A 55,336-nucleotide genomic window follows, 5' to 3' on the forward strand; every position below is an offset into this window, starting at 1 on the left:
GCCCGCGGCCAGCGACGCGGCGGCGGCTGTCGCGGCCGCCGCCCCCGCGGCGAGCGCGCGCAGCCGCGGGCGGCGGCGGGCGCGGATCGCGGTCTGAGCGCTCATCTCGCTCATCGGGCGGTCGCCGTGCTCGCGGTCACGTTCGCGTTGCCGCCGTAGGCGACGGTGACGCGCTCGGTCCCGCGCGCGCTCGGGAGCCTGACCGTCAGCCGGCCGCCGCGCGCGGCCGTCAGCGTCGCGTTCGCGACGCGTCTGCCGCCGAGGCGCACGACGATCCGGCCGGTCGCCCGGATCGACGCGGGCGCGCCGACCACGACGACGCGCACACGCGCGGTCGCGGGCCGTCTGCCGGTCGCCTGCGAGAGCGCGAGGGTGACGCGCGAGGCGGCCTTGAGGACGCGCAGGCGCGCGCTCCCCTGCGAGCCGGCGAGGGCGCCGCCGCCGGCGAAGCGCGCCGACACCGTGCGGCTGCCGGCGCGCAGGTCGCGCGGCAGCGCGATCCGCACCCGGCCGGCCGCGTCGAGCGTCCGCGTCGCGACCGTCGCGCCGTCGACCCGCAGCGTGACGGAGCCGGCGGCCGGCGCGCCGTCGGCGCGCCGCACCGCGACCGTCGCCGAGCGCGCCGCGCCGTAGCGCGACCGCACCGCCGACAGCGACAGCCGCGTCGAGGTCGTCGCCGCGACGGCGGCCGGCACGGCCGGCGGCGCCGGGGCGGGCGTGACGGTGAGCGTCGCGGCGGCGCTCTCGACCGTTCCGGCCTCGTTCTCGAAGCGCGCGCGGTACTGCGAGCCCGAGTCGGCCGCGCGCACCGCGGGCAGCGTCAGCGTGGTCGCCGTGGCGTCCGGGATCTCAGCCCAGTCGGCCGACGGCGAGCTGCGCGTCTGCCACGTCACCGACGGCTGCGGGAACCCGTCCGCGGTGGCGGAGAAGCTCGCGTCGGAGCCGGCGAGGACCGTCGTGTCGGCCGGGCCGGCGGTCACAGCGGGGAGCGAGGGGACGGTCACCGTGAACGGCAGCGACCGGCCGCCGGTCCCGGTGTCGGTCGCGGTCACCGTGTAGCGGCCCGCGGGCGTGCTCGCGGGCAGTCTGAACGACTGCTCGAGGTACTGGACGTTGGTGCCCCAGGCGGTCTTGCCGAGGCGCTTGGACGGGATCGTGACGCCGGGGATGTCGGTCGTGAACGCGATCTCGGCGCCGGGGCCGGTCGCGGCGGTGTAGAAGAACCAGGTCGAGAGCTGGACCTCGTCGCCCGGGTGCAGCGGGCCGGGGGTGACGCGCGCGAAGAAGGCGTGCTGGTCGCTGCTGGGCGCCGGCAGCCTGCTGCCGGCGAACGACAGCGGGACGTAGGCGGCCGCCGCGGTGCTGCGCGTCTCGCCGACGCTCAGGTAGGACTGCTGCTCCAGCGCGTCGGGCGTCTGCCACTGCTCGGTCGCCAGTTCGGTTCTGGTGAACCAGCGGCCTCTCGGCACCGTGCGGTTGACCTCCACGACGAAGCTGCCCTCGCGGTTGATGCGCGAGAGCTGGGTCAGGCTCGTCATCGGCCGCTCTCTGGAGAGCAGCTGCTCGTTGAGCCACGTCCCGTCCGTCAGCGACACGCCGAGCCCGTGGACCGGTGGCAGGATCTCCTGCTGGACCTCCCAGACGGTCGGGTTGTCGGTGTAGGTGACGAGCACCCGCTCGCCGTCGGGATCCAGGCCTCGCGTCTTGGAGACGGTCACCTTCAGCCCGGAGCGGGGGTCGGTCACCGTCGTCGCCGAGGCGTCGGCCGTCACGCCCGGGTCGAGCACCTCCAGCGGCGCCGTCCGCACGATGCCGCTCGTCGCGCCTCTGGCCGTCAGCGTGTAGAGACCCGGTCTGGACGGCACGTAGAACCAGCTGTAGGCCCGGTAGGGCAGCTGGTCGGCGGCATGGGCGATCTGCCCGATCGTCCGCTCGACGAGGTCGATGTCGCGGACCGTCGCCTCTCTGCCGGCGGTGTCTCTCAGCGAGTAGGAGACGACCTCGCCCGGCGCGAACCCGAACGTCAGCAGCTCGTTGCCGTTCGGTGCCGTGACCGCCCGATTGGCCAGCGGCAGGTACAGCTGGTCGACCAGCGGGGCGATCGCGCCGTGATCGGCCTGCCCTCTGAAGTACGTCGGCACGGCGACGGCGTCCCAGCCGCTGGCCGTGCCCTCGCGCGGGTCGGTCTCGCGGAACTCGGCGACGGAGTCGCCGACGTTCACGAACGACTGCTCGCGCAGGATGTCGCCGCCCAAGCCGTGCAGCACGAGCTCGAAGGTCTGTCCCGCCGGGGTGTAGGCCGCGGCGTCGAGCGCGACCGAATTCCCGTTGAACTCGCCGATGCCGCGCACGGTCGTCGTCTGGCCGGCGACGCCGTACAGCGCCCCGTCCGCGAAGTTCCGCGCCGTGACCTCGACGATGTCGCCCGCGGCGAGGTTCTCGAATCTGCTGAGCGTGACGCTCTGGCCGTACGTGCCGGTGCACGTGATGCCGGTCGCTCCGGTGGTCGTGCAGTTGGCGGGCAGTCTCGCCGGGTCGGCGGCCGCGGCGATGTCTGCGGCGGCCAGAGAGGCGGCGCCGACGAGCAGCGCCAGGCACGTGCGTCGAAGGCGCCCGCGCGCCTTCGACACCTCGTGGGTGGCGTTCTGACGGAACGATCCGGGCACGGCGGTACTCCCTGTTTGGTCATGCGACTAAAGCTGTTAGGTCACCCTAACAAACCAGGGTCGAACCGTCCTTCTGGCCGGTGACGGTCGCGGAGAAGCCGCGCGCGAACTGCTCGACCGCGTCCCAGTCGGTGAACTCGACGTCCCTGTGGACGTCGGTCGGCTGACCGTGGCGGCGTGCGATCAGGCGCATCAGCACGCGCGTCGCGACGTCGTATTCGCGGTATCTGAGCGCGCCCGCGCAGGCCAGCGTCTGCAGCGGGTGCCAGCCCGTCTCGTCGGTGAACGCGTCGATCAGCTGCGTGGTCTGGGCGCGCGCCTCGTCGCTGTCGTCGGCGGCGGTCAGCGAGACGGACACGAACGCCGACGGCGTCGATCCCAGCGACGCTGCGTGCGCCTGCGCCCAGTGCTTGGCGCACTTCTGGTGATGGCCGGCGTGGATCGAGGCGGCGACCACGACGCCCGCGTAGTCGGGCCCGAACGGGTCTGCCGCGCGCGCCTCGAGGTCGTGCATGTCGGCGTCGAGCCCGAGCGCGTCCAGAACGGCGGCGATCCGTTCGGCGACGAGACGGGTCTGACCGTGATTGCTCGCGTAGGCGACGAGCACGCGGGGCGGCGACAGGGGCTGGGGCATCGTGGAGCTCCTTCGGGCGAGGACGTGGTGCGACGATCGTGCTGCTGCCAGCCCGATCGCTCATCCGCGCTGGCTGCTGCTTCTCGCTCCGTAGTCGTCCGCGGGCAGCCGGCTGCGAGAGCTCCGGCGCGGCAGCCGAGCTCGTGCCGCCGGCACGATCGGCGGCGACGGCCGCGGCTCGTGCCGTAGTCGTCCGCAACGACGATGGGGCGGCCGGCGGATGGCGGGCGTCCCGCGCACTGCGACGCTGCTGGCATGCCCGCCTCCGTCGCTCCCGCCACGCTCGCCGCCGCGACCGCTCGCCCACGGTCCGCGCGCACCGTCGACATCGCGCTGCGCGACGGGTCGACGCTGCGCCTGCGCCCGGTCGTCTCCGCCGACGAGCCGGAGCTGCGGCGGTTCCTCGCGACACTCGACGAGCGCGACCGCGCGCTGCGCTTCTTCACGGCCGCCGCCGACCTCGATCGCGCCGCCCATCTGTGCGCCTGCGTCGAGCGCGGCGACGGCTGGGGGATCGTCGCGCTGGCGCCCGCGCGCTCCGGCGAGCCGGAGCGGGTCGTCGGCCACGGCTGCGCGCTGCGCGTCGCGCCTGGTGCCGACAGCGCCGAGGTCGCCTTCGTCGTCGCCGCCGAGCTGCGCGGCGAGGGTGTCGCGACCGCGATGCTCGCGCACCTCGCCGAGCTCGCCCGCGGCGGCGGCGCCCGCCGCTTGACGGCCGTCGTGAAGGCCGAGAACGCGGCGATGATCGAGGTCTTCCGCGAGAGCGGCCTCGAGGTGGAGGTGCGAGCGGCAGCCGGCGAGCTGGAGCTGTCGATGCCGGCCGAGGTCGGGCCGGGCGCGCGCGAGCGCTACGACCGCCGCGACGCCGAGGCGGCCGTCGCCGCGGTCGGCCACGTGCTGCGGCCGGCGTCGGTCGCGGTCGTCGGCGCCTCCGCGCGCGAGGGCTCGATCGGCGGCGCGGTCGTGCGCAACCTGCTCGACGGCGGGTACGGCGGCCGGCTGCACGTCGTCAACCGGCGCGGCGGGACGATCGCCGGCCTGCCCGCCGCGCGGTCGCTGACGGAGCTGGAGGAGCCGGTCGAGCTGGTCGTCGTCGCGGTGCCGGCCGCGGGGGTGGCGGAGGTCGCGCGCGACGCGGCCGCGACGGGCGTCAAGGCGCTCGTCGTGCTCTCCGACGGCTTCGGTGAGGCGGGCGAGGAGGGGCGCGAGCGCCAGCGGGAGCTGCTCGAGATCTGCCGCCGCGCCGGGATGCGGCTCGTCGGTCCCAACTGCCTCGGCGTGCTCGACACCGATCCGGCCGTGCGGCTCGACGCGAGCTTCGCGCCGACGCAGCCGCCGGCCGGCCGCGTCGCCTTCCTGTCGCAGAGCGGCGCGCTCGGGATCGCCGTGATCGACACCGCGCGCGAGCTGGGGATCGGGCTCTCGTCGTTCGTCTCGGTCGGCGACAAGGCCGACCTCTCCGGCAACGACTTCCTCTCCTTCTGGGAGCAGGACGCGGCGACCGACGTCGTGCTGCTCTACCTCGAGTCGTTCGGCAACCCGCGCCGCTTCTCGCGCGTCGCGCGGCGAGTCGCCCGCAGCAAGCCGATCGTCGCCGTCAAAGGCGGCCGCTCGAGCGCCGGCGCGGCGGCCGCCGGCTCTCACACCGGCGCGCTGCTGGCCGGCTCCGACGCGACCGTCCAGGCGCTCTTCCGGCAGGCGGGCGTGATCGCGACCGACACGCTCGGCGAGCTGTTCGACGTCGCCGCGCTGCTCGCGACGCAGCCCGCGCCGCGCGGCCCGCGCGTCGGCATCGTCACCAACGGCGGCGGACTCGGGATCCTCTGCGCCGACGCCTGCGCCGCGGCCGGCCTCGACGTCGTCGCGCTGCCGGCGCCGGTGCGGACGCGGCTCGCCGCCGCGCTGCGTCCGGGAGCCGCCGTGCGCAACCCGGTCGACCTGCTCGCCGCCGCCTCGCCGGCGGAGTTCGAGCAGGCGATCTCGCTGGTCGGCGCGAGCGGCGCGGTCGACGCGGTGATCGCGCTGTACGTCCCGCCGATGGTCAGCGACCCGGCCGAGATCGCCTCCGCGATCGTCGCCGGTGCCGGCGCGGCAGGCGTGCCGGTGGCGGCGGTGATGACGATGGCCGACGCCCCGCGCGACCCGTTCGCCGACCGCCTGCCGGTCTTCCGCTTCCCCGAGGAGGCCGCACGCGCCGTCGCCCGTGCCGCCGCCCACGGCGGCTGGCTCGCGGAAGCGGCCGACGACCCCGAGCCGGCGCTCGACGTCGACGGCGACCGCGCGGCGGCCGCGATCGCGCACGCGTTGGCGGGGGATGACGGCTGGCTCGCGCCTGAGCTGGTCGCGGAGCTGCTCGACGCCTACGGGATCGCCCGTCCGGCGCAGCGGATCGTCGCGAGCGCCCGCGCCGCCGGCACCGCGGCGCGCGAGCTCGGCGGCGCCGTCGCGCTGAAGGCGATCGCCGACGGCCTCGTCCATCGCACCGACGCCGGCGCCGTCGAGATCGGCCTCGCCTCGCCGACCGCGGTCGAACGGGCCGCGAGCGCGATGCGCAAACGGCTGACCGCCGCGGGCGCGACCGTCCGCGGCTTCCTCGTGCAGGCGATGGCGGAGCCGGGCGTGGAGCTGCTGACCGGCGTCGTCGCCGACCCCGTCTTCGGCCCTGTCGTCGCCTGCGCGGCCGGCGGCACCCGCGCCGAGCTCGAGGCCGACAGCGCCGTCCGCCTGACCCCGCTCGGTCCCGGTCAAGCGGCCGCGATGATGCGCGAGCTGCGCTGCTTTCCGCTGCTGGACGGCTTCCGCGGCGCGCCGCGCTGCGACGTCCCGGCCGTCGAGCGACTGCTGCAGCGCCTCGCGGCGCTCGCCGACGCGCACCCGGAGATCGCCGAGATCGAGTGCAACCCGCTCGTCGTCACCCCGTCCGGCGCGCTCGCCGTCGACGCCCGCGTGCGCGTCGCGCCGGCTCCCGAGCGCCTGCCGGAGCCGGCGCTGCGCCAGCCGTGAGCGGGACCGGCGGACGCGGCGTCCGGCGAAGACGAGCTGCCGCCGACCGACTAGGACGCCGATCGCTTCAGACCCGCGCTGCCGGCGGGCGCGCAGCGGGAGGTTCCGGCTGACTCCGAAGCGGCCTCCCGGGCCTGACCAGGCTGAGCCGATCCGCTCGACGCGGGCGGATCGCAGCCGAGCCAGCGGTTGGTGCGGCGGTCGTGGCGGGCGAGCCCCATGCGGGCGAAGGCGGCGAGCCAGCCCTCCATCGGCCACCAGCCCCAGCGGCGGTGGAAGCGGGTCGCGTTCGCGAGGATGTCGTCGAGGTGCTCGACCGGCGGGCTGCTGACGGGATGGTGCTGGTGGTACGCCCAGGCGCCGCCGACCCAGGCGAGGTCGACGCCGGCGGCGCGGGCCCGCTGCCCGAAGTCGGTGTCCTCGCCGCCGTAGCCGACGTACTCCTGTGAGAAGCCGCCGACCCGCTCCCAGTCGCCGGCGCTGACGGCGAACGAGAGCGACCAGAAGAGCCGGTGGTCGCCGCCCGCGCGGAGCAGCTCCTCGTCGGGCAGCGCCGGGCGAGCGGCATGGGCGCGGCCGAGCCGCGGGAGCGCGGCCGGCGGGTGCCCGCCGGGCGGTGCGGGCGGGAGGTGGGCGACGGGTCCGCACAGCAGCGCCGGTCCGCTGCTGGCGGCCGCGGCGGCGGCGTAGCGTTCGAGCAGTCGTGGCGCAGGGATGCAGTCGGCGTCGAGGAAGATGAGCAGCTCGGCGCCGGCGCGCAGCGCCTCGCGCGCGCCCGCGTTGCGGGCCGCCGCCAGCGGCAGCGGTCCATCGCGGCCGTCGGCTTCGACGAGCCGCGCGGCGGGCCCGCAGACCCGGCGGTAGGCGGGCAGGTCGCCGGGGCGCATCGCGACGACGACGCGCGCGTCGGGCTGCGGAGCGCTGCGGCGCAGACCGTCGTGCTGGCGCCTGAGGTGGAGCAGGCGGCCGGCGGCGATCGTGATCACGGCAGTGCGCACGAGGACCCCGCCGCCGCCGGAGCCGCCGCCGCCGGAGCCTGGGCCGCCGCCGCCGGCGCGGCGAGCAGGTCGAGCAGCGCGGCGGCGCGCGCGCCGCCGTCGCCGGGCGCCCACCGCTCCCAGCGCGCGCCGTCGCGCACCGACGCCTGCCGCAGCAGCGCCGGCCACTCGCCGGCGGCCGGCCAGCCGCTGAGGACCGTCGCCAGCCCCGCCTGGTCGAGCGCGGCCGCCGTCGCCTGCTGCTCGTCGAAGGGACGCCGCTGCGGCAGGACGATCGCCGGGCGGCGTGCGCTGGCGACGTCGGCCAGCAGGTTCTGCCCGGCGTGGCAGACGACGACGTCGGCGTGCGCGATCGCCGGCCACGGGTCGGGCTCCCAGCGGCCGGAGGGAGCGCCGAGCACGTCCCACGACCAGGCGGGCGTCGCGCGCTGCGCCGCTGCGAGCTGCGCCGCGGCGATCTCGGTGCCGCCGCGACCCGAGATGACGAGGACGCGGCGGCGCTGCGGCGCATCCGCCTCGTGCGGCGCTGCGCTGCGCAGGCCGTCTGCGGTCGCCGGCAGCGTGCGGCCCTCGAAGCGGGAGATCGCGCCGACGGCGTGCAGCTTGGCGCGCCACGGCACGATGCCGATGAGCGGCTCCGCGAAGGCCGGCCAGGGGGCGAGGATCGCGCTCGCGAGGCGATAGGCGAGCTGATGCGGCTGGTCGGTGCGGATCCCCGGCATCCCGACGACGACGAGCGGCACGCCGAGCAGGCGGACGAAGGCGGCGACCTCGCAGGAGACGTCGACGACGAACAGCCGCGGGCGCGCGGCGGCGGTCCAGGCGGCGATCGCCGCCATCCGCTCGCGCAGGCCGGCGTCGCGCAGCGGGGCCCAGTGCAGCGCGCCGCCGGCGGCGACGTCGCGGCCCGGCCTGTCGTCGCCCGTGTCGTCGCGCGGCAGCTCGACCCAGCCGCCGCTCCAGCGTGCCGGCCGCGGCAGCGACGACAGCACCGTCAGCGGCGTCGCGAGCCGCTGCGCGATCGTCGAGGCGCGCGCGAGGTGGCCGGCGCCGTGGTGGTGGACGTAGTAGCCGATCATGCCGCCGCGAGCGGCTCGGCGCGGGTGGCGAGCTCGTCGTAGACGCGCTCGTAGCGGGCGATCGTGTGCTCCAGCGAGCAGTGCTCGACGGCGTGGCGCCGCGCCGTCGCGCGTGACAGCAGCGGCGCGTCTGACATCGCGCGGGCCAGCGCGGCCACGTCGTCAGGCGCGACGAGCAGGCCGCAGCCCTCGCCGAGCACCTCCGGCAGGCCGCCGCGCGCAAAGGCGCAGACGGGCGTGCCACAGGCGAGCGCCTCGGCGACGACGAGCCCGTACGGCTCGTCCCAGCGCGGCGTCACGAGCACGGTCGAGGCCGCGCCGACCAGCTGTGCGAGCGCGTCGTGGTCGAGGTGCCCGACGTAGCTCACCCGCGGCGCTGCGTGCAGACGCGGGCGCACCTCGGCGGCGTGGTAGTCGCGGTCCGCGATCGGGCCGGCGATCAGCAGCGGGAGATCGGCGCGGACTGCTGCCTCGATCGCCAGGTGAGTGCCCTTCTCGGGCGCGATCCGGCCGAACCAGACGGCTGGTCCGCCGCCGGGGCCCGCTTTCCAGCGGCTGGCGTCGACGCCGTTGTGGACGACGCGGGCGTCAGGCAGCAGGTGCCGCCAGGCGCGAGCGGTCTGGGCGCTGACGGCGGCGAACTCGCCGGCGTCGCCGCCGGCGATCTCGATCGCCGACTCCAGCCACGGCGTCGGCGGCGTGTGCAGCGTCGTCAGCAGCGGCATCGGCAGCGTCGCCGCCATCGCGATCGGGAGATGGTGGAGGCTGTGGTTGTGGACGACGTCGAACGTGCCCGCCCGGCCGTTGGAGAGCCGCAGCATCAGGTCGAGGTAGGCGTGGTGCTCCTCCAGCCAGCGCGGCGCGCTCATGCTGACGTCCGCGCGCGCGGAATCGCTGACCTGCGGACGCCGCAGGTCGAACGCCTCGACGCCCGGCAGCGCGTCAGAGCCTGGACCGGCGAACAGCGTGACGGCGTGGCCGCGGCGCCGCAGGCCGTCGGCGAGCGCCCACACCTGCGCCTCCAGGCCGCCGGCGAACGGCTCCGCGATCGGGAAGCGCGCGGAGGCGACGAGCGCGATCCGGCGCCCGCTCATGCGAGCAGCCGTGCGTAGAGCGCCGCGTGGGCCTGCGCCAGCTGCCGGCGCTCCTGCATCCGCTGCGCGACCGTCGCCTGCCAGCGAGGCCGGCGCGCATAGGCCGCGCGAATCGCGCGTGCGAGCGATTCCGGGTCGAGACCGCGATCGTCATGCGCGTAGGTGAGGACCGGCTGCTGCTCGGCGTAGAAGCCGCACGACGGCGCCACGACGATCGTGCCGAGGTCATGGCACGCCTCCAGCCAGCCGGAGTGCGTCCCGAAGCGGTACGGCAGCACCGACACGTCGAGCGCGCCGAGGTACGCCCACAGCTCGTCGTCGCCGAAGTACGGGTGCACGACCAGCTCGACCTGCGGACAGCCGGCGGCGAGCGCCCGCAGCTGGCCGGCAGGGGCAGGCGCGTACGAGTGATCGTGCGGGTCGAGGACCTCGTCGTGGAGGTTGATCCGCAGCCGCGCTCCGGACAGCTCCGGAAGCGTCCGCGCGATCGCGCGCGCGACGCCGACGACGTCCATGTTCGCGCGGAGGCTCTTGGCGTGGAGGCCGATCGTGAAGCCGTCGCCGCGGGCGGGACGCGGCATTCCGAGCAGCGGCGGATCGACGACATGGGGGTGCGCGAGCACGGTCGCCGCGCGTCCCCAGCGCCGGTGGATCTCCGTCGCGGCGCCGGGCGTCAGCGTCACGAGCGCCGCGGCGCCCTCGATCAGGACGTCGAGCTGAGCGTCGTGGAGGGCGACGTCGTCGTGGTGCGGGTTGCGCAGGTCGTGGACGGTCACGACCAGCGGCACCGAGAGCGCGTCGAGCGTCCTGGTCAGCTCGCGCAGGCGCTGCGGCGGCTGCGCGTCGAAGCCGAAATGGACGTGGAAGACGTCGAACTCGTCGCGGTGCGCTCGAACCCACTCGGGCTCCAGCATCGCCGGAGGCCACCAGCGGCCAGGAACCCTCGCCCCGTCAGCCGGCGGCGGGTCCGCGAGCCGCACGACGCTGTCGGCGCCGTCCGGGTCGGCGAGATGACGCACGTAGACATGGCCCGCCGGGACGGACGCGACGCGGACGACGCCGCTCGCGCGCACTGGCGCCGCCGGGGGGCGCCCCGGCAGATGGGGGAGGGAGCTGGTGAGCATGGAGGCGGGGAGCTACCCGCGCCGCCCGATCCCAGACGCGCCGGGTCGTCGCAGTCAGATCACTGCCAGCGCGGTTTCGGTCCGCGGCACGAGGGCAGCTCTGGCTGCCGAGCCTTCCGGCTCTCCAGGGTATTCAGTTCGCCCGGCCGGGCGCTCGCAGGAGCGTGAGGACGTCGGCCCGTATGTGCGGGTCCGACGGCCTCACGTCCCGCAGAGGATCAGCGGCCGCGAACTCGGGTATGGCTGGGTCATGGCCGAAGCCGACGAGCCGATCGAGACCGAGGCGCCGGGCGCGGAGCTGCTGTCGCGCATCTCGAACGAGATGGTGCGGATGATGAAGGAGTACTTCGGCCGCGGTCCGACGCGGGCGAAGTCCTACATGCTCGACGACCTGCTCGTCGTCGTGATGCGGGACGGGATGACGACCGCCGAGCGGACGATGTTGGAGTTCGGCCGCTCCGACGTGGTGCGGCAGTTCCGGCAGGAGTTCGAGAACGCGATGGCCGACAAGCTGATCGGAGCGATCGAGCAGCTCACCGGTCGCACGGTCGTCACCTACCAGAGCCAGGTCATGTTCGAGCCCAACACGCTCGTGGAGCTGTTCCTCTTCGACGAGCCCGTGGCGGACGCGGGCGTCCACGCGATCGGTGACAGCGACCGGGACGGCTAGCCGGCCGCCAGCTGGTCCAGCGCCCGTCGCAGCAGCCGCGAGACCTGCATCTGGGAGCAGCCGACGCGCGCGCCGATCTCGGTCTGCGTCAGATCCTCGGCGAAGCGAAGGTGGAGGATCTGGCGATACTGCGGCGGCAGCGCGCGCAGCGCCGGCCCGATCTCGGCACGGTGCTCCGCCAGCAGGAACCCGTGCTCGTCGGATCCGATCGTGTCCCCGACCGTCGCGCCGCCGTCGTCGTGGCTGCCGAGCACGGGACGGTCCAGCGACGCGGTCTCCTTCGCGGAGGTCGCCTGCAGCGCCTCGGTGGTCCGCTCGACGTCCAGGCCGGTCGCGGCGGCCAGTTCGCCGATCGTCGGCGAGCGTCCCACCCGCTCGGTCAGCTCGGTCGTCGCCTGACGCAGCCGCAGCGTGTCCTCCTGGACGCCGCGCGGGACGTGCACCGACCAGGTCGTGTCGCGGAAGTGGCGGCGCAGCTCTCCCGTGATCGTCGGGATCGCGAACGAGGCGAAGCGCGGGCCGGCGTCGGGGTCGAAGCGATCGACCGCCTTGACGAGCCCGACGCAGGCGACCTGCACCAGGTCCTCCAGCGGTTCGGGCCCGGGGTGGTAGCGGCGCGCGAGCTTGTGCGCCAGCGGCAGGTACTCCTCGATCGTGCGCGTCCGCCAGCGCGGATCGCCCGTCGCGCGATAGCGGCGAAGCAGATCCTCCGCGCGGCCGGTGATCCGCGGGGTTCCGGCGGTGCGGAGAGAAGCCGACGTCATCGTCGGGCTCGGCGTGGTGATCATGGGGGCGATCCTCGACTCGACCTGCGAACGGACCGCCGCCTGACCCTGTCCGATCGAACGAACCGGCTCGTGCCGCGTGATGTGAGGTAAGACGGGCGGGGCCGAAAGAACCCAAGAGCACTCGCCTTCTCCTGGAGCGTACCCGGCCCCGTCGAGGATCAGTCCTGCACGCTCGGGCGGGTCGGCTCGCCGGCCCGCCCGAGCGGTTCGCTCAGCTGCTGCCGCTGACGGCGCCGGCGTTCTCGCGGGCGCTGTCGGCGAGCTGCTGGCCGTGGTCCTGCGCCTCGTCCTTGACCGTCTCGGCCGCGCTCTGCGCGATCTGCTTGCCGTGCTCGAGCGCTTCCTGGCCGGTCTGCTTGGCCTGGTCCTTGACCTGGTCGGCCAGCGGCCCGAGCTTCTCGTCCTCGGCGCGGGAGCTGGGGATCAGCATCCCGGCGAGGAAGCCGGCGGCGGCCGCGCCGACCGCGAGGCCGAGCGGGTTCTCCTGAGCGACGCCGACGGCACGCCGCGCCTGCTGCTTGACCTGCGCTCCGTCGGGCGTCGCGTCGCCGACCTTGTCGGTCGCGACGCCGAGCTTCTCCTTCACGGTGTCGACCTTTCCGGAGATGTTCTCCTTGGTGCGGGTCTTGACGTCGGCCTTGTAGCCGAGCGCGTCGATCGTCTCGCCCATCCGCTCGCGTGTCTGCTCTACTTCGCGGCGGATCGTGTCCGGGTCTTGGCCCATTCGACGTCCTCCTTCACAGTCTCGATCGTCTGCTCCGGCACCGGCGGCACCGCTTCCTTGACCTCGTCGCGTCCGCGCATCGCGAGCACGCCCGCGAGCGCCGCGTAGACGAGCGCGACGATCAGCGCGGCGAGCCAGACATGGTTCAGCGCGGTCGCCAGCAGCGCGATCAGGCACGCGGTCAGCGCGCCCAGCGAGAGCAAGGCGACGATGCCGGCGGCGCCGAACATCCCGGCGCCCTTGCCGGCCGCCTTGACCTTCTCGCCCAGCTCCGCCTTCGCCAGCTCGATCTCCTGCCGCACGAGCGTGTTCGTCTCGTTCGCGAGGTCGCGGACGAGCTCGCCGATCGACTCGTCACGACGGTCGTGAGCCTCCATCGCGCGACTCCCTACCGAACGCCGGAGGGCACGGCCGGCGGGTCGTAGACGGGCTGTCGCGGGACCTGCGGCGTCGGCGTGGGCCGCGGCTGGTACGCGCGCGGCGGCGGCGGCGGCGGCGCGCTCGACTCGTAGCGAGAGCGGCTCGACGCCTTCAGGAAGCGCGAGGCCGCGAAGCCGGCGAACAGCCCGATCCCGACGACGGCGAGCGGCTGTCTGCGCGCGAACTCCTCGACGTCGTGGAGGATCCGGTCCGCGTCGGACTCGCTCAGGTAGCTGCCGACCTTCTCGGCGTGCCCGGCCAGCTGCTCGGCCGCCTTCGCCGGGCCGTCCTGCCCTTCGTCTCTGAGCCGCTCGGCGGTCGAGCGCAGCGCATGGGCGCTGGAGCTGACCTGCTCGCCGACCTGGGTGGAGCGCTGGTCGACCTGCTGCTGGAGGCGGGATCTTGCCTCGTCAGCGGCCTGATGGGCCTTCTCCTGCACCTGCTCCTTGGCGCCCTGGGCGTCATCGGCGCTGTGACTTTCAATCGCCATGGCTGCTCCTTCCGGAATCTGGACTGAAGAGCGCTTCCGGTCGGGTGGCTGGGACCGCGAAGGCGAGTTACCCCTGGCCGCCGATCGCAACCGGCGCGACGAGCGGGCGGGCGCCGGGTGGCGCCGGGTCAGGTCGTGCTTCTGCGCTTCGGCTCGTCGCGCGCGTCGAGCTGCAGCTCCTTCTCCGCGCCGGGCACGCCGGCCTCCAGCTCCCGGCTGCGCTCGCGCTCGGAGTTCAGCTCCATGCCCAGCAGCAGCGCGACGTTCGTGATCCAGAACCAGACGAGCAGCACGACGATCCCGCCGAGCGTCCCGTAGGTCTTGTCGTAGGAGCCGAAGTTGGCGACGTAGAACGCGAACAGCGCCGACGCGACCAGCCACACGACGATCGCCAGCAGCGCGCCGGGCGTCACCCACTTGAAGCCCGGCAGCTTGACGTTCGGGGAGACGTGGTAGAGCACGGCGAACATCAGCACGACGACGGCGAGCAGCACCGGCCACTTCGCGATCCCCCAGATGGTGACCGCCGTTGAGCCGATCCCGATCGAGCCCGCGACGGTGTCGACGACCGGACCGGTCATCACCAGCGCCAGCGCGACCAGCGCCAGCAGCACGACCATCGCGAGCGTGACGAGCAGCTGGAGCGGTCTCAGCTTCCAGAACGGCCGTCCCTCGGGCGTCTCGTAGACGATGTTGGCGGCGCGCGTGAACGCGCCGATGTAGCCCGACGCCGACCAGATCGCCGCGCCGAGGCCGACGAAGAACAGCACGCCGGCAGCGCCGCGGTTGGCGGTCAGCGATCTGATCGGGCCGGCGAAGGTGTCGGAGGCGGAGCTGGGGCCGAGTCTCGTGACGATGTCGGTCAGCGATCTCGTCGTCGTCTGCGGGTCGCCGAACAGGCCGAGGATCGAGACGAGCGCGATCAGCGCCGGGAACAGCGACAGCAGGCCGTAGTAGGTCAGCGCCGCGGCCCAGTCGGACATGTTGTCCTCGCTGTACTCGCGCACGGTGCGCTTGAGCGTCGCGAACAGCCCGGTGCCGGGGTCGGCACCGGTCGGCGCGTAGTCGGCGCGGCGGCCGGCGCCGCGCTGGTGGGGATAGTCACCGGTGCTCATGAGGCTCTCCTTTGGCGGTCGCGCTCACGCGACCTCGCCGGTCGGTCTTCTTGGCAGGCCGGCGGCGATCCGCAGTCTCTGTGCGATCTCGGCGATCTCCTCTGGCGCGAGGTCGGGTGCGAAGACGCCCGGCTGCGGCGGCAGGTCGTTGGCGAGCGCGCCTTCGGGGAAGGCCTCTTCGGCGATCGTGAGCGCCTCGCCGGTCTCCGGGTGGGTGCCGTTGAAGACGGCGCCGATCTCGTTGAAGTCCGATGGCGAGAAGCGGTAGAGCTTGAGGTGCTCGCCGCGGTCGAGGTGCGGTCTGCACTCGGGGATCTTGTCGGTCGGGATCCGCGGGGAGGGGAAGAGTCTGGTGAGGTCGGCGCCGGTCAGGTTCTCCAGTGCGCGGGCGTAGGCGACCTGGTGGACGCCGCCGCGCACGAGCAGGTAGCCGGTCAGCGCGCGGGCGGCTGGGTGGTCGACCATCTCGTAGACGCGCAGCTTGCCGCTGCGGGCGCCTGTCTCGAGGAAGAAGTTGTGTGTCAGGTCCTCGATCAGGTCGCCGGAGGAGAAGACGTTGTCACCGGTCCATGGTCTGCCCATCGAGTCGGCGACGAGCGCGCCGGCGCCGCCGGGGGCGACGTAGTGCTGCGTGTTGCGGACGCTCTTGAGGTCGCCCAGCGGCGTGCCCAGTCTTCTTCTCGCTCTCGCGCCCGCTTTCAGCAGCGGCTCGTCGGCGGTGCCGGTGAGCATCGTGTTGATCGTCGCCGAGACGAGCTCGATGTGGCCGAACTCCTCCGCGGCGATGCTGGCGACGAGGTCGTAGAAGGGCCGCGCGCCCTGGCGGTTGCGGAAGTTGAACGACTGGTACGTGTAGTTCATGAACGTCGACATCTCGCCGAACTTGCCGCCCAGCAGCTCCTGGACGACAGAGGCGCCGTCGGGGTCCGGAGCCGAGGGTGGCGGCAATCTCGTCTGCAGGCGATCGATGCGCAGAATCATGGGCTTGCTCCTCTGAGGGCGGGCTTGGGCCCGCCAGTTACCCGGCGCGCCCGGTCCGAACCCGGCCCGTCGCCGGACGAAACTGCGTCCATGACTTGTATGTATGTAGACATACATAGTATGGTGGTGCGGACGGCGAGACCCATCGGGGGTCGATCGCCGAATCGAGCGACAGGAGGCAGCGATGCCGTTGTACGAGTGCAGCACCCCGTCGGGCATGCTCGACGCCGATCAGCGCCAGCGGTTGGCGGCCGGGATCACGCGGATCCATGCCGAGGAGACGCAGGCGCCCGAGCCGTTCATCCGCGTCGTCTTCGACGAGCTGGCCGAGGGCTGCGGCTTCACCGCCGGCGTGCCGGCGCCGTCGGTGATCCTGCGGGGCGGAATCCGTGCCGGACGCTCGGAGGACACCCGTCGGGCGATCCTCACGCGCTCGTTCGAGCTGCTGCGCGAAGTCACCGGCGCGCCGGCAGAGACGATCGTCATCTCGGTGATGGACTTCCCGTCGCAATGGGCGTCGGAGGCTGGCTTCATCCTCCCGGAGCCGACTCCGGAGGCCGAGGCGGCGTGGCTCGACGATCTCGAGGCGGCGGGGAAGACGGCGTAGTCACGGCGCGCGACTCGACGAGCTCGCGCGCCTGCCGCCGCCACATCACAGAGGAGAGACGGATGAGTGAGATCGAAGCGCCGCGGGTGGACGTCGAGGAGGCCGCGCCGGGCGTCCTCGTCGCACGGCTGCGGACCGGCCCGCTGGGCCTGTTCGAGCGACCGCTCGCGGACGGTCTGCGCGAGGTCGTGCTGCGGGCGCAGCACGACGACGCGGTCCGCGCGGTCGTCGTGACCGGGACGCATCCGGAGCGGTTCGTCAGCCACGCGAGCATCCGCTGGCTGCAGGAGGGCGGGCGCGACAGCCCGCGCGTCGGCGTCCGCGGCGCGTCCGCGGTCGCGCGGCTGGCCGGCGTCGTGCGGCGGGCGCGGCCGCTGGCGCCGTTCGCGCGCCGGACGCCGCTGCGCGGGGTCGTCGAGCTGGATCGGCTGCACGACACCTTCCTGCGGATGAACTCCTGCGGAGCGATCTTCGTCGCCGCGCTCAACGGCTCGGCCCTCGGCGCCGGAGCGGAGCTGGCCTGGGCCTGCGATCTGCGGCTGATGGCCGACGGCGCGCACTTCGTCGGCCAGCCGGAGATCCTGCTCGGCTTCAATCCGGGCGGCGGCGGGACGCAGCGCCTGACCCGGCTGGTCGGCTCCCACCGTTCGCTGCTGGCGATCCTCGACGGCAGGCCGTTGGCGGCTCGCGAGGCGCTCGCGATCGGCGCCGTCGACGAGCTGGTCGCGCCCGCCGAGCTGGTCGAGCGGGCGGTCGTGGTCGCGGAGCGCTATGGCGCGCGCCCGAAGACGGCGGTCGCGGCCGTCAAGCGCTCGGTCTACCTCGGCGGCTCGACGGGGCTGGCGGGCGGTCTGCTGCGCGAGCGGGCCGAGTTCCTCGCGGTCCTGTCCGGCTCGGATGCGCAGCAGCGGATGCTGGCCTACATGCGGCGCACCGAGGCCGACGGCGAGCTGCCGCTCTATGACCCCGACAGCTACGCCCGCGCGCTTGCGGCTGGAACGTTCGGTGACGCGACCGAACCGACGGTGGCATGATGAGCGCGGCCGCCCGATGACGCGCAGATCCGACGCCAAAGAGAAGATGATCAGGAGCGCCGTGCGCCTGCAGCGCATGCACGGCGTCGCGGGGACGGCGTTCGCGGACGTGCTCGCCGACAGCGGCGCGCCGCGCGGCTCCGTGTACCACCACTTCCCCGACGGCCGCGCCCAGCTTGCCGCCGCGGCGACCGAGCACGGCGCCGATTGGATCGCCGGACAGCTCGAGCAGCTGCTCGCCGCCGGCGACCCGCTGCGGGCGCTCGACGGCTTCATCGAGCTGTGGGCCGGGATCGTGCGCGAAGAGCAGTACATGGCCGGCTGCGCCGTCGCCGCCGGCGCGCTCGACTCGACCCCCGGCTCGGCGGCCCGCCGCGCGGCCGCCGCCGGCTTCAGCCGCTGGGAGCGGATCCTCACCGACGCCTTCGCCGCCCATGTCCCGGTCGCGCAGGCGGAGGGGCTCGCCGTCACCTGCATCGCCGCGGTCGAGGGCGCGCTGATCCTCGTGCGCGCCGAAGGAACGCTGCGCCCGCTGGAACGTGTCGCCGAACAGCTGCGCCAGCTGCTCGTGGCGACGCAGCAGACGGATCCGGCGAGCGACGGCACGGCGTCCCGCCCGCGTTAGCAACGCGGTGCGGCGGGTAGCGGATCGGCCATGAGAATCGGTGTCTTCCTCTCCAGCGAGGAGTTCGGCCCGGCCGACCTCGTCGCACAGGCGATCCGCGCAGAGCAGGCCGGCTTCGCCGGGCTGTGGATCTCCGACCACTACCACCCGTGGAACGATGCGCAGGGTCACAGCCCGTTCGTGTGGTCGGTGATCGGCGCGATCGCGCAGGCGACGAGACTGCCGCTCGGTACCGGCGTCACCTGCCCGACGATGCGGATCCACCCGGCCGTGATCGCGCAGGCGGCGGCGACCAGCGCGCTGCTGCTGAAGGGCCGCTTCACGCTCGGCGTCGGCAGCGGCGAGGCGCTCAACGAGCACATCCTCGGCGACCGCTGGCCCGGCGCCGACGAGCGGCTGGCGATGCTGGAGGAGGCGATCGCGGTGATGCGCGAGCTGTGGGCCGGCGAGGTCGTCCAGCACGACGGCACGCACTACGCCGTCGAGCACGCGCGTCTCTACGACGTGCCGGACGAGCCGCCGCCGGTGATCGTCTCGGCGTTCGGGCCGAAGGCGGCGTCGCTGGCGGCGCGCGTCGGCGACGGCTATGCGACGACCTCGCCCGACCAGGAGCTGATCGCGCAGTACCGTCGCGAGGGCGGCAGAGGGCCGGTGCAGGCCGGCACGAAGGTCTGCTTCATGCCCTCGCGCGAGGAGGCGGTCAAGACCGTCCACCGCTTGTGGCCCAACGAGGCGCTGCCCGGCGAGCTGGCGCAGGTGCTGCCGACCCCCGAGCACTTCGAGCAGGCCGCCGAGCTCGTCAGCGAGCAGGCGATCGCCGACTCGCCGACCGCCTGCGGCCCGGATCTCGACGAGCATGTCGCGGCGCTGCAGGCGTACGCCGACGCCGGTGTCGACGAGCTGTTCGTGCAGCAGGTCGGTCCGCTGCAGGACGCCTTCTTCGAGACGTGGGCGGCCGAGGTGCTGCCGCGTTTCGAGGAGCGATGAGCAGGCGCCTCAGTCGCGCTCGGCGTGCTCGATCGCAGCCGCGGCGTTGATGACGCCGGCGTGGGTCAGCGCCTGCGGCACGTTGCCGAGGGACTCGCCGCTCGCCGGGTCGGCCTCCTCGCTCAGCAGGCCGACGTCGTTGGCGTGCGCGAGCACGCGCTGGAGCAGTTCGCGCGCCGCTGCGGGGTCGCCGGTCTCGGCGCGCCACTGCGCCAGCCAGCAGGTCGCGGGCAGGAACGCGCCGTCCTCGGCGCCGCTCCAGCGGCGCAGCAGCCCGCCGGCGCCGAGCTCGCGCTCCAGCACCGTCGCGGTGGAGGCCAGCCGCGGGTCGTCCTGCTCCAGCAGCCCGCTGAGGCCGATCAGCAGCACCGCGACGTCGAGCCCGTCGCCGTCGAGCGTGCCGGCGAAGGCGCCGAGCCGCTCGTTCCAGGCCCGCTCCAGCAGCGCGGCGCGGATCCGCTCCGCCTCGCGCGCCCAGGTGGCGACGCGTTCGCGCGGCTGCGGCCGCGGCTCGCCGGGCCGGGTCGGGTCGCCATCGGCGAGCGCCGCCTCCAGCAGCGGCGCGAGCACGACGGCGCGGTCGAGCGCGACCCAGCAGAGCAGCTTGGAGATCGTGTGGTGGCGCGGCTCGTCGCGGCTCTCCCACATGCCGGCGTCGGGCAGCTCCCAGTCGCGTGCGGCGCGATCGGCGAGCTGGGCGAGGAAGCCGGCCGTCGGCGCGTCGAGCGTGAAGCCGTCGAGCCGCTCGTGCAGGTGGGCGGCGATCCCGAGCAGCTCGCCGAAGACGTCGAGCTGGAGCTGGCGCCAGGCGTCGTTGCCGATTCGCACCGGGCTGCTGTCGCGGTAGCCGCGCAGGTGGTCGAGCGTCTGCTCGTGCAACGCTCGCTCGCCGCCGACGCCGAAGACGATCTGGACGTGGTCGGCCTCTGCGCAAGTGCGCGCGGCGGCGATCGTCCAGGCGAACCAGCGCTCGGCCTCGTCGGCGCAGGCCGCCTCCAGCAGCGCCCGCGCCGTCAGGCTCGCGTCGCGCAGCCAGCCGTAGCGGTAGTCCCAGTTGGCCTCGCCGCCGATCCGCTCGGGCAGCGAGGTCGTCGCGGCCGCGACCAGCGCGCCGGTCGGCTGGTAGGTCAGCGCCTGCAGGATCAGCGCGCTGCGCTGCACCAGCTCGCCGAACGGGCCGCTGCGATGGTCGTGCTGCTCGGCCCACGAGCGCCAGCCGGCGATCGTCTCGCTCAGCGCGGCATGGGGATCGAGCACGCCTGGCGGCAGCGACATGCCGGGCGCGCGACGCAGGGCGACGCCACGCCGCTCCCCGTCAGCGAGCGTCAGTCGCGCGGTCGCGACGGTGCCGCGCGGCGTGAACGGCAGGTCGCCGTCCAGCCGCAGCCGCTCCGCGCCGCCGATCGTCGATAGCCCGTCGCGCTCGGCGAGGAACGACGGCGCTGCGAGGCCGTACTCCAGCCGCGGCCGCAGCTCGCCCTCCAACTCGACCGCGCCGCCGCGCGCCGCGACGACGCGCACGAGCGCGTGCGGCACCTCCAGCCCGATCTCGTGCCCGCGCGCGCCCGCGGCGAACGCGAGGCAGTCGCTCACGACCAGCTTGCCGGCCGCGGTCGCGAACGTCGTCTCCAGCACCATCGTGCGCGGCAGGTAGCGGCGCGTCACCGTGTACGGCGCCGTCGGACGCAGCCAGAAGTGGCCGGCGTCGCGATCGAGCAGACGGCTGAAGACGCTCGGCCCGTCGAAGCGCGGCCCCGGCCACCAGTCGACCGACCCGTCGCGCCCCACCAGCGCCGCCGTCTGGCAGTCGCCGATCAGCGCGTAGCCCGAGATCGGCGGCGTGCTCATCTAGCTCAGGGCGCCTCGGAGGAGCGAGTCGCCGGAGTGCGCGGTGCCTGCGCCGACGTGCTGCAGCGAGATGTCGAGGAAGCGGTAGCGGTCGGCAGCGGCCGGCAGCGGCACTTCGACGACGGCGCGGCGGTCGGGACCGACCGAGAACGCGGCGACGGGCACCACGCGCCCAGGGCCGTCGAGCAGCCACGCCTCGTAGTAGCTCCCGGCGGGGGAGGGAGGCAGGTCCTCGACGCTCAGCCGCATCCGGTTGGGAGCGACCATCCGGGCGTTCGCGGAGGCACCGGCCGGCGCTCGCCCGAACGGCGCGAGGGCGACCTCGGGCCCGCGCGTCACCGACGAGTCGCGGCCACGCTCGAGCAGCGCGCCGGCGCCCGCGCCGGCGACCAGCAGCGCGACGGCCGCGAGGCCGCCCGCCACCCACCGGCGCGCTGGAAGTGAAGGCAGCCATGCACGTCGGCCGCTCCGCAGCGCCGCATGCGATCCCGCCTTCGACGGCTGCGACGACGGCGGCAGCACCTCCCATGCCTGTTCCGGCAGCTCGTAGAGCCGTGTCACGACGGGAGCGAGCCGCTCGACCTGCGCGCGCAGGTCGGCATCCTCGGCGAGCCGGTGCTCGAACCGCGCACGCGCACCGGCGTCCAGCTCGCCGAGCAGGTAGCTGCTGAGATCCGCGTCGGGAGTGGGGGATCGGTCGTCTGTCATCACGGCGCCTCCTCGTCGAGGAGCGTGCGCAGCCGGTCCAGCGCCTGCACCATCCGCATCTTGACGGTCCCCAGCGGAAGACCCGTCCGCGCCGCGATCTCGCGCTGCGTCAGACCGCGGTAGAAGCGCAGCCGCAGCAGCTCCGCCTCGGCGGTCGGCAGCTGGGTCAGGAGCGCGGCGACCTGCCAGCGGTCGAGCAGGGCGTCGACCTCGGTGCCCGCCCCGGACGCGTCGCGGTCGAGCAGCGTCGTCGCCGTCTCGGGATCGTGCGGCTCGGGCACGCGACGGCGCAGCTGGTCCAGCGCGCGCGACCGGGCGATCATCATCACCCACGTCAGCAGCGACGCGCGGGCGGGGTCGTATCCGGGACCGCGCTGCCACACCTCCGTCAGCGTCACCTGCAGCACGTCCTCGGCAGTTGCGCGGTCCCCGAGCACGCCGGTCAGGTAGCCGAGCAGCATCGCGCCGTGGCGCTCCTGCAACTGCGCGATCGCGGACGGGTCCTGCCTGCGCAGCGCGCGGATCAGCCGGCGGTCCCGCCGCTGCGCGCGCCGGCTCTGTGCCCTCGCGTCGTCCACGTCGTGGAGCATGCCCGAACCTTGAGGCGGAGGAGCGGTCGCGGCCATCGCAGAGGATACGTATCCGAACCGGCGATCGGTTGCGGCGAACTTCCCAACCGCACGTCGCGAGGGCCGCGTACAGGGGGAGACACAGCCGTCATCCACTCCAACGGAGGCACATCGTGAAGCGCATGCTCGGACTCCTGCTGTCCGCGACGATCGTCGCGGGACTGGTGGGCACGCCCGCCGCCACCGCGGCCAGGCACCCCGACCTGGTCCAGGTCGCCGCATCCGACAAGCAGTTCTCGACGCTGGTCAGACTGGTGAGAGCGGCGGGGCTCGTGAGAGCGCTGTCGAGCTCGGCCAAGCTCACGGTGCTCGCGCCGACCAACGCCGCCTTCTCGAAGGTGCCGAAGAGAACGCTCGACGCGCTCGCGCGAGACAGAAGAGCGCTGCGGCGGGTCCTGCTCTACCACGTGCTCAGAGGAGCGGTCCCGGCCAGAACGATCGTCACGCTGAGAACCGCGCCCACGCTCGCCGGCCCTGACGTGAAGATCCGGGTCCGCGGCAGAAGCGTCTTCGTCAACGACGCCAAGGTCGTCAAGACCGACGTCAAGGCCAGCAACGGCATCATCCACGTCATCAACCGGGTCCTGATCCCGCCGCGATGACCGCGGCAGCAGCGCCCTCGGCGCGTGGCCCGCGCCGCGGACCAGGGGCTGCGGGCCGAGGCATCACATCGCCACGACGGTCGTGCTGATCAGCTCAGGACCGATCCCGGCGATCGCGCGCGCTCGCGCGGTCGCCTGGTCGGCCCAGTGGGCTGCGGCATGCTCGTCGTGAAGGTCGTCGAGCAGCACGTAGACGGCGTCGGCGGTCGGCGCGATCGTCTCCCCGACGGCGCTCGGCAGCAGCTCGCGCAGCGCGTCGGTGAAGGCCTCGGCGACCGCGGGGTCCTCGGCGGCGAAGCCGATCCGGTAGGTGGGCATGACCGGGATGCTCGCGCGCGCAGCCGACGGAACGCCTGCTCTCGACGTCAGCGCGTCTCAGCTGACCGGCGGGCTGTCCGCGCCCGGCTGCATGCGGAAGACGAGGCGCGGCGACTCCGCGCTGCCGTCGAGCACCTGCTCGATCGCGTCGTTGACCTCCTCCAGCTCGCGCTCGGCGTGCTCGACGCGGGTCAGGCCGCGGCGGTGGAGCGCGAAGACCTCTTCGAGGTCGTGGTGGGTGCCGACGATCGAGCCCTTCACCGTCAGCCCGCCGAGAACGGTTTCGAAGATCGGCAGCTGCATCTCGTTGTGGGCCGGGAGGCCGACGCAGACCAGCCGTCCGCCGCGCGCGAGCGAGCGCAGCGCCTGCTCGAACGCCAGCGGATTGACGGCGGTCGCGATCGCGACGTCGGCGCCGCCGAGCCGCTGGATCGCCGCGACCGGGTCCTGCTGGCTGGCGTCGACCACGTGCGCGGCGCCGACCGCCTGGGCGTTGCGCAGCCGGGCCGGGTTGACGTCGACGGCGACGACCTCGGCGCCGGTGATGCGGGCGTACTGGATGGCGAGGTGACCGAGGCCGCCGGCGCCGAAGACGGCGACGACGTCGGCCGCGCGAGCACCCGACTCCTTCACGGCCTTGTAGGTCGTCACGCCGGCGCACGTCAGCGGCGCGGCGTCGATCGGGTCGATCCCTTCGGGGACGGCGACCACGTGGCGCGCGTAGCCGACGGCGTACTCGGCGAAGCCGCCGTTGATCGAGTAGCCGGTGTTGAGCTGGTCGGGGCAGAGCGTCTCGCGGCCGCTGTTGCACCAGCGGCAGCTGCCGCAGGCGTAGCCGAGCCAGGGGAGCGCGACGCGCATGCCGGTCGCGAGCCCGTGCGTCTCGCCGGGGCCGAGCTCTACGATCGTGCCGACGCCCTCGTGGCCGGGGACGAACGGCGGCGTCGGCTTGACCGGCCACTCGCCGCGGGCGGCATGGATGTCGGTGTGGCAGAGGCCCGCGGCCTCGATCCGCACCAGTACCTGCCCCGAATCGGGCACGGGGGTGGGGATCTCCTCGATCGCCAGCGGGCGGTCGAACGCGTGGACGACGGCGGCGCGCATCAGATGCTCCTTCGGTTCGGACGGGCACTGACGATCTCACCCGACGTTGCGCGCGTCATCGGCAGTCGATGCTGTCCCGATCCGTAGTTGTCCGCGTGAACGCGAGTGCGGCGCGGGTGGGGACGGCGCTCAGCGGCTGAGGCTCGGCGCTGCTGCGACGAGCTCCTGCGTGTAGGGCTGAGCCGGGGCGCGCACGACCTGCCCGACGGGACCGGTCTCGACGACGCTGCCGCGCTGCAGCACGAGCACGCGGTCGGCGATCGCGGCGACGACGCCGAGGTCGTGGGTGATGAACAGCAGCGTGAGGCCGAGCTCGTCGCGCAGTCCGCCGAGCAGTTCGAGGACCGCGGCCTGGACGCTGACGTCGAGCGCGGAGGTGATCTCGTCGCACAGCAGCAGCTCCGGTTCGACCACGAGCGCGCGTGCGATCGCGACTCGTTGCAGCTCGCCGCCCGACAGCGCGGCGGGGCGGCTGTGGGCCAGGCGTCGCGGCAGCTGGACCCGCTCCAGCATCTGCTCGGCGGCGCGCAGCGACGCGGCGCGGCCGCCGGCGGCGTGGTCGCGGCCCAGCTCGCGCAGCGGACGGGCGACCGCCTCGATCGCCGTCTCGCGCGGGTTGAGGCTCTGGTACGGGTTCTGGAAGACGATCTGCAGCCGTCGTCGCTGCTCGCGCGTGCGGCCGCGTGCGAACCCCGCCAGCGGCTCTCCGGCGAGTGCGATCTCGCCGCCGTCGGGCCGCTGCAGTCCCGCGACGCAGCGGGCGATCGTCGTCTTGCCGCTGCCCGACTCGCCGACGAGCGCGAGGCACTCGCCGCGTGCGAGCGCGAAGCCGACGTCGTCGGCGGCGACGACGTCGCCGCCGCCGAAGCTGACGCGCAGGTCGCGCACTGCCAGCAACGCCGCGCCATCGGCGGCCGCGCGCTGCGGCAGCGGCTCGAACGCCGGCGGCGGCGTCTGCGCGGCGTGGAAGCAGCGCACGGCGCGATCGGCCGCGGGGCTCGTCAGCGGCGGCGCCTGCGCACGGCACGCGTCGCTCGCCAGCGGGCAGCGGGGCGCGAAGGCGCAGCCGGCCGGGCGCGCGTCCAACGCGGCGACGGCCCCGCCGATGCCGCGCAGCCGGCGCGGCTCGCGATGGTCGGGCAGCGACGCCAGCAGCCCGCGCGTGTAGGGATGGCAGGGGCGCGCCAGCAGCTCCGCCGCCGGCCCCTGCTCGACGACCCGGCCGGCGTACATGACGGCGATGCGGTCGGCGATCGAGGCGACCGCGGCGAGGTCGTGCGAGATGTAGAGGACGCCGAGGCCGGACGCGTCGCGCAGCCGCCGCACCTCGTCGAGGATCCGCGCCTGCGTGACGACGTCGAGGCCGGTCGTCGGCTCGTCCATCACCGCGACGGCCGGCTCGCAGGCGAGCGCCAGCGCGATCGCCAGCCGCTGCTGCTGTCCGCCGGAGAGCTGGTGCGGCCAGCGGCGCCGGAAGGCGCGCTCGCCGGGCAGGTGGACGCGCTCCAGCGCCGCCTGCACGACAGCGTCGTCGCCGGCGCGGCCGTGCGCGCGCAGCAGCTCGCGCAGGTGGTCGCCGACGCGCATCGCGGGGTTGAGCGCGCTGCCGGGGTTCTGCGGCACGTACGAGACGTGGCGGCCGCGCACCCCGCGCAGCTCGCGCTCGCCGAGGCCGAGCAGCTCGCGGCCGGCGACGCGGACGCTGCCGCCGTCGATCCGCGCGCCGTCGCGCGCGAAGCCGAGCGCGGCGAGGCCGCAGGTCGTCTTGCCCGAGCCCGACTCGCCGACGAGCGCGACGATCTCGGCGCCGCGAACGGTCAGCTCGACCTGCTCGACGATCGCCGCGCCGCCGGGCGCGCGCACGACGAGGCCGGCGATCTCCAGCGCTGCGGCGTCGGCGCTCATCGCTCCTCCTCGCGGGTCAGCACGTCGGCGACGACGCTGACGGTCACCGTCAGCGTCGCCAGCAGCAGCGCCGGTGCCAGCAGCGCCCACGGCTGCAGCGTCAGACCGCTGCGGTTCTCGGTCATCATCACCGCCCAGTCGGGGGACGGCGGCTCGATCCCGACGCCGAGGAAGTTCATCGACGCCGCCAGCAGGATCGAGATCGCGAAGCGCGTGCCGGCGTCGGCGGCGACGGTCGCGGCGATGTTCGGCAGCACGTCGTGTCGCAGGATCGGGACCGTGCCGGCGCCGCGCGCGACGGCCGCCTCGACGTAGCTGCGGGTCGCGACCTCGGCGGTCGCCGCGCGCACGACGCGCGCGATCCCCGGCACGTTGACGAGCGCCACGCCGGCGACGAGGATCGCCGTCGAGCCGCCGACGCCGGAGGCGAGCACGAGCAGCAGCAGGATCGGCGGGAAGGCGAGGATCACGTCCATCAGCCGCATCAGCGTCGCGTCGACAAGGCCGCCGCGCAGCCCCGCGACGAGCCCGGCGACGCCGCCGACGCCGTAGGCGGTCGCCATCGCCAGCAGCGCGTAGGCGACGACGCTGCGGCCGCCGTCGAGCACGCGGCTCAAGACGTCGTGGCCGAGGTAGTCGGTGCCGAGCCAGTGCGAGCCGCTGGGGCCGCTGTAGGGGATCCCGACGATCTCGCTTGCGCCGTACGGCGCGACCAGCGGCCCGAACACGACGACGAGCAGCAGCAGCGCCAGCAGCAGGCACGCGACCTGGCCGGCGCGGCGGCCCTCGAAGCGGCGGCGGAAGGCGGTCAGCGGCCGGCCCGGCCGCGCGGCGGTCGCCTCGGTGACGCTCATCGCGCGCTCCGCAGTCTCGGCACCAGCAGCACCAGCGCGATGTCGGCGAGCAGGTTCAGCAGCACGTAGATCGCGGCGATCAGCAGCGCGACCGCCTGCACGACGGGGATGTCCTGCGACTGCACCGACTGCACGAGCGTCTGCCCGATCCCGGGGTACTGGAAGACGGTCTCGACGATCACGATCCCGCCGACCAGCCACTGCGCCGTCAGCGCGATCACCTGCACGCCGGCGGCGAGCGCGTTCGGCAGGACCCAGCGGCGCACGACGCGGCGCTCGGGGATGCCGCTCAGCCGCGCCATCTCGGTGTAGTCGGCGGCGGCCGCCTGCGCGACGCCGACGCGCACCAGCCGCACCGTCGAGGCGAGCCCGGCGACGAGCAGCGTGAGCACCGGCAGCACCATGTACTGCGGATGCGCGAGCGGCGACTCGCCCGGCGGGATCAGCGAGACGGCCGGCAGCCAGCCGAGCCAGGTCGCCAGCAGCAGCGCCAGCAGCGTGCCGGTGACGAACTCCGGCACCGCGACGCCGGCGAGCGTGATCCAGCTGACGACCTGGTCGAGCTTGCCGTCGCGCCGCGTCCCCGTCAGCACGCCGAGCAGCAGCGCCAGCGGCACCAGCAGCACGAGCGTGACGGCCGCCAGCGTCAGCGTCGCGCCGACGCGGTCGCCGATCAGGTCGCCGACCGGCAGCCCGGCCGCCAGCGATCTGCCGAGGTCGCCGTGCAGCAGCCCGCCGAGCCAGTCGGTGTACTGCTGCAGCAGCGGCCGGTCGAGCCCGAGCTGCGCCCGCAGCTGCGCGAGCGAGTCGGGCGTCGCGGTCTTGCCGAGGATCGCGCTCGCGGTGTCGCCCGGCAGCACCTGGGTGGCGGCGAAGACGAGCAGCGAGACGATCCACAGCAGCACGACCGCGATCCCGACGCGGCGGGCGACCAGCCCGCCCAACGACTGTCGCTTTACACCAGCCACCAGTTCCGGAACTCGTAGTAGCCGAGGTTGTAGAGGGGGTTGGTGACGATCCCCTCGACTCTGGCGGAGGCGGCGTCGAGGAAGTCGACGTAGCCCCAGACGATCAGGCCGCCCTCGTCGTAGAGCGTGCTCTGCAGCTCCTTGTAGACGTCGTTGCGAGCGGCCTCGTCGGTCATCGACTGCGCCTGCACGAACCGTCTCTGCCAGGCGGCGTCTCTCCAGCCGGTGATGTTGAAGCCGGAGTCGGGCAGCAGACCGTCGAGCGTCGTCTGCTCGAACGAGCCGCTCCACTGGTCCTGGCCGAAGGCGACCTTCAGGTAGTAGCGGTCGCTGTAGTAGTCGGCGGCGGGGACGGTCTGCAGGTCGATCGTGATGCCGGCCGCCTGCGCCTGCTGCTTGTAGGCGGTCGCCGCCTCCAGCATGCCGGGGACCGCGCGCGAGCTGTAGAGCTTGACGGTGAGGCCGTCCTGCCCGGCCGCTCTCAGCAGCGACCGCGCCTGCTCGGGGTCGTAGGCGCGCTGCGGCAGCGCGTCGTTGTAGGAGGGATAGCCCTTGCCGAAGAGGTCGTTGCCGATCGAGCCGTAGCCGAGCAGGGCAGCCTGGACCGACTGCTCGCGGTCGACGGCGAGCCGCATCGCTCTGCGCACGCGCGGGTCGGTGAAGGGCGCCTCGTCGACGCGCATGTAGGTCGGCAGGGCGGAGGCGTTGGCGGTCCGCACGAGCCGCACCGGGCCGCTCGTGCCGTCGCCGAGCTGCCGCGCCTGCGCGAACTCGATCGCCTCGATCGCGTCGACCTGGCCGCCCTGCAGCGCGTTGTAGCGGGCGGTCGAGTCGGGGATCGAGATCTGCTCCAGCTCGTCGACGTGCGGCGCGTCGCCCCAGTAGCCGGGGTTGCGTCGCATCAGCGAGCGCTCGCCGGGCTTGAACGAGACGAGCGTGAAGGGGCCGGTCCCGTTCGGTCTGGCGAAGTCGCTGAAGCCGGCGGGGATGATGAACGAGGCGCGGTGGGCGAGCAGCGAGGCGAGGTCGCCGATCGGCCGGCTCAGCACGATCTCGATCGTGTCGTCCGCCGTGCTTCTCGTCTTTCTGAGGTCGATCGCGGCGATCGCGTTGGCGCTCTGGAGCGCTCTGGTGCGGATCCGTCTCCAGGTCGCGAGCACGTCGTCGGCGGTCAGCGGTCTGCCGTCGTGGAAGTTCGCCGCGCGCAGTCTCAGCCTCCATCTGTCGGCTCTGGCGCCGGCCTCCAGCGACTCCGCCAGGCGCGGCTGCGGGACGCCTCTGGGGTCGAAGTCGAACAGCAGCTCGTACAGCTGGCGGGCGCGCGCGACGTCGATCCCGACGATGCCGCTGTTGGGGTCGAGCGTCTCCGCGGTGCCGCCGCCGACGTGGCCGACGCGCAGTCTGCCGCCGCTTCTGGGCGTGCCGCCGGAGCCGATCGTCTGCGCCCCGCCGACCGTCTGGCCGTCGGTCGCGGCGCCGCTGCCGCCGTCGTCGCCGCAGGCGGCGAGCGCGCCCGGGAGCAGCAGCAGGCCGCTCGCGGTCAGCGATCCCTGCAGGACGCGGCGGCGGGTCAGCCCGCGGGCGGGCTCTGGCGGTCTGGGCGAGTCGGTCACGGCGGCGGTCCTCTCAGGGGAAGGTCAGGCGTTGGCCGAGGTAGATCGCTTCGAGCGCGCCGAGGTGGACGTCCATCGAGCGGACGATCCAGGCGCGGTCGCGCGACTTGAGCGCTTCGAGCGTGTCGCGCTGGTTGACGATCGCCTCGGCGAAGTCGACGTGGCCGATCGGGAACTGCGCGGCGCGGATCGCCAGCCAGGCGTCGAAGAAGGTGCGCACGCAGCTCATCAGCGGCTCGTTCTGCGCCATCTGGGCGATCGTGAAGTGGAACTGGACATCGGCGGCGAGGAACTGGTCGCTGTCGCCGGCGCGCTCCTCCAACGCGCTGACGAGCTGCTCCAGCCGCACCCAGTCGGCGGGCGTGCCGCGCGTGCCGGCCAGCAGCGCGGCCTGCAGCTCGACCGGGCGGCGCATCTCCAGCAACGTGCGGACGGTCGCCTGCGTGTGCGAGTGGAGCGCGCCGAGGACGGTCGGCACGTTCGCGCTGGAGGCGACCGTGATGCCGCCCTGGTTGCCGCGCCTGACGGAGACGACGCCGGCCTGGTCGAGCACGTAGATCGCCTGCCGCAGGACGGTCCGGCTGACGCCGAGCTGGGCGGCGAGGTCGCGCTCGCGCGGCAGCTGGTCGCCGACCTCGAAGAGGCCGCCGCGGATCGCGTCGACGAGCACGGCGACGACCTCGTCGGCCGCGCGCCGCAGCTGGACCGGCCGGAAGCGCCGCAGCCGCGGGTCGTCGTCCGGGGCGGCGGGGTCCTGCTCGGGTGTCGAGGAGCCGTTGGCGTTCATTGGTCTACACAAAGAACCTTCGAGGTGCGAGAGTGTGGGTCACGCCCCAGCCGCTGTCAAGGGGCGCGACCCATAGAGACCGCTTTGAGCACCTCGTCACGATCGCGATTGCTTGCGCCGCAGCCGTCCGCCACGGTGGATCGCATGCTCTCCCCGCACGTCCGCGCCAACTTCTCGCCCGAAGGGGCGTATCTCGACACCGCCACCTACGGCCTGCCGCCGCGGCGCGCCTTCGCGGCGTTCGCCGACGCGGCCGACGAGTGGCGCCACGGCCGCTGCGGCTTCGACGGCTGGGACGGCGCCGTCGGCGCGGCGCGCGCCGCCTACGCGCGGCTCGTCGGCGCGCCGGCGGCGGAGGTCGCGCTCGGCGCGGTCGTCTCGCCCTTCGTCGGGCTGATCGCCGCCGCGATGCCGGCCGGCACGCGGGTGCTGGCGCCGCGCGACGAGTACACCTCGGTGCTGTTCCCGCTGCTGGCGCAGGAGCATCGCGGCGTGCGCCTCGAGCTGGTCGAGCTGGAGCAGCTCGCCGACGCGATCGACGGCACGACCGACTGGGTCGCCTTCTCCGCCGTGCAGTCGCTCGACGGCCGCGTCGCGCCGCTGGAGCAGATCGCGGCCGCGGCCGCGCATCACGGCGCGCGCACGCTGGTCGACACGACGCAGGCGTGCGGCTGGCTGCCGCTCGACGCGACCCGCTTCGACGTCACCGCCTGCGGCGGCTACAAGTGGCTGCTGAACCCGCGCGGGACCGCCTACATGACGATCCGAGAGGAGCTGTGGGAGCAGGTCCCGACCAACGCCGCCGGCTGGTACGGCGCCGCGCAGCCGACCTCCGCGCTCTACGGCCCGCCGCTGCGGCTGGCGCCCGACGCCGGCCGCTACGACATCTCGCCGGCATGGCTCTGCTGGGTCGGCGCCGTCGGCGCGCTGGAGCTGATCGAGGCCGTCGGCGTCGAGCAGATCGGCGCCCACGACGTCGCGCTCGCCAACCGCCTGCGCGCCGAGCTGGGGCTGGAGTGCAGCGACTCCGCGATCGTCTCGCTGCCGGCCCCCGACGGCACGCTGGAGCGGCTGCACGCCGCCGGCGTGCGCGCCTCCGGCCGCGGCGGCCGCGTCCGCCTCGCCTTCCACCTCTACAACGACGAGCGCGACCTCGAGCGCGCGCTCGCCGTGCTCGCCGCCACGCCGCTCCTGCGCTCCGCCTCCTGAAAGGTCCCGCCGCATGCCCCACGCCCAGCCCGCCCGCATCGACGCGCTGATCGACCCCGGAGCGCTGGAGGCGATCGTCGCGACGCTCGACGGCCACGGCTCCCACGCGCTCGGCTTCAGCGCCGCCGGCACGCCGCCCGAGCGCGCGATGACACGCTGGATCGCGGGCGAGCTGACGGCCGCCGGCCTCTCCGGCGTCGTCGAGGAGGAGCTGCCCGTCGACGCCTGGCACCTGCGCGACGCGTGGGTCGCGACGGCCGCCGGCGAGCGCTTCGACGGCGCCTCCTTCGGCGGCGTGCCGCCGACCCCCGCCGGCGGCGTGACGGGTCGGCTGGTCGTCTGCGAGGGCGGCGACCCGCGCACGCTCGACGGCGCCGACCTGCGCGGCGCCGTCGTCCTCTACGACTGGCAGGACCGCATGTTCCTGCCGGCGACGGCAGCGCTGGAGCTGGGCGCTCGCGGCGCCGCCGCGATCGTGCTCGCCTGCCTCCAGGGCGGCCCGATGTACCAGGAGCCGGGCGCGCTCGGCTCCAACGACGGCCTCTGGCACCTCGATGCGCCGCCGATGGTGACGGTCAGACGCGAGGACGCGCGGCGGCTGATCGCGAGCGCGCCGGCAGAGGTGACCGTGATGCTCGACGCCGAGCTGACGAGAGGGACCGCTGCCAACGTCGTCGGCTTCCTGCCGGGACGCAGACCTGAGCTGGCGCCGATCGTCGTCGGCGGCCATCACGACGCCTGGTTCTACGGCAGCATGGACGACCACTCCGGCGTCGCCGCGACGATCGCGCTGGCGCGGGCGCTCGCCGGCGCGGGCGTGACGCCGCAGCGCTCGATCGCCTTCGTCTCCCACACCGCCGAGGAGTTCGGGCTCGCCGACAGCGCCTACGACTGGTGCTGGGGCGCCTGGTGGCAGATCGCCGTCGAGCACCGCGAGTGGGCCGGGACGGTGCCGTTCTACTTCAACCTCGAAGGCTCCGGCACGCCCGATCCGCTCGTCGCCGACACGCCGGTCGAGCTGCGCCGCTGGATGCGGCGGCTGCTGCGCGCCGGCGAGCGCGAGGGACTGCTGCCGTATGGCTGGGCGCTGGGGAAGCCGAACGCCTGGACGGAGGTGTGGCCGTTCCTCGCCGCCGGCGTCCCCGGCGTCAACGTCTCGACCTTCCACATGCCGTTCGCGCGCACCAAGTACCACACGCAGTTCGACGACCGCACGACGCTCGACTTCGAGCATCTCGCGCGGCTGACGCGCTGGTTCGCGCGCGTGCTGCTCGACGCCGACGCGCAGGGCGCGGCGATCCTCGACCACCGCGCCCGCGCCGCCGACCTGCGCAGATCGCTCGCAGCGCACCGCACACCGCGCCTGGACGCCGCCGTCGACGCGCTCGCGGCGGGGAGCGGCCGTGAGCGCTTCACTGCCAGCGGGCGCGGCCTGTTCGCGCTCGACGACGACGTCCCCGGCTACGCCCACGAGGCGGTCGCGGCGACGGTCGCCGCGCTGGAGAGCGCGCTCGCGGCGCTCGCTCGCGACGACCGCCGCGCCGCGCTGAGAGCGCTGCGCGCGATCGGCTGGTCGCGCAACGCGCACTACGTCTCGGCGCCGGTCCACGCCCGCGAGCTGGCGCGGCGGACAGCCGCCGAGCCGCGGCTGGCGTGGGCGCGGCAGACGCCGCCGGCACCCGACCCCGACCTCTGGCACGAGCTGGCCGCGCTGCGCGGCGACGCCGGCGCGCGCGAGCCCGGTCCGTGGCTGACGGAGTCGCTGGAGGCGCACCTCGCCGCCGCGCGCGCCGAGCTGGAGCGACGCCTGGACCAGGTCGCCCGCGTCGCGTCCGGCGAGCTGCTGCCGCTGGTCGAGGAGCCGCTGCGGGACTGAGCCCGCGGGCGGCGCGCCGGGCGGCAGCGGCGCGGCGGCGGCGCGGCGGGCGGACGGACGGCGTGGCCGGCGGGCGGACGGCGCTGACGGTCAGCGCGCCGGCAGCGCCGCGGCGGCGGCCTGGAGCGCGCTGACGGCGGCGGCGAGCGGCGGCGGGCGGCGGCTCGTGCGCGGCAGCACCGCGAACACCTGCCGCGTCGGCGAGTCCTCCAGCTCCACGACGGCGACGTCGGGCCGCTGCGCCGCGCGCAGGCCCAGCTCGGCGACGAGCGCGACGCCGACGCCGGCCGCGACGAGGCTCTGGACGGCGACGTAGTCGTCGGTCGCGAAGGCGATCTCAGGCTCGAAGCCGTCGCCGGCGCAGGCGTGCAGGAGGTGACGCCGACAGCGGTCGCAGCCGGCGATCCAGGTCTCCCTTGCAAGATCGCGCAACCGCGCGCGATCTCTGCCGACGAGCGCATGGCCGGGCGGCACGACCGCCAGCAGCGGATCGTCGAGCAGCGGCACCAGCTCGACACTGGAGTCGGCGTCGTGGGCCGCCTCCGGATACGCGAAGGCGAGCACGAGATCGACCTCGCCGCTCTGCAGCAGCTCCAGCGCCTCCGGCGGCTCGTGCTCGACGAGCGTGATCGCCAGCGCGGGGTGGTCGGCGCGCAGCTGCGCCAGCAGCGGAGGCACGAGCGTCGCGGTCGCGCTCGGGAAGGCGGCGATCCGCAGCTGACCGGTCCGCAGCCTCGCGAAGTCCGCCAGCTCGTGCTCGGCGAGCCGCAGCCGTGCGACGACGTCGCGGGCATGGAAGCAGAGCGCCTGGCCGGCCTCGGTCAGTCTGACCCCGCGCCCGGCGCGCGTCACGAGCGCCAGACCGACCTCGTCCTCCAGCCTCGCGATGTGATGGCTGACGGCCGGCTGCGTGTAGTCGAGCGCTCGCGCCGCTCCCGAGAAGCTGCCGTGCTCGGCGACGGCGAGCAGGATCTGCAGACGGCGGACGTCGAGCACAGGCTCTCGATTGTCGCATGACGTCCGTTTGATCGAGATCTCGTGGAGCTGGCATCGCCCGTCCTCAAGCGCTGGATCGAGCGAGTGCGGCGCGGGTTCGCATGAGGCGATCGGGCTGATCGAACGCTCTACACGCTCCGCAGGTGCAGCGTCGCCACGTCGTCCTCGAGCAGGTTCTGATTCGCTGCGATCGCGGCCTCTGTCAGTCGCGGGCCGAGCGCTCCCAACGCGCGTTCCGCGGCGTTGAGCGTGGCGATCTCCTGAAGCAGACGCGCCTCGCCCCACCGCTCGCTGCTGCCTGGTCGTGCACGTCCCTCGACGAGCCCGTCGGTGTAGGCGAACAGGGTGCCGTCGCCCTCGAGTTCGATCTCCTGCTTGATCCACGGTCGCGTTTGATCGGCGAGGCCGAGAGGCAGACCTGGCGACAGGTCGAGGATGAGCGCATCGCCGGACTCGGGGATCCAGAGGGGGGCGGGATGGCCAGCGCTGAGCACCACGAGGCGTGGGTCTGGCAGCAGGCAGGCGAGCAGTGCGGTCACGAAGATCGCCTCCTCGCCGGTCTCCCTCACCAGCTCGTCGAGCCGTTGAGCGATCTGCTCGATGGTGAGAGCCTCGTCGTGCTGGAGCGTGAGCCAGGCCCCTCGCAGCGCGACGGCGAGCGCGGCGGCTTCCGGTCCGTGCCCGCATACATCGCCGAGGACGAATGCGATCCCACCTCCTTCAAGCGCTCGCACGTGCGCGAAGTCGCCACCCAGCAGCAAGCGTCGGGTACCGGGCTGATAGGTGACCGCGACGCGGCCGCTGAGCCGCTGGTCCAAGCGTGCCGGAACGAGCGCGCGCTGCAGCCGTCGGCTCAGCTGCTCGACTGCGGCTGCCTCGCGCGCGGCCTCTTGATGCGCCGCAGTCTCAGAGCGATGACGAGCTGTCTGCGCTTCGCGAGCACGTCTGTTCGCGGTCTCGGCCTCCAGTGCGAGCGCCTGTGCGCGCAGGATCTCCTCTGCCAGCCGTCCCAGCGCCGCCAAACGCTTGATCGCGCTCGTCGGCCAGGCGCGCGGTCTGTGATCGATCGCGCAGAGGGTGCCGATCACGTCGCCCTCGGTCCCGCGCAACGGGACGCCCGCATACGCAGCGATCTCAGCGTCGCCGGTCCCGAGGTCGCCGGGCGCTCGCATGTCGTGTCGGGCATCGTCGATGAGCAACGGTGCGGCATCGCGCACCACGAGTCGGCAGAACGAGTGGGCCAGAGGTGTCAATCGCTGCGAGGCCAAAGGCTCTGGCAGGCCTGAGGAGCCTTTGCAGAGCTGCTCGTATCCGCTGGCGATCGAGACCAGCGCCACCGGCACGCGGAGCACGTCGACTGCGACCTCGGCCAAGCGGTCGAATGCACCGTCGGAGCGCCGATCCCTCACCCATGCCTGGTCTATGGGCCCAAGCTGATCCGCAGCACCTCGCTCGAAGCTGCTCATGTTGCGCGCGAGACTACCGGTGCTGCGCGGTCGCTCGGTACGTCGAAGGAGTGCTGCCGGACCGTGCCCAATTGCAGATCGCGCGCGTACTCGGTCTCGACGATCTGCCTGGCGGCATCGAAACTCTGCGTGCGCCTGATCACGGTTGACCTGCGCCGGTGCTCAGGCATTCTCGCTCCGGAAATCCGCCTCAACGCTCATCAAACTTCCATCGTTGCTGGTACGGGCGACGACGCTCCGATATTCCTTAACGTGGTGCGAGATCCAGCTCGTGACAAGCACGCCCTCCAGGAGGCTGTCGTCGACAGGGCTCCGCCTGTGAGCACGATAGCTCAGGAGTTGGAGCGTCAGCGGCTGCTCGACCGAGAGCGGCGGATCCGGAGGGTGCTGCGATCGCTGCAGGCGATCGCCGCTGGTCGACGGGACAGGCTTCCGCGCGCGTTGGCGCTGAGCATCGCGGATCTCGAACGGCAGCTCCGCGAGGTCACCGAGCGGCTTTCCGTCCGGGCCTGATCAAGCTGGCTGACCGACGCGGTCGCGTTCGACGTGGCGGTGGGCGTGCGCGAGCGCCTGGTCAAGCGTCGGCAGGACGTGGTTCTCGTGCACGAGCTGGTCGAGCGTTCCGGTGCGCTGGAGCAGGCGCTGGTGCTCGGGGCGCAGCGACGCGAGCAGGACGGTGATGCCGCGCCGCTGCAGATGGTCGATCAGGTCGCCGAGCGCTTGCGCCCCGGTGCTGTCGAGCACGCGCAGCCGGCCGAGCCGGAGGATCACGACGTTGACGTCGGTGACCTCGGTCAGCTCCAGCAGGAACCGCTGCGCGGCGCCGAAGAAGAGCGCGCCGTCGAGCCGGTAGGCGACGATGTGCTCCTGCAGGAGGGCGTGCTCGAGCGCGGGGTCGATCGCCTCCCCGTCGGCGGCCGCGAGCTGCTCGCGGTCGAACGTGCTGCTGTCGGCGACGGCGCGCAGCGCCAGCGCCGCGGCGAGCGCGACGCCGACGCCGACGGCGATCACGAGGTCGAAGACGACCGTCGCGGCCGCCGTCGTGAGCAGCAGCGCGGCGTCGCCGCGCGTCGAGCGGACGATCCGGGCGACGGTGCCGAACTCGACCATCCGCACGGCCGTGACCATCAGCACGCCGGCGAGCGCGCCGAGCGGGATCCGCTCGATCAGCGGCGCGAACGCGAGCACGATCGCGGCCAGCACGACGCCGTGGACGATCGTCGCCGCGCGCGTGCGGGCTCCGGAGCGGACGTTGACGGCGGTGCGCGCGATCGCGCCGGTCGCCGGCATCCCGCCGAAGAACGAGACGGCGACGTTCGCGAGGCCCTGCCCGACCAGCTCGCGATCGGGGTCGTGGGGCTCGGCGTCGCCCATCCCGTCCGCGACCTTGGCCGAGAGCAGGCTCTCGATCGCGGCCAGCGCGGCGACGGCGACGATCGCGGAGAGGAGGCCCGGCAGCTCGTCCGGCGAGAGCGACGGCAGCGCGGGGGCGGGCAGGCCCGACGGGATGTGGCCGATGTGCGCGACGCCGAGCCCGGTCAGCTCGACCAGCGCGGTCGCGGCGGCGACCGCGAACAGCGAGGCGGGCAGGGCGCGGTGCAATCGCGGCAGGCCGGTCATCAGCCCGGCCACGAGCGCGACGAGCGCGAGCGTCGTCCAGTCCCGGCCGGCCCAGTCGCCGAGCGCGGCGGCGGCGACGAGCGCCGTGTTCTCGCCGTCGGGCTTGGGGACGCCGAGCGCGGCGGGCACCTGCTGGAGGAAGATCAGCAGCGCGATCCCGAGCGTGAAGCCCTCGATGACCGGCCACGGGAGGATCCCCGCGTAGCGCCCGAGCCGCAGCGTGCCGGCGGCGACGAGCAGCAGACCGGCCGCGAGCGCGACGACGAGCACGCCGCCGGGACCGACCGAGGCGACGACGGGCACGAGCACGACCGTCATCGCGCCGGTCGGGCCGCTGACCTGGACGTGGGAGCCGCCGAAGACGCCGGCGACGATGCCCGCGACGATCGCGGTGACGATGCCGGCCTCGGCACCGAGGCCCGAGGTGACGCCGAAGGCGAGCGCGAGCGGCAGCGCGACGATCGCGACCGTCACGCCGGCAAGCAGGTCTCCGGGCCACGAGCGCGAGAGGTCGCGATAGTCGCGCCGAGATGGCAGCAGTCGTCTGACCGCGGGCCTCCTCACAGCAGTGGGCGCTCCTGATCGCGCAGGTCGGCGTCGAGGCAGAGCGACGCGGCGTGCAGCCAGATCTGCTCGGGACGCTCGCGTGCGAGCGCAGTGCGGCGCCGCAGGAACCGCCGCATCTGTCGTGGCGGGCCGACGGCGATCAGCGGGCCGGTGAGCGCGTAGCGACGATCGGCCAGGGCGACCAGCGCGCCGGGGGCGTCGGTGCGGCGAAGCACCAGACGAGCGACCGCCACGCCTTGGACCTCGCTCGGATTGCCGGCATTGCCGTCGCCGGCCTGCCATCTGCGAAGAGTGAAGATCGGACCGTTCACGCGGGAGGTTGCGGGAGCACTGCGAAGCGACCAGCCGCGGTGAGCGGCGCGATGCCAAAAGGTATCAATAACTTCAAGGATTCGTATCTTAGAAGAACTGAAGATGTTTCCGCGTGTCGATCCTCTGTCGCGAGCGCGACGGCCGTGCCGATGACGTGCGGTATCGTCGGGCAGATGCCGAGCCGTGAGTCGTCTCCGCTGATGAGAGGCCCGGACGGGGAGGTGCATCCGATCTATCGCCTCAAAGCGGACATGTTCCGTCTGCTGGGGCACCCCGCCCGCGTTCGCATCCTCGAGCTGCTGCGCGACGGCGAGCTGACCGTCGGCGAGCTGCAGTCCGCGCTCGAGCTCGAGTCCGGCGGGACCTCGCAGCACTTGACCGCGATGCGCCGGCAGGGCGTGCTCGAGAGCCGCAAGGACGGCGTGAAGGTCTACTACCGCGTCAAGGACCCGCGCACCTTCCAGCTGCTGGCCGTCGCGCGCGAGATCCTCACCTCGCAGCTGCAGGAGAGCAGCGCGATCCTCGGCGACCTCGCCGCGCCGGCGGCGAAGCACAGGGCCGTCAGGCGGTAGCGCCCGCGCGCGTGGATCAGCGCGCGGGCGGCTCGTGGCGCGGCAGCCGCTCGTCGAGCCGTCGCAGCAGCTCCGGAAGCGAGCCTGCCGTGAAGTCGGCTCCGGCGGCTCGCGCGATCTGCTCGTCCGAGACGGCCTGGCCGCCGAGCACGACCAACGGGGCGAACGGCAGCGCGCGCAGGCGTGCGCACGCCTTGCCGACCTCGGGCAGATGGCTCGACAGCGCGACGGAGATCGCGACGACCGAGGCGTTGCGGGCGACGGCCAGCTCGGCGAGCGCGGGACCGGGCGTCATCGCGCCGAGGTGGAGCACGTCCCAGCCGTCGGCGTCGAGGAAGTCGGCGACGATGCGGCTGCCGACCGCGTGCAGCTCGTTCGGCCCGCAGGCGACGATCACGGTCCGGTGCCGGCGCCGAGATCGCGCGAGGCGGCTGGCGAGGTCGGCGACGATCACCTCGCTGAGGCTGGTCGCGAGATGCTCTTCGGCGATCGTGACCGTCGATCTCTCCCAGCCGTCGCCGATCGCGCTCAGGGCGGCGGCGACGACCTGCGTGTAGACGGCCTCGGGCGCAAGCAGCTCCAACGCGTCGCCGATGCATGCGCGCGCCGCGACGACGTCGCCGTCGAGCAGCGCGCGGAGGTAGCGGTCGAGCAGCGACGAGAGCTGGGTGTGGGACGGGTCGACGGTCATCGGGCGCGCGGGAACCGGTCTTCGTCCGCGTCCGACAAGGGCTGGGGCGTTCGCCGTCAGTCGACCGCGGATGAGTATCTCACAGGCCGAGTCTCGCGGGCGGGCTGTTGGCGTCAGCGCCGCTTGGCCGCGGTGACGCTGCGCGTTCCGGAACAGCGCGAGGTCGCGATCGAGATCGACGCCTCGCCGCTGAAGCGGCCGTCGCGCAGCCGACCGATCACGACTGCCTCGAGTCGTCTGCTCTTCGTCTGCAGGCGGCCGGTGACGGACCCGTCAGGCGCGATCCGCGCCGACTCGACGCCTGCGAAGAGAATCTGGAGTCCGTTCGTCTCGACCGTCGGTCCGATGCAGAAGGCGGTCACGCTCGCGCTGAAATCGCGCAGCAGACGTCCGCCGCCGGTGACGCGGAACGCGACCTTCGCTTTTCCGGCCGGGGCGGCATAGGCGCCGTCGTCGCGGGCGCTGGTGACGCGGCCGCGGTCCGGGCGGACACGCAGCTCGCGGGGCGATCCTGCCGAACGTGCGGCAGCCGTCTCGACAACGGCGCGCAGCCGCTGCCGCCCCGCAGGCAGCGTCACGTAGAAGTCCGTTCTCTTTCCGTATGCCGCTCTCCCCAGCGCGACCCAGCGTCTGCCGGCCTGCCGCTGGAGCGTCACCTGCGCGCCGCCCACCTCGGCGTCGGAGCGCACCTGCAGCTTCGTCAGATATCCGGCATAGACCGCTCGCGGCGCCGCGATCCGGCTCGCGACCGGTGTCGCCGTGACGCGAAAGGAGCGAACGGGGCCCAGCTCGAGCTGGCTGCCGCCGCAGCCGACGCAGCTGCGCGACACCTGCCAGAAGACGCGCCCTCCGACCTGTTCCGGGGAGGTCGCGGAGTCCTCCGTGTCGAGCACCGTCGTGCACGTGGCGCCGTCCCCGGACGGCGTGATCGGTCGTGCGCTCGCATAGCGCGTCGCCAGCACGCCGCGCGCGTCGAGCGCCGGGGCCGGCGAGAAGGCGACGTCGTAGTCCTCCGCCGAGCCGACGTCGACGATCGGCGCCTCGACGTCGCCGAACACGTCCTTGCGATACGCGGGGCAGCCGAACCGCACCTCGATCCCGCTGCGGTCGGCCTTCACCTGCGCGCCGTCTCCCGGCGAGACGGACGTGATCGGCGGGTCGCCGGGAAGCGCTCCCGCAGGGGCGGCGAGGACCGCCAGGGAAACCAGCAGCACGGCGAGGATCCGGATCATGGCTTCGACCGATTCCCGAAACCCCGCTTTCCCGAACGTCGTTGCGGCGCTGTCTCGTCAGGGGGCCGGCGGGAGGCTGAACGCGCCGCCGGCCTGCGCGAAGGCGGTCTGCGGTCCGCCGGCCCAGGAGGCGGTGACCGTGCCGGCGGTGGGCATCACGACGACGCCGGTCAGCGGCTGGTCGGCGGGAGCGTCGACGGCGATCGAGACGCTGCCGCTGCAGGCGCCGTAGCGGCCGCCGCAGGCGGCGTCCAGCTCGTTCGGGCCCGCTCCCCACTGCAGGCCGGCGCTGTTGGAGAGGAAGCTGGCGGCGGGGTCGAAGGAGAAGGTCGAGCCGCTCGGGAACCCGATCGTCAGCTGCTGCCCGGGGCCGATCTGCCCGAGCTGGAGCGTCAGCAGGTTCGCGGGCCCGCCGTCGTCGATGAACAGCGAGACGCGGCCGAGGTCGCCCTTGACGCCGCGGTCGGCGCGGCGTGCGAGCGCGGCGAGCGCGCTGCCAGGGGCGACACGGCGCAGCGGCTTGACGGAGAAGACGAGCTGGTCGCGGCGCCGGTCGTAGCGCGGTCGCGAGAGCTGCAGCAGCACGAGGTCGCGGCCGGCGGGCGCTCCGGTCAGCTCCAGCGCCGCGTTCGGGGCGTCGCCGCCGAAGCTGCGGGACCAGCCGGAGACGAAGCGGGCGAGCCCGATCGAGCCGCCCGTGCGGGCCGGCCGGTCCGCGAACGTGGTCACGCGCCCGAGCGGGCGCGCGAGCGTGAGGCGCCAGCCGCCGCCGACCTGGCGGAGGGTGGCGTCGGCCGCCTGCTGCACGTACAGCGTGCCGCCCGGCGCGGCGCCGGCGGTCGGCGCCGCGACGGCGAGTGGCAGCGCGACGAGGGCGGCGCCGGCCCACGTCCGGACGACGAGACGACGGAAGGTTCGATCTGGGCGCATCGATGGGACTCCTGGGCGGAAGGTTGGCAGGGGCGCATCCTCGCGCTGCGGCGGACGGCCCGCATCAGTAGTCCGCTACTGAACCTGCGGGACGCCCGCTGACGCAATTCGCGGTCAAGCGCTCAAGGTGCGTGAGAAGCCGGCCGATATCTGGACAGGTGTTGGAGCGAGTGTCCAGGTCCGGTGCATCGCGGGGGCGCGGTTCGCGCTGGTGGAGCGTCGCCGCCGTGCTCGCGGCGGCGATGCTGCTGACGGCGTTCGCGCTCGAGCTCGCCGACACGCAGGCGAAGGTGCGGCGCGACGTCACCGACCGCGTGCACGAGCGGGCGACGCTCGCGACCTCGCTGCTCGACGCCTTCTTCCAGTCCTCCGCCCAGCAGCTCGGCGAGGACCCGAACCGCTACGGAGGACGCGTCGTCTCCGCCGCGACGATGGAGGCCGGCCGCGGCTCGCACGCCTATCTGCTGCTGCTCGATCCCGCCGGCGAGCGTGTGCTGGCAGCCTCGGGCGGCTTCACCGCGCAGGCGCGCGCCGACCTCGCCGACTCCGCCGCCGTGCGGCTCGTGCGCGACGGCCACCGCTACGGCCTCGGGAACATCCTTCCCTACGGCGGCAGCGGCGTGATCAACCTCGCGGTGCGGATCCCGACCGACAACGGCGATCGGATCCTGGTCGCCGGGATGCTGCCGTCGACGCTGAGCCAGTTCCTCGTCGCAGAGCTCGCGAAGATCCCCGGGGTCGCCGGCGCCTACAGCTACCTGATCGACGGCAATCGCGCGCTGATCGCGTCGACGAACCCGAGACTGGCGACCGGGCACGTCTTCCGCAGACCGGCCGAGGTCAGAGCGCTGGCGCAGAGCTCCGGCATGATCAACGGCCGCTACTACGATCAGGTCCGCTTCAGCTCCTCGACCTGGCGGCTGCTGCTCGCGGCGCCTGCCAGACCGCTGTTCGCGAGCGTCTCGGGGGTCCGCAGATGGCTGCCGTGGGGCATCCTCGCGTCGCTGCTGCTCGTCTCGCTCGCCGCCTTCGCGCTCGCCCGCCGCGCGCAGCGCGCCGGCGACCGCGCTCGCGCCGCCAACGTCGCGCTCGGCGACCTCAACGACGAGCTGGCGCGGGCCAACGATGCGCTCAGCCGCCGCGCCGCGGAGCTTGCCCGCTCCAACGACGAGCTCGACCAGTTCGCGTCGATCGCCTCGCATGACCTGCAGGAGCCGCTGCGCAAGGTGCGGACGTTCACGGGCCGCCTCCAGACGATGGAGTCCGAGCGGCTCTCAGAGAAGGGGATCGACTACCTCGAGCGCGCGAACTCGGCGGCTGCCCGGATGCAGCAGCTGGTCGAGGACCTGCTGCGCTACTCGCGCGTCGCGACGCAGGGGCAGCCGTTCGTGCCCGTCGACCTCGCCGTCGTCGCGCGCGAGGTGCTCGCCGATCTCGACCAGGAGGTCGAGCGCAGCGGGGCGACCGTCACGGTCGGCGAGCTGCCGACGATCAACGCCGATCCGCGGCAGATGCGGCAGCTGCTGCAGAACCTCGTCTCCAACGCGCTCAAGTTCGCGCGCGCGGACGCGACGCCGACCGTCGAGCTCGCTGCGACGCACGTCGACCGCCGCGCCGTCCTGACCGTGCGCGACAACGGGATCGGCTTCGAACCGCGCTACGAGGAGCGGATCTTCCGCGTCTTCGAGCGTCTGCACGGCCGTCACGAGTATCCGGGCACCGGCATCGGGCTGGCGCTCTGCCGCAAGATCGTCGAGCGCCACGGCGGCTCGATCAGAGCCGACGGCGTCCCCGGCGTCGGCGCGACCTTCACCGTCGAGCTGCCAACCGACCGAACAGAGGAAGTCATCGTGATCCGCTCCGACGACGAGCGCGGCGCGCACATGCGCGACGCGGAGGAGACGCTCCATGTCTGACCGCGGCAAGCCGCTGGTGATCCTGCTGGCCGACGACGACGAGGACGATCGCGAGCTGACGCTGGAGGCGCTCGAGCACGGCCGCCTGCTGAACGAGCTGCGCACGGTCGTCGACGGGCAGGAGCTGATGGAGTACCTGCGCCGCGAGGGCGCCTACGCGGACAGCCTCGCGGAGGCGCCGCGCCCCGGGATCATCCTGCTCGACCTCAACATGCCGCGCAAGGACGGCCGCGAGGCGCTCGCCGAGATCAAGGCCGACCCGCTGCTGCGCCAGATACCGGTCGTCGTGCTGACGACCTCCAGAGCGGAGGAGGACATCCTGCGCACCTACGACCTCGGCGTCAGCGGGTTCGTCACCAAGCCGGTGACGTTCGCCGGGCTGGTCGAGGTGATGCGCGTCTGGACCGAGTACTGGTTCGAGGTCGTCGAGCTGCCGAGACAGGGGGTTGGCGATGCCCTTCCCACGTGAGCCGGTCAAGGTCCTGCTGGTCGACGACGACGAGGACGACTACGTCGTCACGAGCGACCTGCTGGGGCGGCAGGACCGCGCCCGCTTCGCGGTCGAGTGGTGCCGCGACTACGAGCAGGCGCTGCGGGCGATCCGCGCCGGCGGTCACGACGTCTACCTGTTCGACATCCATCTCGGCGCGCGCAGCGGGCTCGACCTCGTGCGCGAGAGCGCCGGCATGCGCGCGAACGCCCCGGTGATCATGCTCACCGGTCGCAGCGACTACGAGCTCGACCTCGAAGCGACGTCGCTGGGCGTCACCGACTACCTCGTCAAGCAGGAGCTCGACGGCTGCTCGCTGGAGCGCTCGATCCGCTACGCGATGAACCATCAGCGCGCGCTGAACGACCTGCGCCGCAGCGAGGAGCGCTACGCGCTGGCGGTGCGGGCTGCCAACGACGGCCTGTGGGACTGGGACCTGACGCGCGACCGCATCTACTTCTCGCCGCGCTGGCACGCGATCCTCGGGCGGCAGGAGGAGACCCGCGAGGCGGATCCGGACGCATGGCTGTCGCGCGTCCACCCCGACGACCTCGAGCTCGTGCGCGCCGCGATCGACGCGCACGTCAGCGGCCGCACCCCGGTGCTGGAGGTCGAGCACCGGATGCTGCACGTCGACGGCACGTGGCTGTGGGTCCTCAGCCGCGGCCTCGCGATCCGCGACGAGGACGGGGCCGCCACGCGGATGGCCGGATCTCTCTCCGACGTCAGCGAGCGGCGCCGGGCCGAGCAGCGCCTTCAGCACGACGCGCTCCACGACGGCCTGACCGGCCTGCCGAACCGGGCCCTCTTCACCAACCGGCTCGAGCATGCGCTGCGGCGCACGACGCGCGAGCCGAAGCCGCGCTGCGCCGTCCTCTTCATGGACGTCGACCGCTTCAAGCTCGTCAACGACGGGCTCGGTCACGCGGTCGGCGACGAGCTGCTCGTCGCGCTCGCCGCGCGCATCTCGGCGCTGCTGCGGCCCGCCGACACCGTCGCGCGGCTCGGTGGCGACGAGTTCGCGATCCTGCTCGACGACGTCACACGGGCAGAGGACGCGCTCGCGGCGGCCGAGCGGATCCAGCAGCAGACGAGATCCGAGGTCCTGCTCGACGGCCGCTCGCTGTTCGTGACCGCCAGCATCGGCATCTGCCTCGCCGACGGCGAGCGCTCGGCAGCTGAGCTGCTGCGCAACGCCGACATCGCGATGTACGACGCGAAGCGCCGCGGCGGCGGCAGCAACGCCGTCTTCGACGAGGGCATGCACCGCCGTCGCATCGACCGGATGGCGTGCGAGCACGAGCTGCGGCACGCGGTCGAGGACGCGCTGCTGGAGGTCCACTACCAGCCGATCGTCGACCTCGCCAGCGGACAGGTGACGGCGCTGGAGGCGCTCGCCCGCTGGCCCTCCGACTGGTCGCCGGTCTCGCCGGGCGAGTTCATCCCGATCGCGGAGGAGACCGGCCTGATCAGAGCGCTCGGGCTGCACGTCCTGCGCTCCGCGCTGTCGGCGCTCGCAAAGCTGCGCACCGATCGCAGCGCCTCCGCCGACCTCTCCGTCAGCGTCAACATCTCCGGCCGGCACATCGTCGACCCGCAGCTGCCCGAGCAGGTCGCCTCCGCGCTCACGCGGGCCGGCCTGCCGCCGCAGGCGCTGACGCTGGAGATCACCGAGAGCACGCTCGTGCACGAGCCGGAGCTGCTGAGAGAGCTGGTCGACGGCCTCTGCACAGCCGGCGTCGGGCTGCACCTCGACGACTTCGGCACCGGCTACTCGTCGCTGGCGGCGCTGCAGCGGCTGCCGGTCGACGCGCTGAAGATCGACCGCAGCTTCGTCGCCGCGCTCGACGAGAGCAGCGACGTGATCGTCCGCTCCACGATCACGCTCGCGCACAGCCTCGGCATGCGCGTCGTGGCGGAGGGGATCGAGACGCCCGAGCAGCTCGCGCGCCTGAAGGCGCTCGGCTGCGATTACGGCCAGGGCTACCTCTTCTCACGTCCGCTGGACGCGGAGGGCACACGCCGTCTGCTCGCCGACTGGCAGCCGCGCGCCGTCACCGCCCCGCCGCGCTCGGCGCTGCGCGCGTAGACGCGCCAGCAGGCGCGTCTCAGCGCAGCGCCTGCCAGCCGATGCGGCCCGGTCCGAGCGCGCTGCCGCCGGTCGTCCGCGCGAACGCGAGCCCGCTGATCGCGAGCCGCGGTCTGCCGCCGCGCGCCGGGACCGTGTAGATCGAGCTGAAGTTGCCGCTCGCGCGCTCGTACGCGATCGCCGTGCCGTCGGGTGACCAGACCGGCCAGGAGGCCCCTCCGCCGCTCGTCAGCCGCAGCGCGCTCGTGCCGGCTCCGCGCGCGCCGACCCCCATGCGCCAGATCGCGCCGTTGCGGGCGAACGCGACCGCGGTGCCGCCCGGCGACCACGCCGCCTGGTCGCCGCCGGCGCTCGTCAGCCGCGTCAGCCCGCTGCCGCCGGCGCCGATCGCGTAGAGCTGTCTGGCATGCGTGAAGACGATCCGGTTGCCGCTGCTCCAGTCAGGCGCCGTCGCGTCGCCGAGGCGGGTGATCTGCGTCAGCCCCGCCGCCGTCGCGGGTGCGGCGGCGAGCGCGAGCGTGAGCGTGTAGAGGTCGGTCTGACCTCCGGACGCGCCGCTCTGCCCCTGGAAGACGAGCTGCGTCGAGGCGGCGCTCCCGAACGGGGTCGGCGCGAACGACGGCTGCTGGTCGCTCGCCGTCTGCGGCGGCAGCAGCGCGATGCCGGTCGCGTCCGCGGCGGCGATCGCGAGCTGTCCGCTGCCGCTCGCGGTCGAGGCGCTGAACGCGACGACGCTGCCGGAGTTGTTGAACGCGACTCCCGAGCCGGCGGCGCAGCTCGGTCCGTCCGGATATGCGGGGTCGAACGGCTGGTCGCCGCACGCCTCGCCCGTCCAGCCGAGCCGCTTCGCGTTCGCGGGCGCGAACGGGAGGCCGGTGAAGAGCCCGGAGGTGAGACCGTCGTCGGCGTCCCCGGCGCCGTAGCTCACGCCGAGGCGGCCGTTCGCGCCCGGGAACGTCGCCTGCGCGGAGGGGGCGAGCAGCAGTGCCGCCGCGGCGGCGGCCACCAGCGCTGAGCAGGAGCGGGAGAGCGGATGGAGCACGAGACACCTCGGGTCGGGATGCCGGACAGCTTCGTATACCAGACCGGCACGGAAGGCCGCCCGCGTGCCGCCGCCCTCGGCCGTCTCAGTCGATCGGCTCGATGCGGCGCAGCAGCGTCGCGGCGGCGGCGACCGCGAGGTCGCGGTCGTGCGTGACGGCGAAGTCGAACCGCCGCTGGGCCTCGGGTCCGTCGTCGCCGAGGTCTCGCGCGACCAGCGCCGCGGCGAAGTGGTGGCCGACGACGACGACGCTCCATTCGTCGGCCAAACGGTCGGGGACCGGCAGCCGCCCGCCGCGCACGCCGCGCGCGGGCTCGGCCGGCAGGTCGACGCCGAGCGCGCCGACGAAGGCGGCACGCGCCGCGAGCCGCTCGTAGCGCCGCGCGGTCGCCGGGGTGAAGCGCTCGGCGGTCTGGAAGGCCGAGAGCACGACGACGTCCCGGTCGAGGCTCTCGGCGGCCTCCTCGAGCTGGTCGGACATCGCCAGCAGCAGCGGCTTGGTCGAACGCTCCACCGGGCGCACCCGGCGCACCACGTCATACGGCGTCGCGCCGGCGACGGGAAGCGTCCCGGAGACGCGCGGAACGCGACCGGCGACAGGCTCCGCCGGCAGCGGCCCGGGACGCCCGAACAGCCAGCCCTGCCCGAGCGTCGCACCGACGGCGCGAGCGACCTCGCGGTGCTCCTCCGTCTCGATTCCCTCGGCGATCACCTGCGCGCCGGTCCGCTCGCGATGTGCGCGGACGGCGTTGACGATCGTCGCCAGCTCGCGCGTCGGGCGCTGCTGGACCAGCCGCAGGTCGAGCTTGACCACGTCGGGCGCCAGCAGCGGCAGGAGCGCGAGCGAGCTCGTCTCCGCGCCGATGTCGTCGACGGCGACGCCGAGCCCGCGCTCGCGCAGCCGGTCGACGGTCTGCAGCAGCTCGGCGGGGCGCGACGCCAGCGCACGCTCGGTCAGCTCGACGACGACGTCGCGGCCCCGCGCCAGCGCGCGGACCCGGTCGCGCACGTCGCTCGGCACCGTCTCGCCGAGCGCTTCGGGCTCGACGTTCACGAACAGCGTCGTGTCGAGCGCGGTCGAGCACTCCAGCGCCGCGAGCCGGCAGGCCCAGTCGAGCTCGACCAGCCGGCCGGCGGCGCGCGCGGCCGCGAACAGCTGGTCGGGACGGGCCAGCGCCGCTCCCGGCAGGCCGCGCGCGAGCGCCTCGTAGCCGACCGGGCGGCCATCGGCGAGGTCGACGATCGGCTGGAATGCGGGACGCAGGCCTCCGGGCCGGAGCGCGGCGTCGAGCGCGTCGGTGTCGCGCGCGGCGACTGGGGCGGATTCGGGCATCTCAACGCCAGCATCGGCGCTCCACGAGGGCGACTCAAGCGGATTTGCCGCCGCGGTCACCACGCGAACGCCGCGATGTCGCGCAGCACGGTGGGGGAGAGCGCCGAAATGCCGGCTGGCGCAGCGAGGGCGCCGCCGTTCCGTGTCATGGCCGGAGTGCGCCTGCGCGCGCGGCGGCGAGGAAGACCGAGGTCACGGCGCCCTGTTCGGGCGATTTCATGCGGAACAGGCCGCTCTCCTCGGCCTGACGCGAGAAGCGCTCGTTCTGCGCCCGTCTCTCTGCGCTCCAGCGGCGCTGCGGCGGCGTCCAGATGCCGCCCGGGTTGAGCGCGTTGGCGACGACGCCGTCCGCGGCCCAGCGGCGCGCCGCCTCGACCGCGAAGAGCACGTTGGCGCGCGATCGCCGGCGCGTGGTCACCGGTCAGCGCGACCTTCACCGCCACGCTCGCGGACGACGACGAGGACCACGAGAGGCCGGTTCACGCGTGCGTGAACCGGCCTCTCCGTTCAGTGTCGAGGGCCGTCGGCACCGTCGGTCTCGATGCGCTCTCTGCGGACCTCCTCGGAGATCTGCTCCTCACCGGTGACGGTCTCGGTGTCGAGCCGGACGCGCTCCTTGGCGACGGTCTGCTTCTCGACCACGGGCTCTTCGGCGTGGAGCACGACCTCGTGCTCTTCCTCGGAGATGCCGGGGCCGTCGAGCGCGTCGTCGCGGTTGGCGTCGCTGATCGGCTCGCGCTCGATGCGGACCTCTTCGTGGCTGACGGGGACGGTCTTGGTGACGTTCTCGGTGACGACGTACTTGCGCAGCCGCACGCGGCCGGTCTCGACCTCGCGCGTGCCGACGCGCAGCTCCTCCTCGGAGCGGGTCATCGCGTCGTCGGTCGTCGGGCCCGAGGTATCGTGGCCGACCGCTCGGCGCTCGTCGTCGCGCGAGGCGTCCCCGCCTCCGCTCGTGCCGGCGGCCAGGCCGGTGTCGGAGCCGGCCTCGGAGTAGCTGAGTCCGTAGTGACGGTAGAGCGCGGCCTCCTCCTCTTGGGAGAGCTCGCCGTCGGCCTCCGCGTTGGGCGCGTCCTTGACGTGGCCCTTGTCGTACGGGACGCGGACCTCGCCGTCGTGCTCGGCGGCCTCCGCGAGCGGCACGAAGGACACGTTGCCGCCGAAGAGGCCGGTGCGGACAGCGAGCCATTCGGGCTGGTCGGTCTGCTGGTCGAGGTAGATCTCCTCGATCGTGCCGAGCTTGTCGCCGTCGGTGCTGTAGAGCTTCTCGCCGCGCCAGGCGTTGATCTGGTCGATCGTGGGCATGCGGGTGGTCCTCCTCGTGGGGGTGGGATGGGTCATCGGTCGGTGGGGAGCCGGCTGGCGCGCGCGCCAGCCGCGGGCGCCGCGACGCGCTGCTCGTCACGCGGGGTGCGTCGCGCATCGACGGGCTGGCGAGGCGGGTCGTCGACGACGGTCTTCTTGCGCCGAGGGGCGAGCGTGTTGAAGAGCAGGATCACGGCGGCGATCGCCCACGCCAGCTCGGTCGCGCCGTTTGCGGCGGCGAGGCCGAGGACGCCGTCGCCGCTGACCAGCGCGATCAGCGCGCAGGCCGCGAGCGCGAGGCCGACGACCAGGCTCATCGTCTTGGCGAGCAGGTGCTGGGCGGCGCCGAACAGCAGCAGTCCGCCGGCGATCGCGGTGAACATTCCCGTCCAGCCGTTGGCGCCGAAGATCCCGAAGAAGACCTTGCCGTCGGGCTTCGCGCTGCCGTCCGGGAACTGCGACAGCGGCGGGAAGTCGTTCTGCTTGTAGAGCAGGTAGAGGCCGGCGGCGAGCAGGATCGTGCCGAGCACGAGCGCCGGGCCGCGAGCCAGGCCGGCGCCCTTCTCGGTGTGGGTGGCGTTCTCGTGCGCCATCGGGATCACCGGCTCGCGGGGCGCGACTTCGCCAGCATCTCGTCGAAGCCGTCGAGCCGCTGCTGAAGGGGGTCGTCGACGCTGATCGAGACGAACATGGGCACGACCTTTCGAGAGACGTGAACGCCTCCGGTCAGTGGAGCCGAGACAAATCAGAACATCTCGGCGGACTCTCAGACCAGCTTCCCTGCTGACTGAGCGATACACCGGATTAGTCCGGACAGTTTGTGTCGTTTTGTTCTGGACATGCTCTGGGTGTGCCACGCAGAAGACGCTCGCGCCAACAGCGCTCCGACGGAGCCGCCAACCGCGTCCACATCCTCGCCATCGCCGGCGAGCAGCTGAGCCGCAGTCCGCGGACCTCGATGGAAGAGGTCGCCAAGGCCGCCAACGTGAGCCGCGGCACCCTCTACCGCCACTTTCCGACGCGCGCGGATCTGTTGGCGGCGATCAACGACGAGGTCCGCCAGGTCGCGACGGAGAACGTCGAGGACAGCCTGCGCCCGCCAGGAGAGCTCGCGCGCGCGACGCCGACGCCGCTGTCGGTCGCCGACGTGCTCAACAAGGTCCCGCCGCATCTGCTCGGCGACCAGATCGTCGCCGAGGCCCAGCGCATCAAGGGCGTCTCGGCGGCGGCCGTCTACCTCGTCGATCTCGAGGGCACGAACCTGACGCGGCTGGCCGGCCCGCAGGCGTTCCCGCAGACGCTGCCGGTGCCGCTCGCGGTCGGGACGGAGATCCCGCGCGAGGGCTTCCCGGCGCTGCTCGCGATGATCGAGGAGCACCTTCCGGGCACGGCCGTCGCCCCGCTCGCGCTGCGCGGGCGCGCGATCGGCGTGCTGGTCGCGGTCGGACACGCCGACGACGGCCTCGACGACCTCGCCTACGAGGCGGCCGCGGCACTCGCGCTGGCCGAGCACTACACCGACCACCTCGACGCGATCCGCCGTGTGCGTGCCACCAGCCCGGCGGCCGAGATCCAGCAGAACCTGCTGCCGCCGCGCATCGTGCGCACCGCCGGAGCGATGATCGCCGCCAACGTCCTGCCCGGCTACGAGATCGGCGGCGACTGGTTCGACTATGCCGAGAACGCCAGCGGCACCTGGATCGGGACCGCCGACGCCGACGGCAACGGCCCGGCGGCGGCCGCGCTGGCGTCGGTCGCGCTGGGCGCCTTCCGCTCAGGGCGGCACCAGACGCTCGAGCTGGTCGAGATCGTCGAGCTGATGGACGACACAGTCCGGCAGATCTTCAGAAGAAAGACCGTCACGACCACGATCGGCCTCTGGGTCGCGCCGACGTCGACGTTCTCGTGGATCTCCTGCGGCGAGCTCGGCCCGATCGTCGTCGATGCGCAAGGCGTCGGCGACCTGCTCGAGGGCCCCCGACTGCCGCCGCTGGGAGCGACCAGAAGACTGCGCGACATCAAGGTCCGCACCCGCCGGCTCAACGACGGCGACCGGCTCGTGCTCGCATCGGACGGCGTCGTCAACCGCACCTATCCAGAAGGCAACGCCCTCAGCATCCAGGGGATCGTCGACGCCATCCGCGACGCGCCATCAGCCTCGGCCGCCGGCGCCGTCAGCGCCGTCGAAGCCGTCATCCGAACGATCAACGACGAAGACCTCGTCGACGACGCGACCATCGCCGTTCTCACGCCCGTGCTCATGCCCAGCGAACGCTGACCGAGTCAGCGATTCGCTCGACGACAACCTGACGGCCGGACGTACCCGCGCGCAGCTGCGGCGACTGCGAACCGCGAGATCGTCCTCGGTCGCGACGATCGAGCCGCCCCGACGACCTGGTGCAAGAACTGTGCGAGAACCAGGGCTGCGGCGTCGGCCTGTTCTCGACCGGAGACGAAGAAAGCCCCGCCCGGAGGCGAGGCTTTCTCGGAGTACCGCTACGGGGATTCGAACCCCGGTTTCCGCCGTGAGAGGGCCGCCCTAGAGGCCGAGATCTTCCTAGATGTCCAGTATCACTGGGCAGAAGACCCGATATGGGGAGCGCTCAGCGATCCCCGGAATCAGGCCGGCGTGTACGGAATGTGTAAGGCTTGCTGTCCTGTTTCTCGCCGCCAGTGGTACGTCACCTGCTCGCGGGCGAGCAGGGCGACGAACGCTTCGCGTGCACCAGGCTCGTCCAACGTGGTGGCGAGAAGCTGCCAGCACGTTAGGACGCGACACACCGGAAGAAGGTATTTAGCGATTCTACCTCTTGGCGTGGCGGAGTGAGCGGGCCCGCGGGCGCGCCACCCTGCCGGTCGCTTCTCGTCACCGTCTGGTGAACGATCGGCGGTCTGGGTTCGCGTGTTGCCCGGCGGTTCCCGCACGAGCGATTCTCGGTGCAGCGACTCTGTGCGCAACCCCTGACCCTGCCGGTGACGGCCGCTCGACGCCGCGTCGGGCGCGCGCTACGATCTGGCGCGGAGTCGGTCTCCCTCGCGAAGCGGGGTCAGGGAATCCGGTCAGAGTCCGGAGCTGGCGCGCAGCGGTGGGGACGCAAGACGCGGCCATGGAGCCACTGGGACCTGAGGTCCTGGGAAGGTGAGCCGTGTGCGTCCGAGCCCGAAGACCTGCCGACTTCCCGCCCTCGGTGGCGGCATCCGATCATCACGGCCTCGCGTACAGGCTGTCGGTTGAAGGGAGCAGTGCGATGGATGTCGAGCAGTCGGCCGCTCAGCGGCGTGTGGCGGTCTTCTCGCCGGTCGAGAAGCCGCGCGCCTTCGCGTATGTCGTCGCCGAGATCGAGCGTGAGCTCGTCGCCGGCCGGATCCGCGTCGGGGACCGGCTCCCGGGCGAGCGCCAGATGGCGGAGCAGCTGGGCGTCAGCCGCGCGACGGTGCGCGAGGCGCTGCGCGCGCTCGAGCTGTTCGGGCTCGTCGAGGCGCGGCGTGGATCGGGCGGCGGCAGCGGCTCACACGTCGTCGCCGGCACCGACGCGGGGCTGCGCTGCGCCTGGCGGCTGCACGCGCTCGCGACCGGCGCGAAGGCGAGCGACCTGCTGCATCCGCTGGCGGTCGTCCAGCAGCATGTGGCGACCACGTTGGCGCGCGAGCGGCGCGGCAGCGTCGGCGAGCAGCTGGCGGACGCAAACCGGGCGGTGGCGGCGTCCGACGACTGGCAGCAGCTGCTGCGCGCCGACGTCGAGCTGCACGTCGCCGCCGCGCGCCTCATCTCCGACCAGCTCGCCTCCGGCTGCGCGGCGCTGGCGTCCGCCGCGGGCGACGAGCTGCTCGGCGCGCGGCGCGGCGCGAGCGTGCAGGCGGTCGCCGGACGCGTCGCGGCCGAGCACTGCCTGCTGTTCGACGCGATCGATCGCGGCGACGCCGCCGCCGGCGCGCTCGCGTTCGCGCACGCGCTCGGCGACCCGCTCGCGTCCAAGCCGCTGGCCGTCGTCGCCTGAGCAGCCGCGTGCCGGCGGCGCCCGCCACGCGGCGGGCGTCAGCCGTGCGCGCCCGGACCGCGGCGCTCGTCGTCCATCACGTGCCGGTAGAAGCGGACGACGTGCGCGCGCAGCGCGTTGGCCGCACCCTCGGGCTCTCTCAGCTCGATCAGGTCGACGATCTGGCGGTGCTCGTCGAGCAGGCGGCCACGCTCCTCCTGCCAGTCGGAGAGGCGCTCGAAGCCGTCGAGCATCGCGCGCCGCATCGCGCCGCGCAGCGCCTCCATCAGCACCGGCAGCAGCGCGTTGCCCGACGCTCTCGCCAGCTGCACGTGGAACTCGGTGTCGCGCTCGTGGTAGATGCGGATCGTCGACGCCTCGGCCATGTCGTCGATCAGCTCGCGCAGCTGGACGATCGACTCCTCGGTCGCGTTGACGGCGGCCTGCTCGGCGACCTGGCGCTCGAGCGCGGCGCGAACCTCGACGATGTCGTTGGCGGGGATCCTCAGCAGCCCGGCGTGCAGCCGCAGCACGTTCTGGAGCCCGCTCTGGGTCTCCGCCGCCAGCACCGAGCCGGCCTCGGGGCCGGTCCCGCGGCGGGCGACCACGACGCCGAACATCTCCAGCACCCGCAGCGCCTCGCGCACCGAGGCGCGGCTGACGCCGAAGGTCTCGGCCATCTCGCGCTCGGACGGCAGGCGGTCGCCCAGCTGCAGGCGACCGCCGATGATCGCGTCCTCGATCTGAACGACGATCTGCTCGAACGCGCGGAGCTGGTTCAGGGGCCGGAAGGGCGAGTTGGCAGCTGGCCGGACCATTGGCCTGAACGTATCATGGCTTGGCCTGGCCGAAGCCACCTACCGTGGCCCAGCGCGCCCAGCTCACGCGCCCGCGGCCGGCGGCGCCAGCTGCGCCAGGAACGGCCGCAGGTCCGGGTAGGTCGAGGTGGCCCACGCGCCGTCGACGAACAGGTTCGCGCCGGAGACGTAGCCGGCGTCGTCGCTGCCGAGGTACAGCGCCGCCGCGGCCATCTCCTCCGGGCTGCCGACGCGCTTGAGCGGGATCCGCTCCAGGTAGGCCTCGGTCGCGCCGGGCAGCTCGGTCAACGCGGCCGTCAGCGGCGTGGCCGTCAGCCCCGGCGAGACGGTGTTGACGCGGATCGCGTGCTCGGCCAGCTCGAGCGCCCCGCACTGGCTCAGCATCGCGACGCCCGCCTTCGCGCTGCAGTAGGCCGAGCCGCCGAACATCGGGACGGTCGAGTTGAGCGACGCGATGTTGACGATCGCGCCGCCGCCGCCCTCGCGCAGCGCGCGCCCCTCGTGCTTCATCGACAGGAAG

52 protein-coding genes and 1 riboswitch (1 of these 53 cut by a window edge) are annotated in these 55,336 nt (G+C 73.5%); of the genes, 16 read left to right on the forward strand and 36 right to left on the reverse strand.

Annotation, left to right across the window (positions count from 1 at the left end; genetic code table 11):
- Positions 1-110: 110 nt before the first annotated feature.
- Together Q7L73_RS18360 and Q7L73_RS18365 are read right to left on the reverse strand one after the other, a co-directional pair.
- Entirely contained in the window at positions 111-2,666 is a 2,556-nt protein-coding gene (locus tag Q7L73_RS18360) for an Ig-like domain repeat protein (protein ID WP_304694344.1), read from the reverse strand.
- A 46-nt stretch (positions 2,667-2,712) separates the two neighbouring features.
- Positions 2,713-3,300, reverse strand: a complete 588-nt coding sequence (locus Q7L73_RS18365; protein WP_304694342.1) for a flavodoxin domain-containing protein — start codon at positions 3,298-3,300, stop codon at positions 2,713-2,715.
- 255 nt (positions 3,301-3,555) lie between these two features.
- Between Q7L73_RS18365 and Q7L73_RS18370 the strand changes: the two genes are divergently transcribed.
- Positions 3,556-6,303, forward strand: coding sequence for a bifunctional GNAT family N-acetyltransferase/acetate--CoA ligase family protein (locus tag Q7L73_RS18370; RefSeq protein WP_304694340.1), 2,748 nt, complete (start codon positions 3,556-3,558; stop codon positions 6,301-6,303).
- Between the two features lie 50 nt (positions 6,304-6,353).
- Here Q7L73_RS18370 and Q7L73_RS18375 read toward each other — a convergent pair whose 3' ends face one another.
- From Q7L73_RS18375 to Q7L73_RS18390, 4 genes are read right to left on the reverse strand one after another with little or no spacing between them, the layout of a single operon-like run.
- Positions 6,354-7,301: a glycosyltransferase family 2 protein gene (locus Q7L73_RS18375; protein ID WP_304694338.1), complete on the reverse strand. Its 948-nt coding sequence runs from the start codon at positions 7,299-7,301 to the stop codon at positions 6,354-6,356.
- Positions 7,286-8,380: a glycosyltransferase gene (locus Q7L73_RS18380; protein WP_304694336.1), complete on the reverse strand. Its 1,095-nt coding sequence runs from the start codon at positions 8,378-8,380 to the stop codon at positions 7,286-7,288. The genes Q7L73_RS18375 and Q7L73_RS18380 overlap by 16 nt, the downstream gene beginning before the upstream one ends.
- Positions 8,377-9,474 (reverse strand): glycosyltransferase family 4 protein, encoded by a 1,098-nt coding sequence (locus Q7L73_RS18385; RefSeq protein ID WP_304694334.1) that lies wholly within the window; start codon positions 9,472-9,474, stop codon positions 8,377-8,379. Before Q7L73_RS18385 ends, Q7L73_RS18380 begins: the two co-directional genes overlap by 4 nt.
- A complete protein-coding gene (locus Q7L73_RS18390) occupies positions 9,471-10,598 on the reverse strand; it encodes a hypothetical protein (RefSeq protein WP_304715602.1) in 1,128 nt (375 codons plus the stop codon). Before Q7L73_RS18390 ends, Q7L73_RS18385 begins: the two co-directional genes overlap by 4 nt.
- 250 nt (positions 10,599-10,848) lie before the next feature.
- Here Q7L73_RS18390 and Q7L73_RS18395 point away from each other — a divergent pair, with 250 nt between their 5' ends.
- Positions 10,849-11,268, forward strand: a complete 420-nt coding sequence (locus tag Q7L73_RS18395; protein WP_304694330.1) for a DUF2294 domain-containing protein — start codon at positions 10,849-10,851, stop codon at positions 11,266-11,268.
- Here Q7L73_RS18395 and Q7L73_RS18400 read toward each other — a convergent pair.
- The 6 genes from Q7L73_RS18400 to Q7L73_RS18425 form a co-directional block, all read right to left on the reverse strand.
- On the reverse strand, positions 11,265-12,056 hold the full coding sequence (locus Q7L73_RS18400; RefSeq protein WP_304694328.1) for a SigB/SigF/SigG family RNA polymerase sigma factor: 792 nt from the start codon (positions 12,054-12,056) through the stop codon (positions 11,265-11,267). The two genes, Q7L73_RS18395 and Q7L73_RS18400, sit on opposite strands and share 4 nt — an antisense overlap.
- Positions 12,057-12,267: 211 nt before the next feature.
- Positions 12,268-12,780 carry a DUF3618 domain-containing protein gene (locus Q7L73_RS18405; protein WP_304694326.1) on the reverse strand — a complete coding sequence of 171 codons (513 nt, stop codon included), beginning with the start codon at positions 12,778-12,780 and terminating at the stop codon, positions 12,268-12,270.
- Positions 12,744-13,157: a phage holin family protein gene (locus Q7L73_RS18410; protein ID WP_304694324.1), complete on the reverse strand. Its 414-nt coding sequence runs from the start codon at positions 13,155-13,157 to the stop codon at positions 12,744-12,746. The genes Q7L73_RS18405 and Q7L73_RS18410 overlap by 37 nt, the downstream gene beginning before the upstream one ends.
- A gap of 11 nt (positions 13,158-13,168) precedes the next feature.
- Positions 13,169-13,690: a hypothetical protein gene (locus Q7L73_RS18415; protein ID WP_304694323.1), complete on the reverse strand. Its 522-nt coding sequence runs from the start codon at positions 13,688-13,690 to the stop codon at positions 13,169-13,171.
- Between the two features lie 128 nt (positions 13,691-13,818).
- The gene (locus Q7L73_RS18420) at positions 13,819-14,805 is read right to left on the reverse strand and encodes a YihY/virulence factor BrkB family protein (RefSeq protein WP_304694321.1); all 987 of its coding nucleotides are present in this window, start codon (positions 14,803-14,805) and stop codon (positions 13,819-13,821) included.
- Between the two features lie 24 nt (positions 14,806-14,829).
- Positions 14,830-15,786 (reverse strand): manganese catalase family protein, encoded by a 957-nt coding sequence (locus Q7L73_RS18425; RefSeq protein WP_304694319.1) that lies wholly within the window; start codon positions 15,784-15,786, stop codon positions 14,830-14,832.
- Positions 15,787-15,970: 184 nt separating this feature from the next.
- Between Q7L73_RS18425 and Q7L73_RS18430 the strand changes: the two genes are divergently transcribed.
- The 4 genes from Q7L73_RS18430 (at position 15,971) to Q7L73_RS18445 (ending at position 19,039) form a co-directional block, all read left to right on the forward strand.
- Complete coding sequence (locus Q7L73_RS18430) at positions 15,971-16,393, forward strand: tautomerase family protein (protein WP_304694318.1); 423 nt, start codon at positions 15,971-15,973, stop codon at positions 16,391-16,393.
- Positions 16,394-16,455: 62 nt separating this feature from the next.
- Positions 16,456-17,427, forward strand: a complete 972-nt coding sequence (locus Q7L73_RS18435; protein WP_304694316.1) for an enoyl-CoA hydratase/isomerase family protein — start codon at positions 16,456-16,458, stop codon at positions 17,425-17,427.
- Positions 17,428-17,488: 61 nt separating this feature from the next.
- Positions 17,489-18,052, forward strand: a complete 564-nt coding sequence (locus tag Q7L73_RS18440) for a TetR/AcrR family transcriptional regulator (RefSeq protein ID WP_304694314.1) — start codon at positions 17,489-17,491, stop codon at positions 18,050-18,052.
- 30 nt (positions 18,053-18,082) lie between these two features.
- Positions 18,083-19,039 carry a TIGR03557 family F420-dependent LLM class oxidoreductase gene (locus Q7L73_RS18445; protein ID WP_304694312.1) on the forward strand — a complete coding sequence of 319 codons (957 nt, stop codon included), beginning with the start codon at positions 18,083-18,085 and terminating at the stop codon, positions 19,037-19,039.
- A 9-nt stretch (positions 19,040-19,048) separates the two neighbouring features.
- Here the strand turns inward: Q7L73_RS18445 and Q7L73_RS18450 are convergent, their stop codons facing one another.
- The 3 genes from Q7L73_RS18450 to Q7L73_RS18460 are packed head-to-tail and all read right to left on the reverse strand — an operon-like array spanning position 19,049 to position 22,185.
- Entirely contained in the window at positions 19,049-20,887 is a 1,839-nt protein-coding gene (locus tag Q7L73_RS18450; protein ID WP_304694310.1) for a glycoside hydrolase family 15 protein, read from the reverse strand.
- A complete protein-coding gene (locus Q7L73_RS18455; protein WP_304694308.1) occupies positions 20,888-21,595 on the reverse strand; it encodes an anti-sigma factor in 708 nt (235 codons plus the stop codon).
- Complete coding sequence (locus Q7L73_RS18460) at positions 21,595-22,185, reverse strand: RNA polymerase sigma factor (protein ID WP_304694306.1); 591 nt, start codon at positions 22,183-22,185, stop codon at positions 21,595-21,597. The genes Q7L73_RS18455 and Q7L73_RS18460 overlap by 1 nt, the downstream gene beginning before the upstream one ends.
- Positions 22,186-22,346: 161 nt before the next feature.
- Here Q7L73_RS18460 and Q7L73_RS18465 point away from each other — a divergent pair, with 161 nt between their 5' ends.
- On the forward strand, positions 22,347-22,826 hold the full coding sequence (locus Q7L73_RS18465; RefSeq protein WP_304694304.1) for a fasciclin domain-containing protein: 480 nt from the start codon (positions 22,347-22,349) through the stop codon (positions 22,824-22,826).
- A gap of 63 nt (positions 22,827-22,889) precedes the next feature.
- On the opposite strand, the gene Q7L73_RS18470 is transcribed toward Q7L73_RS18465, so the two are convergent.
- From Q7L73_RS18470 to Q7L73_RS18500, 7 genes are all read right to left on the reverse strand, one after another.
- Positions 22,890-23,144, reverse strand: a complete 255-nt coding sequence (locus tag Q7L73_RS18470; protein ID WP_304694302.1) for a hypothetical protein — start codon at positions 23,142-23,144, stop codon at positions 22,890-22,892.
- 57 nt (positions 23,145-23,201) lie between these two features.
- Positions 23,202-24,248, reverse strand: a complete 1,047-nt coding sequence (locus Q7L73_RS18475) for an alcohol dehydrogenase catalytic domain-containing protein (RefSeq protein WP_304694300.1) — start codon at positions 24,246-24,248, stop codon at positions 23,202-23,204.
- Between the two features lie 129 nt (positions 24,249-24,377).
- Positions 24,378-26,153 (reverse strand): ABC transporter ATP-binding protein, encoded by a 1,776-nt coding sequence (locus tag Q7L73_RS18480; protein WP_304694298.1) that lies wholly within the window; start codon positions 26,151-26,153, stop codon positions 24,378-24,380.
- Positions 26,150-27,007, reverse strand: coding sequence for an ABC transporter permease (locus Q7L73_RS18485; RefSeq protein ID WP_304694296.1), 858 nt, complete (start codon positions 27,005-27,007; stop codon positions 26,150-26,152). Before Q7L73_RS18485 ends, Q7L73_RS18480 begins: the two co-directional genes overlap by 4 nt.
- A complete protein-coding gene (locus Q7L73_RS18490) occupies positions 27,004-27,951 on the reverse strand; it encodes an ABC transporter permease (RefSeq protein WP_304694294.1) in 948 nt (315 codons plus the stop codon). Before Q7L73_RS18490 ends, Q7L73_RS18485 begins: the two co-directional genes overlap by 4 nt.
- 11 nt (positions 27,952-27,962) lie before the next feature.
- On the reverse strand, positions 27,963-29,588 hold the full coding sequence (locus tag Q7L73_RS18495) for an ABC transporter substrate-binding protein (protein ID WP_304694292.1): 1,626 nt from the start codon (positions 29,586-29,588) through the stop codon (positions 27,963-27,965).
- Between the two features lie 13 nt (positions 29,589-29,601).
- Positions 29,602-30,375, reverse strand: a complete 774-nt coding sequence (locus tag Q7L73_RS18500) for a FadR/GntR family transcriptional regulator (RefSeq protein ID WP_304694290.1) — start codon at positions 30,373-30,375, stop codon at positions 29,602-29,604.
- A 144-nt stretch (positions 30,376-30,519) separates the two neighbouring features.
- Between Q7L73_RS18500 and Q7L73_RS18505 the strand changes: the two genes are divergently transcribed.
- Together Q7L73_RS18505 and Q7L73_RS18510 are read left to right on the forward strand one after the other, a co-directional pair.
- On the forward strand, positions 30,520-31,584 hold the full coding sequence (locus Q7L73_RS18505; protein ID WP_304694288.1) for an aminotransferase class V-fold PLP-dependent enzyme: 1,065 nt from the start codon (positions 30,520-30,522) through the stop codon (positions 31,582-31,584).
- 13 nt (positions 31,585-31,597) lie between these two features.
- Positions 31,598-33,460, forward strand: a complete 1,863-nt coding sequence (locus Q7L73_RS18510) for a M28 family peptidase (RefSeq protein ID WP_304694286.1) — start codon at positions 31,598-31,600, stop codon at positions 33,458-33,460.
- A gap of 90 nt (positions 33,461-33,550) precedes the next feature.
- On the opposite strand, the gene Q7L73_RS18515 is transcribed toward Q7L73_RS18510, so the two are convergent.
- Positions 33,551-34,456, reverse strand: a complete 906-nt coding sequence (locus tag Q7L73_RS18515; protein ID WP_304693268.1) for a LysR family transcriptional regulator — start codon at positions 34,454-34,456, stop codon at positions 33,551-33,553.
- Between the two features lie 128 nt (positions 34,457-34,584).
- Positions 34,585-35,922, reverse strand: coding sequence for a PP2C family protein-serine/threonine phosphatase (locus Q7L73_RS18520; RefSeq protein ID WP_304693266.1), 1,338 nt, complete (start codon positions 35,920-35,922; stop codon positions 34,585-34,587).
- Positions 35,923-36,051: 129 nt separating this feature from the next.
- Here Q7L73_RS18520 and Q7L73_RS18525 point away from each other — a divergent pair, with 129 nt between their 5' ends.
- Positions 36,052-36,435, forward strand: a complete 384-nt coding sequence (locus Q7L73_RS18525; RefSeq protein ID WP_304693264.1) for a hypothetical protein — start codon at positions 36,052-36,054, stop codon at positions 36,433-36,435.
- Here Q7L73_RS18525 and Q7L73_RS18530 read toward each other — a convergent pair whose 3' ends face one another.
- On the reverse strand, positions 36,436-38,106 hold the full coding sequence (locus Q7L73_RS18530) for a SulP family inorganic anion transporter (protein WP_304693262.1): 1,671 nt from the start codon (positions 38,104-38,106) through the stop codon (positions 36,436-36,438).
- Positions 38,103-38,342, reverse strand: a complete 240-nt coding sequence (locus tag Q7L73_RS18535; RefSeq protein ID WP_304693260.1) for a hypothetical protein — start codon at positions 38,340-38,342, stop codon at positions 38,103-38,105. The genes Q7L73_RS18530 and Q7L73_RS18535 overlap by 4 nt, the downstream gene beginning before the upstream one ends.
- 330 nt (positions 38,343-38,672) lie before the next feature.
- Here Q7L73_RS18535 and Q7L73_RS18540 point away from each other — a divergent pair, with 330 nt between their 5' ends.
- Positions 38,673-38,993, forward strand: coding sequence for a helix-turn-helix transcriptional regulator (locus Q7L73_RS18540; RefSeq protein WP_304693258.1), 321 nt, complete (start codon positions 38,673-38,675; stop codon positions 38,991-38,993).
- 16 nt (positions 38,994-39,009) lie between these two features.
- Here Q7L73_RS18540 and Q7L73_RS18545 read toward each other — a convergent pair whose 3' ends face one another.
- The 3 genes from Q7L73_RS18545 to Q7L73_RS18555 all read right to left on the reverse strand — a co-directional run bounded on the left by Q7L73_RS18545 (position 39,010) and on the right by Q7L73_RS18555 (position 41,846).
- The gene (locus Q7L73_RS18545) at positions 39,010-39,684 is read right to left on the reverse strand and encodes a B12-binding domain-containing protein (protein ID WP_304693256.1); all 675 of its coding nucleotides are present in this window, start codon (positions 39,682-39,684) and stop codon (positions 39,010-39,012) included.
- 113 nt (positions 39,685-39,797) lie between these two features.
- Positions 39,798-40,898: a hypothetical protein gene (locus Q7L73_RS18550; protein ID WP_304693254.1), complete on the reverse strand. Its 1,101-nt coding sequence runs from the start codon at positions 40,896-40,898 to the stop codon at positions 39,798-39,800.
- 75 nt (positions 40,899-40,973) lie between these two features.
- Positions 40,974-41,846 carry a hypothetical protein gene (locus Q7L73_RS18555; protein WP_304693252.1) on the reverse strand — a complete coding sequence of 291 codons (873 nt, stop codon included), beginning with the start codon at positions 41,844-41,846 and terminating at the stop codon, positions 40,974-40,976.
- A 227-nt stretch (positions 41,847-42,073) separates the two neighbouring features.
- On the opposite strand from Q7L73_RS18555, the gene Q7L73_RS18560 reads away from it, so the two are divergent.
- The 3 genes from Q7L73_RS18560 to Q7L73_RS18570 are packed head-to-tail and all read left to right on the forward strand — an operon-like array spanning position 42,074 to position 46,341.
- Positions 42,074-43,762 (forward strand): ATP-binding protein, encoded by a 1,689-nt coding sequence (locus tag Q7L73_RS18560; RefSeq protein WP_304693250.1) that lies wholly within the window; start codon positions 42,074-42,076, stop codon positions 43,760-43,762.
- The gene (locus Q7L73_RS18565) at positions 43,755-44,231 is read left to right on the forward strand and encodes a response regulator (protein WP_304693248.1); all 477 of its coding nucleotides are present in this window, start codon (positions 43,755-43,757) and stop codon (positions 44,229-44,231) included. Before Q7L73_RS18560 ends, Q7L73_RS18565 begins: the two co-directional genes overlap by 8 nt.
- The gene (locus Q7L73_RS18570) at positions 44,215-46,341 is read left to right on the forward strand and encodes a bifunctional diguanylate cyclase/phosphodiesterase (protein ID WP_304693246.1); all 2,127 of its coding nucleotides are present in this window, start codon (positions 44,215-44,217) and stop codon (positions 46,339-46,341) included. Before Q7L73_RS18565 ends, Q7L73_RS18570 begins: the two co-directional genes overlap by 17 nt.
- Before the next feature lie 19 nt (positions 46,342-46,360).
- Here Q7L73_RS18570 and Q7L73_RS18575 read toward each other — a convergent pair whose 3' ends face one another.
- The 5 genes from Q7L73_RS18575 to Q7L73_RS18595 all read right to left on the reverse strand — a co-directional run bounded on the left by Q7L73_RS18575 (position 46,361) and on the right by Q7L73_RS18595 (position 50,614).
- The gene (locus tag Q7L73_RS18575) at positions 46,361-47,383 is read right to left on the reverse strand and encodes a hypothetical protein (protein WP_304693244.1); all 1,023 of its coding nucleotides are present in this window, start codon (positions 47,381-47,383) and stop codon (positions 46,361-46,363) included.
- Between the two features lie 85 nt (positions 47,384-47,468).
- Positions 47,469-48,716, reverse strand: a complete 1,248-nt coding sequence (locus Q7L73_RS18580; RefSeq protein ID WP_304693242.1) for an EAL domain-containing protein — start codon at positions 48,714-48,716, stop codon at positions 47,469-47,471.
- A 145-nt stretch (positions 48,717-48,861) separates the two neighbouring features.
- A complete protein-coding gene (locus tag Q7L73_RS18585; protein ID WP_304693240.1) occupies positions 48,862-49,134 on the reverse strand; it encodes a hypothetical protein in 273 nt (90 codons plus the stop codon).
- Positions 49,135-49,223: 89 nt separating this feature from the next.
- Positions 49,224-50,021 carry a PRC and DUF2382 domain-containing protein gene (locus Q7L73_RS18590; protein WP_304693238.1) on the reverse strand — a complete coding sequence of 266 codons (798 nt, stop codon included), beginning with the start codon at positions 50,019-50,021 and terminating at the stop codon, positions 49,224-49,226.
- A 32-nt stretch (positions 50,022-50,053) separates the two neighbouring features.
- The gene (locus Q7L73_RS18595; RefSeq protein WP_304693236.1) at positions 50,054-50,614 is read right to left on the reverse strand and encodes a hypothetical protein; all 561 of its coding nucleotides are present in this window, start codon (positions 50,612-50,614) and stop codon (positions 50,054-50,056) included.
- Between the two features lie 257 nt (positions 50,615-50,871).
- On the opposite strand from Q7L73_RS18595, the gene Q7L73_RS18600 reads away from it, so the two are divergent.
- Together Q7L73_RS18600 and Q7L73_RS18605 are read left to right on the forward strand one after the other, a co-directional pair.
- Positions 50,872-52,299: a SpoIIE family protein phosphatase gene (locus Q7L73_RS18600; protein ID WP_304693234.1), complete on the forward strand. Its 1,428-nt coding sequence runs from the start codon at positions 50,872-50,874 to the stop codon at positions 52,297-52,299.
- 730 nt (positions 52,300-53,029) lie between these two features.
- A riboswitch (cobalamin riboswitch) is annotated at positions 53,030-53,212 on the forward strand.
- A 57-nt stretch (positions 53,213-53,269) separates the two neighbouring features.
- Positions 53,270-54,019 carry a FadR/GntR family transcriptional regulator gene (locus Q7L73_RS18605; RefSeq protein WP_304693232.1) on the forward strand — a complete coding sequence of 250 codons (750 nt, stop codon included), beginning with the start codon at positions 53,270-53,272 and terminating at the stop codon, positions 54,017-54,019.
- 38 nt (positions 54,020-54,057) lie between these two features.
- On the opposite strand, the gene Q7L73_RS18610 is transcribed toward Q7L73_RS18605, so the two are convergent.
- Both Q7L73_RS18610 and Q7L73_RS18615 read right to left on the reverse strand, forming a co-directional pair.
- Entirely contained in the window at positions 54,058-54,816 is a 759-nt protein-coding gene (locus Q7L73_RS18610) for a FadR/GntR family transcriptional regulator (protein WP_304693230.1), read from the reverse strand.
- A 63-nt stretch (positions 54,817-54,879) separates the two neighbouring features.
- Positions 54,880-55,336, reverse strand: partial view of an SDR family NAD(P)-dependent oxidoreductase gene (locus tag Q7L73_RS18615; RefSeq protein WP_304693228.1) — the 3' portion only. It continues 359 nt past the right edge of the window; the window shows 457 of its 816 coding nt (coding positions 360-816); its start codon lies beyond the right edge, outside the window; its stop codon occupies positions 54,880-54,882.

The organism is Conexibacter sp. CPCC 205762, assembly GCF_030646155.1.
Taxonomy (GTDB): Bacteria; Actinomycetota; Thermoleophilia; order Solirubrobacterales; family Solirubrobacteraceae; genus Conexibacter.

Coding starts and splice junctions, on each gene's coding strand:
- Q7L73_RS18410 (WP_304694324.1), bottom strand. CDS start 13,157: ATGGAGGCTCACGACCGTCGTGACGAGTCGATCGGCGAGCTCGTCCGC.
- Q7L73_RS18400 (WP_304694328.1), bottom strand. CDS start 12,056: ATGATCACCACGCCGAGCCCGACGATGACGTCGGCTTCTCTCCGCACC.
- Q7L73_RS18460 (WP_304694306.1), bottom strand. CDS start 22,185: ATGCTCCACGACGTGGACGACGCGAGGGCACAGAGCCGGCGCGCGCAG.
- Q7L73_RS18520 (WP_304693266.1), bottom strand. CDS start 35,922: ATGAGCAGCTTCGAGCGAGGTGCTGCGGATCAGCTTGGGCCCATAGAC.
- Q7L73_RS18415 (WP_304694323.1), bottom strand. CDS start 13,690: ATGGCGATTGAAAGTCACAGCGCCGATGACGCCCAGGGCGCCAAGGAG.
- Q7L73_RS18370 (WP_304694340.1), top strand. CDS start 3,556: ATGCCCGCCTCCGTCGCTCCCGCCACGCTCGCCGCCGCGACCGCTCGC.
- Q7L73_RS18500 (WP_304694290.1), bottom strand. CDS start 30,375: ATGAACGCCAACGGCTCCTCGACACCCGAGCAGGACCCCGCCGCCCCG.
- Q7L73_RS18595 (WP_304693236.1), bottom strand. CDS start 50,614: ATGGCGCACGAGAACGCCACCCACACCGAGAAGGGCGCCGGCCTGGCT.
- Q7L73_RS18380 (WP_304694336.1), bottom strand. CDS start 8,380: ATGATCGGCTACTACGTCCACCACCACGGCGCCGGCCACCTCGCGCGC.
- Q7L73_RS18435 (WP_304694316.1), top strand. CDS start 16,456: ATGAGTGAGATCGAAGCGCCGCGGGTGGACGTCGAGGAGGCCGCGCCG.
- Q7L73_RS18395 (WP_304694330.1), top strand. CDS start 10,849: ATGGCCGAAGCCGACGAGCCGATCGAGACCGAGGCGCCGGGCGCGGAG.
- Q7L73_RS18590 (WP_304693238.1), bottom strand. CDS start 50,021: ATGCCCACGATCGACCAGATCAACGCCTGGCGCGGCGAGAAGCTCTAC.
- Q7L73_RS18565 (WP_304693248.1), top strand. CDS start 43,755: ATGTCTGACCGCGGCAAGCCGCTGGTGATCCTGCTGGCCGACGACGAC.
- Q7L73_RS18545 (WP_304693256.1), bottom strand. CDS start 39,684: ATGACCGTCGACCCGTCCCACACCCAGCTCTCGTCGCTGCTCGACCGC.
- Q7L73_RS18610 (WP_304693230.1), bottom strand. CDS start 54,816: ATGGTCCGGCCAGCTGCCAACTCGCCCTTCCGGCCCCTGAACCAGCTC.
- Q7L73_RS18455 (WP_304694308.1), bottom strand. CDS start 21,595: ATGACAGACGACCGATCCCCCACTCCCGACGCGGATCTCAGCAGCTAC.
- Q7L73_RS18570 (WP_304693246.1), top strand. CDS start 44,215: ATGCCCTTCCCACGTGAGCCGGTCAAGGTCCTGCTGGTCGACGACGAC.
- Q7L73_RS18365 (WP_304694342.1), bottom strand. CDS start 3,300: ATGCCCCAGCCCCTGTCGCCGCCCCGCGTGCTCGTCGCCTACGCGAGC.
- Q7L73_RS18425 (WP_304694319.1), bottom strand. CDS start 15,786: ATGATTCTGCGCATCGATCGCCTGCAGACGAGATTGCCGCCACCCTCG.
- Q7L73_RS18475 (WP_304694300.1), bottom strand. CDS start 24,248: ATGCGCGCCGCCGTCGTCCACGCGTTCGACCGCCCGCTGGCGATCGAG.
- Q7L73_RS18390 (WP_304715602.1), bottom strand. CDS start 10,598: ATGCTCACCAGCTCCCTCCCCCATCTGCCGGGGCGCCCCCCGGCGGCG.
- Q7L73_RS18555 (WP_304693252.1), bottom strand. CDS start 41,846: ATGCGCCCAGATCGAACCTTCCGTCGTCTCGTCGTCCGGACGTGGGCC.
- Q7L73_RS18505 (WP_304694288.1), top strand. CDS start 30,520: ATGCTCTCCCCGCACGTCCGCGCCAACTTCTCGCCCGAAGGGGCGTAT.
- Q7L73_RS18540 (WP_304693258.1), top strand. CDS start 38,673: ATGTTCCGTCTGCTGGGGCACCCCGCCCGCGTTCGCATCCTCGAGCTG.
- Q7L73_RS18405 (WP_304694326.1), bottom strand. CDS start 12,780: ATGGGCCAAGACCCGGACACGATCCGCCGCGAAGTAGAGCAGACACGC.
- Q7L73_RS18480 (WP_304694298.1), bottom strand. CDS start 26,153: ATGAGCGCCGACGCCGCAGCGCTGGAGATCGCCGGCCTCGTCGTGCGC.
- Q7L73_RS18510 (WP_304694286.1), top strand. CDS start 31,598: ATGCCCCACGCCCAGCCCGCCCGCATCGACGCGCTGATCGACCCCGGA.
- Q7L73_RS18485 (WP_304694296.1), bottom strand. CDS start 27,007: ATGAGCGTCACCGAGGCGACCGCCGCGCGGCCGGGCCGGCCGCTGACC.
- Q7L73_RS18450 (WP_304694310.1), bottom strand. CDS start 20,887: ATGAGCACGCCGCCGATCTCGGGCTACGCGCTGATCGGCGACTGCCAG.
- Q7L73_RS18465 (WP_304694304.1), top strand. CDS start 22,347: ATGCTCGGACTCCTGCTGTCCGCGACGATCGTCGCGGGACTGGTGGGC.
- Q7L73_RS18470 (WP_304694302.1), bottom strand. CDS start 23,144: ATGCCCACCTACCGGATCGGCTTCGCCGCCGAGGACCCCGCGGTCGCC.
- Q7L73_RS18430 (WP_304694318.1), top strand. CDS start 15,971: ATGCCGTTGTACGAGTGCAGCACCCCGTCGGGCATGCTCGACGCCGAT.
- Q7L73_RS18445 (WP_304694312.1), top strand. CDS start 18,083: ATGAGAATCGGTGTCTTCCTCTCCAGCGAGGAGTTCGGCCCGGCCGAC.
- Q7L73_RS18420 (WP_304694321.1), bottom strand. CDS start 14,805: ATGAGCACCGGTGACTATCCCCACCAGCGCGGCGCCGGCCGCCGCGCC.
- Q7L73_RS18385 (WP_304694334.1), bottom strand. CDS start 9,474: ATGAGCGGGCGCCGGATCGCGCTCGTCGCCTCCGCGCGCTTCCCGATC.
- Q7L73_RS18580 (WP_304693242.1), bottom strand. CDS start 48,716: ATGCCCGAATCCGCCCCAGTCGCCGCGCGCGACACCGACGCGCTCGAC.
- Q7L73_RS18605 (WP_304693232.1), top strand. CDS start 53,270: ATGGATGTCGAGCAGTCGGCCGCTCAGCGGCGTGTGGCGGTCTTCTCG.